General features: G+C 64.4%; 49 protein-coding genes and 1 pseudogene (2 of these 50 cut by a window edge). 36 read left to right on the top strand and 14 right to left on the bottom strand.

All coding sequences use genetic code 11. The features are described from left to right. From GGD65_RS32745 to GGD65_RS32780, 8 genes are all read left to right on the top strand, one after another. A protein-coding gene (locus GGD65_RS32745; protein ID WP_018322790.1) for an MFS transporter crosses the window boundary here: on the top strand, positions 1–26 show its 3' end. 1,354 nt of this gene lie to the left of the window's left edge; only the last 26 of its 1,380 coding nucleotides appear in the window; its start codon lies off the left edge, out of view; its stop codon occupies positions 24–26. Between the two features lie 119 nt (positions 27–145). Then, positions 146–574 carry a globin family protein gene (locus GGD65_RS32750; RefSeq protein ID WP_183237935.1) on the top strand — a complete coding sequence of 143 codons (429 nt, stop codon included), beginning with the start codon at positions 146–148 and terminating at the stop codon, positions 572–574. A gap of 10 nt (positions 575–584) precedes the next feature. Beyond that, entirely contained in the window at positions 585–1,802 is a 1,218-nt protein-coding gene (locus GGD65_RS32755) for an NAD(P)/FAD-dependent oxidoreductase (RefSeq protein WP_179739532.1), read from the top strand. A 28-nt stretch (positions 1,803–1,830) separates the two neighbouring features. Then, a complete protein-coding gene (locus GGD65_RS32760) occupies positions 1,831–4,527 on the top strand; it encodes a nitrate reductase (RefSeq protein ID WP_183237994.1) in 2,697 nt (898 codons plus the stop codon). A gap of 205 nt (positions 4,528–4,732) precedes the next feature. Continuing rightward, a complete protein-coding gene (locus tag GGD65_RS32765) occupies positions 4,733–5,635 on the top strand; it encodes an SMP-30/gluconolactonase/LRE family protein (protein ID WP_183237995.1) in 903 nt (300 codons plus the stop codon). A 46-nt stretch (positions 5,636–5,681) separates the two neighbouring features. Further along, complete coding sequence (locus GGD65_RS32770) at positions 5,682–6,521, top strand: aldo/keto reductase (protein WP_183237936.1); 840 nt, start codon at positions 5,682–5,684, stop codon at positions 6,519–6,521. Positions 6,522–6,708: 187 nt separating this feature from the next. Beyond that, positions 6,709–7,650, top strand: coding sequence for a DMT family transporter (locus GGD65_RS32775; RefSeq protein WP_183231925.1), 942 nt, complete (start codon positions 6,709–6,711; stop codon positions 7,648–7,650). Positions 7,651–7,710: 60 nt separating this feature from the next. Then, positions 7,711–8,790 (top strand): zinc-binding dehydrogenase, encoded by a 1,080-nt coding sequence (locus tag GGD65_RS32780; protein ID WP_183237937.1) that lies wholly within the window; start codon positions 7,711–7,713, stop codon positions 8,788–8,790. Between the two features lie 141 nt (positions 8,791–8,931). Here the strand turns inward: GGD65_RS32780 and ppk2 are convergent, their stop codons facing one another. Together ppk2 and GGD65_RS32790 are read right to left on the bottom strand one after the other, a co-directional pair. Then, a complete protein-coding gene (ppk2, locus tag GGD65_RS32785) occupies positions 8,932–9,852 on the bottom strand; it encodes a polyphosphate kinase 2 (protein ID WP_092259662.1) in 921 nt (306 codons plus the stop codon). A gap of 96 nt (positions 9,853–9,948) precedes the next feature. Further along, a complete protein-coding gene (locus GGD65_RS32790; RefSeq protein WP_028144303.1) occupies positions 9,949–10,410 on the bottom strand; it encodes an Lrp/AsnC family transcriptional regulator in 462 nt (153 codons plus the stop codon). Positions 10,411–10,543: 133 nt separating this feature from the next. Here GGD65_RS32790 and GGD65_RS32795 point away from each other — a divergent pair, with 133 nt between their 5' ends. Next, positions 10,544–12,907 (top strand): transketolase, encoded by a 2,364-nt coding sequence (locus GGD65_RS32795; RefSeq protein WP_183237938.1) that lies wholly within the window; start codon positions 10,544–10,546, stop codon positions 12,905–12,907. A gap of 322 nt (positions 12,908–13,229) precedes the next feature. After that, on the top strand, positions 13,230–14,660 hold the full coding sequence (locus tag GGD65_RS32800; protein WP_026202817.1) for an aldehyde dehydrogenase family protein: 1,431 nt from the start codon (positions 13,230–13,232) through the stop codon (positions 14,658–14,660). 197 nt (positions 14,661–14,857) lie between these two features. On the opposite strand, the gene GGD65_RS32805 is transcribed toward GGD65_RS32800, so the two are convergent. After that, positions 14,858–15,835 (bottom strand): SMP-30/gluconolactonase/LRE family protein, encoded by a 978-nt coding sequence (locus GGD65_RS32805; RefSeq protein WP_183237939.1) that lies wholly within the window; start codon positions 15,833–15,835, stop codon positions 14,858–14,860. 89 nt (positions 15,836–15,924) lie between these two features. Here GGD65_RS32805 and GGD65_RS32810 point away from each other — a divergent pair, with 89 nt between their 5' ends. Further along, positions 15,925–16,749, top strand: a complete 825-nt coding sequence (locus GGD65_RS32810; protein WP_183237940.1) for an NAD(P)-dependent oxidoreductase — start codon at positions 15,925–15,927, stop codon at positions 16,747–16,749. 127 nt (positions 16,750–16,876) lie between these two features. Further along, entirely contained in the window at positions 16,877–17,290 is a 414-nt protein-coding gene (locus GGD65_RS32815) for a hypothetical protein (RefSeq protein ID WP_183237941.1), read from the top strand. Between the two features lie 46 nt (positions 17,291–17,336). Here GGD65_RS32815 and GGD65_RS32820 read toward each other — a convergent pair whose 3' ends face one another. Beyond that, positions 17,337–18,011, bottom strand: a complete 675-nt coding sequence (locus GGD65_RS32820; protein ID WP_183237942.1) for a GntR family transcriptional regulator — start codon at positions 18,009–18,011, stop codon at positions 17,337–17,339. A 175-nt stretch (positions 18,012–18,186) separates the two neighbouring features. On the opposite strand from GGD65_RS32820, the gene GGD65_RS32825 reads away from it, so the two are divergent. The 4 genes and pseudogenes from GGD65_RS32825 to GGD65_RS32840 all read left to right on the top strand — a co-directional run bounded on the left by GGD65_RS32825 (position 18,187) and on the right by GGD65_RS32840 (position 23,066). Continuing rightward, positions 18,187–19,902, top strand: coding sequence for an IlvD/Edd family dehydratase (locus GGD65_RS32825; protein WP_183237996.1), 1,716 nt, complete (start codon positions 18,187–18,189; stop codon positions 19,900–19,902). A gap of 55 nt (positions 19,903–19,957) precedes the next feature. Next, positions 19,958–20,964, top strand: a pseudogene (locus tag GGD65_RS32830) (TRAP transporter substrate-binding protein). Between the two features lie 186 nt (positions 20,965–21,150). Next, positions 21,151–21,729, top strand: coding sequence for a TRAP transporter small permease (locus GGD65_RS32835; protein ID WP_018322810.1), 579 nt, complete (start codon positions 21,151–21,153; stop codon positions 21,727–21,729). Next, positions 21,726–23,066, top strand: coding sequence for a TRAP transporter large permease (locus GGD65_RS32840; RefSeq protein WP_092259633.1), 1,341 nt, complete (start codon positions 21,726–21,728; stop codon positions 23,064–23,066). The genes GGD65_RS32835 and GGD65_RS32840 overlap by 4 nt, the downstream gene beginning before the upstream one ends. Here the strand turns inward: GGD65_RS32840 and GGD65_RS32845 are convergent. Both GGD65_RS32845 and GGD65_RS32850 read right to left on the bottom strand, forming a co-directional pair. Further along, a complete protein-coding gene (locus tag GGD65_RS32845; protein ID WP_183237943.1) occupies positions 23,026–23,634 on the bottom strand; it encodes a histidine phosphatase family protein in 609 nt (202 codons plus the stop codon). The genes GGD65_RS32840 and GGD65_RS32845 overlap by 41 nt on opposite strands. Further along, entirely contained in the window at positions 23,631–24,425 is a 795-nt protein-coding gene (locus tag GGD65_RS32850) for an enoyl-CoA hydratase/isomerase family protein (protein WP_183237944.1), read from the bottom strand. The genes GGD65_RS32845 and GGD65_RS32850 overlap by 4 nt, the downstream gene beginning before the upstream one ends. A gap of 228 nt (positions 24,426–24,653) precedes the next feature. Here GGD65_RS32850 and GGD65_RS32855 point away from each other — a divergent pair, with 228 nt between their 5' ends. Further along, on the top strand, positions 24,654–25,874 hold the full coding sequence (locus GGD65_RS32855; protein WP_183237945.1) for an NAD(P)/FAD-dependent oxidoreductase: 1,221 nt from the start codon (positions 24,654–24,656) through the stop codon (positions 25,872–25,874). Here GGD65_RS32855 and rbsK read toward each other — a convergent pair whose 3' ends face one another. Both rbsK and GGD65_RS32865 read right to left on the bottom strand, forming a co-directional pair. Then, entirely contained in the window at positions 25,875–26,789 is a 915-nt protein-coding gene (gene rbsK, locus GGD65_RS32860) for a ribokinase (protein ID WP_183237946.1), read from the bottom strand. 6 nt (positions 26,790–26,795) lie between these two features. Further along, entirely contained in the window at positions 26,796–27,689 is an 894-nt protein-coding gene (locus GGD65_RS32865; protein WP_183237947.1) for a sugar kinase, read from the bottom strand. Positions 27,690–27,913: 224 nt separating this feature from the next. Here GGD65_RS32865 and GGD65_RS32870 point away from each other — a divergent pair, with 224 nt between their 5' ends. The 10 genes from GGD65_RS32870 (at position 27,914) to GGD65_RS32915 (ending at position 38,579) form a co-directional block, all read left to right on the top strand. Continuing rightward, complete coding sequence (locus tag GGD65_RS32870; RefSeq protein ID WP_018322817.1) at positions 27,914–28,762, top strand: VOC family protein; 849 nt, start codon at positions 27,914–27,916, stop codon at positions 28,760–28,762. 211 nt (positions 28,763–28,973) lie between these two features. After that, complete coding sequence (locus tag GGD65_RS32875; RefSeq protein WP_183237948.1) at positions 28,974–29,681, top strand: TetR/AcrR family transcriptional regulator; 708 nt, start codon at positions 28,974–28,976, stop codon at positions 29,679–29,681. A gap of 313 nt (positions 29,682–29,994) precedes the next feature. Next, positions 29,995–30,804, top strand: coding sequence for an ABC transporter permease (locus GGD65_RS32880; protein WP_018322819.1), 810 nt, complete (start codon positions 29,995–29,997; stop codon positions 30,802–30,804). 55 nt (positions 30,805–30,859) lie between these two features. Next, positions 30,860–31,852, top strand: a complete 993-nt coding sequence (locus tag GGD65_RS32885) for an ABC transporter substrate-binding protein (RefSeq protein WP_177237254.1) — start codon at positions 30,860–30,862, stop codon at positions 31,850–31,852. A gap of 151 nt (positions 31,853–32,003) precedes the next feature. Then, positions 32,004–32,849: an ABC transporter ATP-binding protein gene (locus tag GGD65_RS32890; RefSeq protein WP_183237949.1), complete on the top strand. Its 846-nt coding sequence runs from the start codon at positions 32,004–32,006 to the stop codon at positions 32,847–32,849. 203 nt (positions 32,850–33,052) lie between these two features. Further along, a complete protein-coding gene (locus GGD65_RS32895) occupies positions 33,053–34,450 on the top strand; it encodes a hypothetical protein (protein WP_183237950.1) in 1,398 nt (465 codons plus the stop codon). Further along, entirely contained in the window at positions 34,447–35,598 is a 1,152-nt protein-coding gene (locus GGD65_RS32900; protein ID WP_092259617.1) for a Gfo/Idh/MocA family protein, read from the top strand. Before GGD65_RS32895 ends, GGD65_RS32900 begins: the two co-directional genes overlap by 4 nt. 132 nt (positions 35,599–35,730) lie before the next feature. Then, positions 35,731–36,921 (top strand): dihydrodipicolinate synthase family protein, encoded by a 1,191-nt coding sequence (locus tag GGD65_RS32905; RefSeq protein WP_183237951.1) that lies wholly within the window; start codon positions 35,731–35,733, stop codon positions 36,919–36,921. Further along, complete coding sequence (locus GGD65_RS32910; RefSeq protein WP_183237952.1) at positions 36,921–37,784, top strand: sugar phosphate isomerase/epimerase; 864 nt, start codon at positions 36,921–36,923, stop codon at positions 37,782–37,784. The genes GGD65_RS32905 and GGD65_RS32910 overlap by 1 nt, the downstream gene beginning before the upstream one ends. Positions 37,785–38,387: 603 nt before the next feature. Next, positions 38,388–38,579 (top strand): hypothetical protein, encoded by a 192-nt coding sequence (locus GGD65_RS32915; RefSeq protein WP_246783493.1) that lies wholly within the window; start codon positions 38,388–38,390, stop codon positions 38,577–38,579. Positions 38,580–38,743: 164 nt separating this feature from the next. Here the strand turns inward: GGD65_RS32915 and GGD65_RS32920 are convergent, their stop codons facing one another. The 3 genes from GGD65_RS32920 to GGD65_RS32930 all read right to left on the bottom strand — a co-directional run bounded on the left by GGD65_RS32920 (position 38,744) and on the right by GGD65_RS32930 (position 43,364). Beyond that, on the bottom strand, positions 38,744–40,117 hold the full coding sequence (locus GGD65_RS32920) for a Spy/CpxP family protein refolding chaperone (protein ID WP_246783490.1): 1,374 nt from the start codon (positions 40,115–40,117) through the stop codon (positions 38,744–38,746). 616 nt (positions 40,118–40,733) lie between these two features. Further along, on the bottom strand, positions 40,734–41,948 hold the full coding sequence (gene rocD / locus GGD65_RS32925) for an ornithine--oxo-acid transaminase (RefSeq protein WP_183237955.1): 1,215 nt from the start codon (positions 41,946–41,948) through the stop codon (positions 40,734–40,736). 195 nt (positions 41,949–42,143) lie between these two features. Continuing rightward, on the bottom strand, positions 42,144–43,364 hold the full coding sequence (locus GGD65_RS32930; RefSeq protein WP_183237956.1) for a cytochrome P450: 1,221 nt from the start codon (positions 43,362–43,364) through the stop codon (positions 42,144–42,146). 105 nt (positions 43,365–43,469) lie between these two features. On the opposite strand from GGD65_RS32930, the gene GGD65_RS32935 reads away from it, so the two are divergent. The 9 genes from GGD65_RS32935 (at position 43,470) to GGD65_RS32975 (ending at position 54,935) form a co-directional block, all read left to right on the top strand. After that, positions 43,470–44,012 carry a phosphonopyruvate decarboxylase gene (locus tag GGD65_RS32935; RefSeq protein ID WP_026201519.1) on the top strand — a complete coding sequence of 181 codons (543 nt, stop codon included), beginning with the start codon at positions 43,470–43,472 and terminating at the stop codon, positions 44,010–44,012. After that, positions 44,009–44,599 (top strand): thiamine pyrophosphate-dependent enzyme, encoded by a 591-nt coding sequence (locus GGD65_RS32940; protein WP_183237957.1) that lies wholly within the window; start codon positions 44,009–44,011, stop codon positions 44,597–44,599. The genes GGD65_RS32935 and GGD65_RS32940 overlap by 4 nt, the downstream gene beginning before the upstream one ends. A gap of 161 nt (positions 44,600–44,760) precedes the next feature. Beyond that, positions 44,761–45,447, top strand: a complete 687-nt coding sequence (locus GGD65_RS32945) for a TetR/AcrR family transcriptional regulator (protein WP_183237958.1) — start codon at positions 44,761–44,763, stop codon at positions 45,445–45,447. Position 45,448: 1 nt separating this feature from the next. After that, positions 45,449–46,642 carry an efflux RND transporter periplasmic adaptor subunit gene (locus GGD65_RS32950; RefSeq protein ID WP_018315555.1) on the top strand — a complete coding sequence of 398 codons (1,194 nt, stop codon included), beginning with the start codon at positions 45,449–45,451 and terminating at the stop codon, positions 46,640–46,642. A gap of 70 nt (positions 46,643–46,712) precedes the next feature. After that, on the top strand, positions 46,713–49,808 hold the full coding sequence (locus GGD65_RS32955; RefSeq protein ID WP_038972774.1) for a MexW/MexI family multidrug efflux RND transporter permease subunit: 3,096 nt from the start codon (positions 46,713–46,715) through the stop codon (positions 49,806–49,808). 146 nt (positions 49,809–49,954) lie between these two features. Further along, positions 49,955–52,546, top strand: coding sequence for an ATP-binding protein (locus tag GGD65_RS32960; RefSeq protein ID WP_183237959.1), 2,592 nt, complete (start codon positions 49,955–49,957; stop codon positions 52,544–52,546). Further along, positions 52,543–52,932 carry a response regulator gene (locus GGD65_RS32965; RefSeq protein WP_018315558.1) on the top strand — a complete coding sequence of 130 codons (390 nt, stop codon included), beginning with the start codon at positions 52,543–52,545 and terminating at the stop codon, positions 52,930–52,932. The genes GGD65_RS32960 and GGD65_RS32965 overlap by 4 nt, the downstream gene beginning before the upstream one ends. Beyond that, complete coding sequence (locus GGD65_RS32970; protein WP_179739457.1) at positions 52,929–54,179, top strand: adenylate/guanylate cyclase domain-containing protein; 1,251 nt, start codon at positions 52,929–52,931, stop codon at positions 54,177–54,179. The genes GGD65_RS32965 and GGD65_RS32970 overlap by 4 nt, the downstream gene beginning before the upstream one ends. A gap of 9 nt (positions 54,180–54,188) precedes the next feature. Next, a complete protein-coding gene (locus GGD65_RS32975; RefSeq protein ID WP_018315560.1) occupies positions 54,189–54,935 on the top strand; it encodes a hypothetical protein in 747 nt (248 codons plus the stop codon). Between the two features lie 116 nt (positions 54,936–55,051). On the opposite strand, the gene GGD65_RS32980 is transcribed toward GGD65_RS32975, so the two are convergent. The 3 genes in view from GGD65_RS32980 to GGD65_RS32990 are tightly spaced (at most 10 nt apart) and all read right to left on the bottom strand, a layout consistent with a single transcriptional unit that may run on beyond the window. Next, the gene (locus tag GGD65_RS32980) at positions 55,052–55,936 is read right to left on the bottom strand and encodes an ABC transporter permease (protein ID WP_179739452.1); all 885 of its coding nucleotides are present in this window, start codon (positions 55,934–55,936) and stop codon (positions 55,052–55,054) included. Between the two features lie 3 nt (positions 55,937–55,939). After that, the gene (locus GGD65_RS32985; RefSeq protein WP_183237960.1) at positions 55,940–56,881 is read right to left on the bottom strand and encodes an ABC transporter permease; all 942 of its coding nucleotides are present in this window, start codon (positions 56,879–56,881) and stop codon (positions 55,940–55,942) included. Positions 56,882–56,891: 10 nt separating this feature from the next. Continuing rightward, on the bottom strand, positions 56,892–57,671 hold the 3' portion of the coding sequence (locus GGD65_RS32990; RefSeq protein ID WP_183237961.1) for an ABC transporter substrate-binding protein. It continues 729 nt past the right edge of the window; the window shows 780 of its 1,509 coding nt (coding positions 730–1,509); the start codon falls outside the window, past its right edge; its stop codon occupies positions 56,892–56,894.

Here is a 57,671-nt window from a genome sequence, read left to right on the forward strand (position 1 = left end):
CAAGCCTCGCGGAGGCGCGAGTCTGACACTTGGTACGAATCTCGCTTCTCCCCGTACGCGGGGAGAAGCATTGCCCGACAGTTTGACCATGAACCTGGTTCGCAATGGCGCGCACCAAGGCAAACCCAACAGGCAGGAGAACATCATGACGCCAGAACAGATCACCCTCATCCAGCAGAGCTTCGCCAAGGTTGCGCCGATTTCGCAAGCTGCCTCCGTGTTGTTCTACGATCGTCTGTTCGAAGTGGCGCCGTCCGTGCGTGCGATGTTCCCTGAAGACATGACCGAGCAGCGCAAGAAGCTGATGGGCATGCTCGCCGCCGTCGTCAGCGGCCTGTCGAACCTGGAGACGATTCTTCCCGTGGCCTCCGCGCTCGCCAAGCGCCACGTCGCCTACGGCGCCACCGCCGAGCACTACCCCGTGGTCGGCGCGACCCTGCTGTGGACCCTTGAGAAGGGTCTTGGCGACGCCTGGACGCCGGAATTGGCAAACGCCTGGACCGACGCTTACGGCGTGCTGTCCGGCTACATGATGTCCGAGGCCTATGGCGCGCAAGCGCAGGCCGCTGAATAGGAGATGCCTCGTGAGTGAACCGCTGGTCATCGTCGGTAACGGTATGGCAGCCGCGCGTCTGGTCGACGAGCTCGCCAAGTCCGCACTCGGCCGCTACGCGGTCGCCGTGATCGGCGAAGAGCCGCGGCTCGCTTACAATCGCGTGCTGCTTTCATCCGTGCTGGCCGGCGAGACCGGCTCGCACGAGATCGAGCTCCGGCCGGCGGACTGGTGGCGCCATCGCGGCGTCACGGTGCGCTACGGCTATCGCGTCACCGAGATCGACACCGGTCGCCGCGAGCTCAAGATCGAAGGCGAGGAGAGCATGGAATATTCCAAGCTCGTGCTCGCCACCGGATCGACGCCGCTGCGGCTGAATTTGCCGGGTGCCGATCTCGCCGGTGTGCACACGTTTCGCGATACGCGCGACGTCGACCTTTTGCTGACGCTGGCCGCTGCGAAGAAGCGCGTCGTCGTGGTCGGCGGCGGCCTGCTCGGGCTCGAGGCAGCCTACGGCCTTGCCAAGGCCGGTGCGCCGGTGACGCTGCTGCATTTGATGGACCGGCTGATGGAGCGTCAGCTCGATGGGCCGGCCGCCGACCTGCTCAAGACGCTGGTCGAGCGCAAGGGCATCCGCATCCTGCTCAATGCCTCGACCGCCCGCATCCATGGCGATGGTCATGTCGAGGCCGTCGAGCTTGCCGATGGCAGCCGCATCGAGGCCGATGCAGTGATCTTCGCCGCCGGGATCAAGCCGAACGTGGCGCTTGCCAAGGACGCCGGCATCGCGGTCAACCGCGGCATCGTCGTCAACGATGTGATGCAGACGGCATCGCCCGACATCTTCGCGCTCGGCGAATGCGCCGAGCATCGCGGCACCTGCTATGGCCTGGTCGAGCCCGCCTATGAGCAGGCGCGGGTGCTGGCACGGCATCTGGCCGGCCGGCCCGCCGCCTATCAGGGCAGCGTGGTCTCGACCAATTTGAAGGTCTCTGGCGTCAGCGTGTTCTCCGCCGGCGACTTCATGGGCGGGGAGGGCAGCGAGAGCCTGGTGCTGACCGACCGCAGGCGCGGCACCTACAAGAAGCTCGTGATCGCCGACGGCCGGCTCACTGGCGCGGTGCTGATCGGCGATACCGTCGATGCGCTCTGGTATCTCGAACTGATCCGCAATCGCGACAAGGTTGCGGCGATCCGCACCGACATGATGTTCGGCCGCGCGCTTGCGCGTTCTTCCGAGGCGGCTTGATAGAGCCGGCGTGACAAGGCAGCTTGATATGACGGCGATCGATCCCGCGCTTCGCACCACCAAGACGACCTGTCCCTATTGCGGCGTCGGTTGCGGCGTGCTGGCGACGCCGGACGGCAAGGGCGGTGCGGCGATCGCGGGCGACCCCGACCATCCCGCCAATTTCGGCCGGCTGTGCTCGAAAGGCTCAGCGCTCGGCGAGACCGTCGGGCTGGAAAGCCGCTTGCTCTATCCGATGATCCGCTGCAAGGGCGTGCTCGAACGCGTCGCCTGGAGCGATGCGCTCGATCATATCGCCCATCGCATGCAGCACATCGTGGCGCGCGACGGCGCCGACGCGGTCGCGTTCTATCTCTCCGGTCAGCTCCTCACCGAGGATTACTACGTCGCCAACAAGCTGATGAAGGGCTTTGTCGGCACGGCGAATGTCGACACCAATTCACGGCTCTGCATGTCGTCCTCGGTCGCCGGCCATCGCCGCGCTTTTGGCGCCGACACAGTCCCCGGCTGCTACGAGGATCTCGACCAGGCCGATCTGCTGGTCTTCGTCGGCTCGAACGCGGCCTGGTGCCATCCGGTGCTGTTCCAGCGCATGCTGAAGAACCGTGGGGAGCGCGGTGCGCGCATGATCGTGATCGACCCGCGCCGCACCGACACTGCCAGCGATGTCGATCTGTTCCTCGGCCTCAAGCCCGGCACCGATACCGCGCTGTTCTCCGGCCTGTTCGTCCATCTCGCTGACAATGGCGCGCTGGACCAGGATTACATCGCGCAGAACACGAGCGGTTTCGACGATGCGCTGGCGCGTGCGCGCAGCATCGCCGGCAGCGTCACTGCGACGGCGCTCGCGACGGGCCTCTCCGAGCAGGACGTCGCCACCTTCTTCAAGATGTTCCGCGACACGGACCGCGTCGTCACGCTGTATTCGCAGGGCGTCAACCAGTCGGCTCAGGGCACCGACAAGGTCAACGCGATCCTGAACTGTCACCTCGCGACGGGACGCATCGGCAAGCCCGGCGCCTCGCCGTTCTCGCTCACCGGCCAGCCCAACGCGATGGGCGGCCGCGAGGTCGGCGGTCTCGCCAATATGCTCGCCGCGCATATGGGCTTCACGCCGCCCGACATCGATCGTGTCAGGCGGTTCTGGAAGGCGCCGCGCATCGCCACCCATGAGGGCTTGAAGGCGGTGCAGCTGTTCGAGGCGATCCATCGCGGCGAGGTCAAGGCGCTCTGGGTGATGGGCACCAATCCCGCGGTGTCGCTGCCCGATGCGGACTTCGTGCGCGAGGCGTTGAATAAGCTCGAGCTGTTCGTGGTCTCCGAGAACGTGCTCTCCAACGACACGGTTGATGCCGGTCCGCATGTGCTGCTGCCGGCGCTCGCCTGGGGCGAGAAGTCGGGTACCGTGACCAATTCCGAGCGCCGCATCTCGCGCCAGCGCTCATTCCTGCCGGCTCCGGGAGAGGCGCGGCCGGACTGGTGGATCCTGAGCGAGACGGCAAAGCGTCTCGGCTTCGGCGACAGCTTCAACTACAAATCGGCGGCCGAGATTTTCCGCGAGCACGCCGCGCTCTCGGCGTTCGAGAACGACGGTAGCCGCGATTTCGACATCGGCGCGCTGACCTCGCTTTCGGACGAAGGCTTCGATGCCCTAAAGCCGGTACAGTGGCCGGTGCGTGAAGGCGGAGTGCCGAGCGATCGCTTCTTCGCGAGCGGCGGTTTCTTCACCAATGACGGCAAGGGCCGCTTCATTGCGCCGGAGGTGCCGTCGCTGCGCGGCGAGACCGGCGCCTCGCGCCCGCTCAGGCTCAATACCGGACGCATCCGCGACCAGTGGCACACCATGACGCGCACGGGTCTCAGCCAGCGGCTGGGCGCGCATCTGCCGGAACCCTTCGTCGAGATCCATCCTGATGATGCCGGCAAATACGGCATCGTTCACGACGGCTATGCCCGCGTTATCACCGATTACGGTCAGTGCATCCTGAAGGTCGTCGTTAGTGACAGCACTCAGCGTGGCACGTTGTTCGCGCCGATCCATTGGAGCGCGATGAATGCCTCGCATGGCCGCGTCGGAGCACTGGTTCAGTCCTTCACCGATCCGTTCTCGGGGCAGCCGGAATCCAAGGCGACGCCGGCCGCGATCGCGCCTTACGAATTCGTCTTCCGCGGCTTTGCGCTGGCGCGGAAGCAGCTCGATCTGCCGCCGAACCTGTTGTGGACCCGCGTCACGGTCACCGGCGGTTTCGGCTATCTCTTCGCCGACAACGCCGACCTTTCGCGCTGGCCGGCCTGGGTCGAGAGCATCGCCGGCGAGGACGTCGCCGACTATCGCGATTTCGGCGGCGGGGTCTATCGTGCGGCCTCGTTCGCGGGTGATCAAATCGAAACTTGCTTGTTCGTCGGTCCCGCGCATGACGCCGGCGATTGGGAGGTGGTGAAGAGCCTGTTCGTGGCCGACCACGTCAGCGACGAGCAGCGCCGCATGTTGCTGTCAGGCAAGTCCGGCGAGGGCGCCGCCTCGACCGGGCCGATCGTCTGCGCCTGCTTCGGTGTCGGCCGCGGCACCATCTGCGAGACCATCGCGGCCGGCGCGCGCTCGGCTGCCGAGATCGGCGCCAAGCTCAAGGCCGGCACCAATTGCGGCTCCTGCATTCCGGAGCTGAAACGCCTGATTGCAACGACGGACGTGGCACCGGTGAAGCACGCGAAGGTCGTCGCATAAGCTCGGCTGTCATCGCCCGGCTTGACCGGGCGATCCAGTACGCCGAGACATCTGTGATGAAGCGGTGAGGCCGCGGCGTACTGGATTCCCCGCTTTCGCGGGGAATGACAGTGAGAGCGAGGCGCCATGCCTCCGCCTCAATCGACGCGCCGTCGATTGTGCCCTATGCTGCGCGCTCCCCCTCAACACGTCCAAAACAACAATGATGTACCTGGAAACGCCGCCGCGCCTGATCGAGACGAAAATCTTCTCCACCATGCCCGAAAAGTTCCGCCGCAAGGGCGTGCGGACCGATTGGGCCGATGCCAACCGGCCGAATGTGCCGACCGACAGCTTCATCGAGGGGCCTTCCTTCGACAGGGACGGCAATCTCTACATCGTCGACATTCCCTTCGGCCGCATCTTTCGCATCGCGCCTGACGGTGAGTGGTCGCAGGTCGTCGAATATGAGGGCTGGCCGAACGGACTGAAGATCGCCGCGGACGGGCGCATCCTGGTGGCCGACTACAGGCACGGCATCATGGAGCTCGACGCCAAGGCTGGCCGCATCAAGCCCATCCTGACCGCGCGCAATTCGGAATCGTTTCGCGGCTGCAACGATCTGCATCTTGCTTCCAACGGCGACATCTATTTCACCGATCAGGGCCAGACCGGCCTGCACGACCCCAGCGGTCGCGTCTATCGTCTCGCATCGAATGGCCGGCTCGATTGCCTGGTCGACACCGGTATCAGCCCGAATGGCCTGGTGCTCGATCCCCCCGAAACCGTGCTGTTCGTCGCGATGACGCGCGACAACGCGGTGTGGCGGTTGCCGTTCATGAAGGACGGCAGTGTGTCCAAGGTCGGCCGCTTCTGCTCGCTGTTCGGCACCAGCGGTCCCGATGGCTTGACCATGGACGCCAGGGGCCGCCTGTTCGTCGGCCATGCCTCGCTCGGCCACGTCTTCGTGTTCGCGCCGAACGGCGAATTGCTCGCGCGGATCAAGTCGTGCGCGGGGCCGAATTGCACGAATGTGGCGATCGGTGGCGCCAACAAGGATCGTCTCTATATCACGGAGTCGTCGACCGGCAGCGTGCTGGTGGCTGATATCGGCGGATTGAACTCCTGAGCCTTGTGGCGGTTGCCTGAGCGGAAGAGCGACAGCGGAGACGAGCATGAACACAAACCCTTTCGGCAAGACCGGTGCCAACGTCTCCGTCATCGGGCAGGGCACCTGGTATCTCGACCATGGCGATCGCAAGCGCGCGATCGCGGCGCTCCAGCGCGGGCTCGATCTCGGCATGACGCACATCGACACCGCCGAAATGTATGGTGATGCGGAGCTCGTCATTGCGGATGCGATCGCGGGTCGCCGTGATGAAGTGTTCCTCGTCTCCAAGGTCTTGCCGAACAACGCGTCGCGCGGCGGAACCATCACCGCCTGCGAGCGTTCGCTGAAGCGGCTGAAGACCGACCGTCTCGATTGCTATCTCCTGCACTGGCGCGGTTCCTATCCGCTCGAAGACACCGTGGCCGCGTTCGAGGAGCTGGTGAAATCAGGCAAGATCAAATCCTGGGGCGTTTCCAATTTCGACGCCGACGATCTCGACGAGATTCTCGATGTCGCCGGCGAGGATCGTATCGCCTGCAATCAGGTGCTCTATCATCTGAAGGAACGCGCGATCGAGCACGCGGTGATTCCGTGGTGCGAGCGGCATGGTGTTTCCGTGGTCGCCTATTCCCCGTTCGGTCATGACGATTTCCCTGATGCACGCAGCAAGGGCGGTGCCGTGCTGGCGCGCATCGCAGAGGCTCGTCGCGTGACGCCGCGTCAGGTCGCGCTCAGCTTCCTTACCCGTGCGACTACGGTGTTCGCGATTCCGAAGGCCTCGTCTGCCGAACATGCCGGCGAGAATGCGGCGGCCGGTGATCTCGTGCTGACGAAAGACGAGATTTCGGCGTTAGATGCGGCGTTTCCGCGCGGGGCGAAGCCGCGCAGCCTGCCCATGCTGTAACGCACAAACGGCCATTATTAACGGAGCATTGACGCGCGCGGCGGCTCGCGCATATCGGCATCCTGTTTTCGGAAGTTGTGAACGCGCCGCATTTGTCGTTTTTTACAACCGTTCTCGATTCGCATTTTCCCGGGTTCCAGCCGTGACACCGCCGCCCGCCGCAGCCGCAAGGCTCGACAGTATTCCCATGCCCGTGCCGGAGAAGAAGCAGACGGCTCGCCGTGCGCCTGCGCGCGTCGACCATCCCTTCAAGGGCATTGCGCTGGTGCTGCTGTCGACGATCTTCCTCGGCTGCTCCGACACCACCGCGAAATATCTCTCGACCAGCCTGCCGTCGATCGAGATCACCTGGATCCGCTTCGTCACGTTCGCGCTGATGTTCACGCCGGTGATGCTGCCGGGCTCGCCGCTGCATGCGATGCGCACCGAGCGGCTCGGCCTGCAGCTGATGCGCGGCGCCGCGCTGCTCGGCTCCTCGCTGTTCTTCATCACCGGCCTGAGTTTCCTGCCCATCGCGGAAGCTTCCGCCACCGGCTTCGTTTCGCCGCTGTTCGTCACTGCGCTGTCGATCGTCTTCCTGAGCGAGAAAGTGGGCCTGCGACGCTGGATCGCGACCGGGATCGGCCTGACGGGCGTGCTGATCATCCTGCGGCCGGGCACCAGCGCGTTCCACGCCGCCGCGTTCTTCCCGATCATCTCGGCGTTCTGCTGGGCGGCGGCGCTGATCTTGACGCGCATGATGAGCGGACGTGAAGCCGTGCTCACCACGATGGCGTATTCCGCGCTCACGGGCGTTGCGATCCTTTCCGTGATGGTGCCGTTCGTCTGGGTCACGCCGACGTGGACCGCGATTGGCCTCGGCATCGTGATCGGCGTCGCCTCGACCGTCGGCCAGTGGATCATCGTGCTGGCCTATCGCTATGGCGATGCCTCGGTGCTGGCGCCGTTTTCCTACACCCAGTTGCTGTGGGTCAGCATTCTCGGCTTCTTCATCTTCGGCGAGGTCCCCGACCTCTGGACGGTCGTCGGTGCCGCCTTCATTGTCGCAAGCGGTCTCTACATCGCCCATCGCGAGCGTATCCGCCGCGCCCAGCTGCTGGTGCTGGAAGAGCGTTCCCCGAACCCCTGACGCAAGTTCGCGCGCCCCGTTACGTGCTATCAACGGCTCCAACAATACGGGAGGAGCCGGATGCGCGCTGCGATTTTCAGGAACGGTGAGATTGTCGTCGACAGGATGGCCGAGCCGAAGCCGGGCCCCGGCCATGTGCTGGTCAAGACGCTCGCCTGCGGCATCTGCGGCTCCGACCTGCATGCGCGCCAGCATGCGTCGCGGATGGTGGAGATGGCCAGGAAGACCGGTCGCACGCCGATGGATCTGTCGCGTGACGTCGTGTTCGGTCACGAATTCTGCTGCGAGATCGTCGATTACGGCCCCGGCGCGGAACGCAAGTTCAAACCGGGGACGCATGTCTGCTCGCTGCCCGCGCTGGTGACGCCGGATGGCATCAAGGGAATCGGCTACTCCAACGACTTCGTCGGCGGCTATGCGGAGCAGATGATTTTGAGCGAGCCGCTCCTGCTCGAAGTGCCCAACGGTCTTGCGCCGGAACATGCGGCGTTGACCGAGCCGCTCGCGGTCGGCATTCACGCCGTGGCAAAGGCCAATATCCGGGGCGGCGAAGTGCCGCTCGTCATCGGTTGCGGCCCTGTCGGGCTCGCGGTGATCGCGGCGCTGAAGATCAAGGGGCTGCACCCGATCGTCGCCGCCGACTATTCACCGGCGCGGCGCACGCTCGCGGCAAAGCTCGGCGCCGACGTCGTCGTCGATCCCAGGGTGTCGCAGCCCTATGCGACCTGGGCCGAGCACGCGCAGATGTCGGACGCCGAGAAGGCGGCGAGGCCGCCGTTCCAGGCCATGCTGCCGGCGCTGAAGCCCGCGATCATCTTCGAATGCGTCGGTGTGCCCGGCCTGTTGCAGCAGGTGTTCGAAGGTGCACCGCGTGACGCGCGCATCGTGGTGGTCGGTGTCTGCATGGAGACCGACAAGAGCGAACCCATGCTCGGCATCATGAAGGAGCTGAACGTCCAATACGTGCTCGGCTACACGCCGGACGAATTCGCAGGCTCACTGCGCCTGATCGCGGAAGGGCAGGTGGATGCGGCGGCGATGGTCACGGCCGAGGTCGGCATCGACGGCGTCGCCAAGGCGTTCGCCGATCTCGCCAATCCTGAAGCCCACACCAAGATCATCGTACAGCCGTGGCGGTGACGGTCTCGTAGGGTGGGCAAAGGCGCAAAGCGCCGTGCCCACCATCTTTCCCGATTCAAACGCAGATGGTGGGCACGCTTCGCTTTGCCCACCCTACGAGACCTGAGTCCATACCCATGCGGCCGAATTCGTTCGCCCCCGTCAATATTTCGCCGGCACGTACATCTCCGGCGGAACCGGGCCGCGCTGATAGTCGGGGTGGCGGACGCGCGGCGGCAGCATCACCGGCGCGCGAGCGACCTCCTGATACGGGATCTGGCTGAGGAGATGCGCGATGCAGTTAAGCCGCGCGCGCTTCTTGTCGACGGCATCGACGATCCACCACGGTGAGTCCGGCAGGTGCGTGTGCTCGAGCATCGTCTCCTTAGCCTTGGTGTATGCCTCCCAGCGGCTGCGCGCCTCGACGTCCATCGGGCTCAGCTTCCACTGCTTGAGCGGATCCTTGATGCGCATGGTGAAGCGGAACTGCTGCTCGTCGTCGGTGATCGAGAACCAGTATTTGACCAGGATGATACCGGAGCGGATCAGCATGCGCTCGAACTCGGGCACCGTCTTGAAGAATTCCTGGTACTCCTCCTCCGAGCAGAAGCCCATCACGCGCTCGACGCCGGCGCGGTTGTACCAGCTGCGGTCGAACAGCACGATCTCGCCGCCGGCCGGCAGGTGCGACACGTAGCGCTGGAAGTACCATTGCGTGCGCTCGCGCTCGCTCGGGGCGGGAAGCGCCGCGACGCGGCAGATGCGCGGATTGAGACGCTGGGTAATACGCTTGATGACGCCGCCCTTGCCGGCGGAGTCGCGGCCCTCGAACAGCACGACAACCTTCTTGCGCTCGCTTTGCACCCAGTCCTGCAGCTTGACCAGCTCGCCCTGGAGCCGCAGCAGCTCCCGGAAATAGAGCTTGCGATCGACCGTCGGACCCGGTGTGTCGGTTTCGTCCAGGAGCTCGTCGAGCCTCGTGTCATCGAGCTCCATCTCCAGCTCCTCGTCGAGGTCGTCGGCCATCTCCTGAATGATGCGCTCGCGCTTGGCGGTTTGGAAGGTGCGGTCGGATGCGGTCATGGGCTTCTTCTCTCGGCTAGGGTGCCAGTGTTACCAACGACCATCGGCGGGGTTTGTTGCGTCCATGTGACAGCCGCTCTGTCCTGCGGAGGCAGGTCACACCGGCAGCGCGATCGAATATTTCACCTGGCTCAGCGCAAAGCTGGACTCGATCGAGGCGATGCCGTCGAGCCGGGTCAGCTTGGTCTTCAGGAAGGTCTCGTAGGAGGCGAGGTCGGCCGCAACGACGCGGAGCAGATAGTCGCGGTTGCCGGTCATCAGATAGCATTCCAGCACCTCGTCCCATTTCGAGATCGCGCGCGCGAAGCGGTTGAGATCCTCCTCCTTCTGCCGCGCCAGCTTGATCGAGATGAAGACGCTGACATGCAGGCCGAGCGCCTTCTGATCCACGGTCGCAACATAGCGGCTGATGACGCCGCGCTCCTCCAGCAGCTTGACCCGGCGATGGCAGGGCGAGACCGAGAGCCCGACCTTGTCGGCGAGTTCCTGCATGGTCAGCCGGCTGTCGGCCTGAAGCAACGCGAGGATTTTGCGGTCGATGGCGTCGAGCTCTGGCATTGGGATAGGCCTTCAAATTTCCGGCGATTATTAGTATAGTATCCCAATATTGACGGGTATTGCGCGAAGAATTGAGAAGTTTGGCGCCTCCCACGGGCGTATCATCGCGCCACCTGTTCCCGGGAGCCTTGCCATGCCCGTCGATACCGCCCGCCTCGACACCTTGACCGCGCTGAGCCGCAAGGCGCTGTGGCTGTCGTCCTGGACCATCCACCACGCCAACCACATCCGCCTCAATGCCGACGGCTTGAAGGTCGGGGGACATCAGGCCTCGTCCGCCTCGCTCGCCACCATCATGTCGGCGCTGTATTTCCATGTGCTGCGCCCTGAGGATCGCGTCGCGGTGAAGCCGCATGCGAGCCCGGTGTTCCACGCCATCCAGTATCTGTTCGGCCGGCAGAGCCGCGAGAAGCTGGAGAACTTTCGCGGCTTCAAGGGCGCGCAGTCCTATCCCTCGCGGACCAAGGACGTCGACGACGTCGATTTCTCCACTGGTTCGGTCGGCCTCGGCGTCGCGCAGACGCTGTTCGCCTCGGTGGTGCAGGACTACGTCAAGGCGCATGGCTGGATGAAGGATCGCCGCGAAGGGCGGATGATTGCGCTCGTCGGCGATGCCGAGATGGACGAGGGCAACATTTTCGAGGCGCTCGCCGAGGGCTGGAAGCACGGCCTGCGCAACACCTGGTGGGTGGTCGACTATAACCGCCAGTCGCTCGATGCCGTCGTGCGCGAAGGGCTCTGGGAAAAGTTCGAGACCATGTTCCGCAATTTCGGCTGGGACGTCGTCATCGTGAAATACGGCCGCCTGATGCGCGAGGCCTTCGCCGAGCCCGGCGGCGAGGCGCTTAAAGCTTGGATCGACAATTGCCCGAATGCGCTCTACGCCGCGCTCTGCTTCCAGGGCGGCGCCGCGTTCCGCAAGCATCTGCATGACGAGATCGGCGACCAGGGCCCGATCACCAGGTTGATCGACAAGCGCAGCGACGACGAATTGCTGGCGCTGATGTCGAATCTCGGCGGCCACGACATGGCGAGCATGCTGGAGGCGTTCGAGTCCATCGATCACGACCGTCCGGTCTGCTTCATCGCCTACACCATCAAGGGCATCGGCCTGCCGTTCCAGGGTCACAAGGACAATCACGCCGGCCTGATGACGGTCGCGCAGATGGAGAAATATCGCGACAGCCAGAACATCCGGCCCGGTCACGAATGGGAGAAGTACGAAGGGCTCGCGCAATCCGCCGCCGAACTCGACGCGTTCCTCGCGCGCGTGCCGTTCAACCAGGACGGCCGCCGGCTGACCGCGCCCGTCGTCGAGGTGCCCCAGCAGCTCGCGTTCAAGCCGTCACCGCAGATGTCGACCCAGCAGGGCTTTGGCCTCGTGTTGAACGAGATCGCGCGCAGCGACGGTGAGTTGGCAAGGCGCATCGTCACGACCTCGCCCGACGTCACGGTGTCGACCAATCTCGGTCCGTGGGTCAACCGGCGCGGCCTGTTCGCGCGCGCCGAGAAGGCGGACTTATTCCGCAGCGAGAAAATTCCCTCCACGTTCAACTGGGACTTTTCGCCCAAGGGCCAGCATCTCGAGCTTGGAATTGCCGAGATGAACCTGTTCATCATGCTCTCGGCGCTTGGGCTGTCGCACCAGATCAACGGCGAGCGGCTGCTGCCGGTCGGCACGCTCTATGATCCCTTCATCGAGCGCGGGCTCGATGCGCTGAACTACGCCTGCTACCAGGACGCGCGCTTCATGGTGGCGGCGACGCCATCAGGCATCACGCTCGCGCCCGAGGGCGGCGCGCACCAGTCGATCGCGACGCCCCTGATCGGCATGGCACAGGACGGGCTCGCCTCGTTCGAGCCGGCCTTCGTCGACGAGCTCGCCGTGATCATGGCTTTCGGGTTTGAGCACATGCAGCGCGAAGCGGGCGAGGGCGGCTCGGTGTACCTGCGGCTGTCGACGCGCAGCATCGAGCAGGCGCAGCGGATCATGACGCCGGAGCTGCAGCAGGGCATCACCGACGGCGCTTATTGGCTGCGCAAGCCGGGCCCGAATGCCGAAGTCGTGATCGCCTATACCGGCGCGGTGGCACCTGAGGCGATCGAGGCGACCGGCTTCATCGGCGAGAGCCGGCGCGACATCGGCCTGCTCGCGATCACCTCGGCGGACCGCCTCCATGCGGGCTGGACCGCCGCGCGGAAATTGCGGCGGGATCGCCGCGGCGTGCAGCATCTCAGCCACATCGAAAAGCTGCTGGCGCCGCTGCCGCGCGACTGCGGCATCGTGACCGTGATCGACGGCCATCCGTCAGCACTCGGCTGGCTCGGCAGTGTCCGCGGCCACCGCGTCGAGGCGCTCGGCGTCGAGCAGTTCGGCCAGACCGGCACGATCGCGGACCTTTATCGGCACTACGGCATCGACGCGAACGCCATCATCGATGCGGCCGAAAGCCTCACTACCGGCGCGCCGGTGCTGCACCGGAAGATGGCGGTGTAGTCGAGGTAACCGGTCGCATGGGCCCCGGCTCTGCAGCGCACCGCTGCTCCGGACGATGCTTCGCATCGCCAGGATAGCGCTGCGCTGCGTCCGGGGCAGGAGCCTGGTTGGACTCGCTCCAATCTCGTGTCCCGGACAAGGCGCGACATGAAATGTCGCGGCGCAGAGCCGGGACCCAGGCCGCTTGCCCCGCTCCGTCTCTCCGCCCATATTCCGCGCGTCCGCCGCAACGCTGGCCCCGCATATGGCGGGTTCAATTGCCGGCGCTTTCGTGCAAGGATGCCTGCCGAAACGCCCCCACGCCCCCAAGAAGAGGTTAACGATGGTCAATCGCATGCAATTCTACATCGACGGCGCCTGGGTCGATCCCGCCGTCAAGAAGTCCACCGCCGTGGTCAATCCCGCGACGGAAGAGGCGATGTACGAGGTTGCGCTGGGCTCCAAGGCCGACGTGGACAAGGCGGTTGCCGCCGCCAAGCGCGCCTTCGCAACCTTCTCCCAGACCAGCCGCGAGGAGCGCGTCGCGCTGCTCACCAAGGTCATCGAGGTCTACAAGGGCCGCCTCAAGGAGATCGGCGCGGCCGTCTCCGACGAGATGGGCGCACCACTGCCGATGGCGGAGAAGCTCCAGGCCGGCGCCGGCCTCGGCCATCTCATGACCACGCTCGACGTGCTCAAGAACTACCATTTCGAAGAGCCGGTCGGCACCGCCATGGTGCTGCGCGAGCCGATCGGTGTGGTCGGCATGATCACGCCCTGGAACTGGCCGCTCAACCAGATCGCCTGCAAGGTCGCGCCCGCGCTCGCCGCCGGCTGCACCATGATCCTGAAGCCGTCGGAGTTCACGCCGACCTCGGCGCTGATCTTCGCGGAAATCCTCCATGAAGCTGGCGTGCCCAAGGGCGTGTTCAACCTCGTCAACGGCCTCGGCCCCGAGGTCGGCGCCGCCATGAGCGAGCACCCCGATATCGACATGATCTCCTTCACCGGTTCGACCCGCGCCGGCATCGACGTGGCCAAGCGCGCCGCGCCGACCGTGAAGCGCGTCAGCCAGGAGCTCGGCGGCAAGTCGCCGAACGTCATCCTCGAAGGCGCCGACCTCACGAAGGCGGTGACCGGCGGCGTGATGCACATGTTCAACAACTCCGGCCAGTCCTGCAACGCGCCCTCGCGCATGATCGTGCCGCTGTCCAAGATGAAGGACGTCGCCGCGATCGCGAAGGCCGTCGCCGACAAGACCAAGGCCGGTGATCCCCGCGCCGAAGGCACCACCATCGGTCCCGTCGTCAACCGCGGCCAGTGGGACAAGATCCAGGGCCTGATCAAGAAGGGCATCGACGAGGGCGCAACGCTCGTCGCCGGCGGCCCGGGCCTACCCGAAGGCGTCAACAAGGGCTTCTATGTCCGCCCGACCATCTTCGCCGACGTCACCCCCGACATGACGATCGCGCGCGAAGAAATCTTCGGACCGGTGCTGACCATCATCGGCGCCAAGGACGAAGCCGAAGCCGTGCAGATCGCCAACGACACGCCGTATGGCCTTGCCGGCTACGTCACGGGTGCCTCGGTCGAAGACGCCAAGCGCGTCGGCCGCCAGATCCGCGCCGGCAACGTCAACCTCCAGGGCGTGCCGAACGACCGCACCGCGCCGTTCGGCGGCTACAAGCAGTCGGGCAACGGACGCGAGTGGGGCAAGTACGGCCTCGAGGACTTCCTCGAAGTGAAGGCCGTCGCCGGTTTCAACGCGGCGTAAGTTTTAGCGCGTGAACGAATGACGCCGGAGCGGGCAACCGCTCCGGCGTTTTTGTTTTGGGCGGCGTGTCGCGACAAGGCGAGGTGCCGTAGGGTGGGCAAAGGAGCGAAGCGACGTGCCCACCATCACGCCACAAGCGAGCAGTGGTGGGCACGCTTCGCTTTGCCCACCCTACGAGACCGTCATTTGTGGAGCGCCTATCCCCCCACCGCACCCTGCGTGTTCACATACAGCGCGTAGATCGACTGGCTCGCCGCCATGAACAGGCGGTTGCGCTTGACGCCGCCGAAGCAGAGATTGGCGCAGCGTTCGGGCAGGGCAATGCGGCCGATCATGACGCCGTCGGGCGCGAACACCACCACGCCGTCGAGCTCAGGATCTCCCATGCCCCAGCCGCACCAGAGATTGCCGTCGATGTCGCAACGCATGCCGTCCGGCGTGCCCGGACCTGCATCGATGTGGACGCGCTTGTTGGAAATCTCGGTGCCGTCAGCCGAGACGTCATAGGCGAGGATTTTTCGGTTTGGCACGCCGCGGGATTCCACGACATAGAGGATCTTCTCATCCGGCGAGAAGCACAGCCCGTTCGGCCCGAGCACCCCCTCGGCGACAATGGCCGCCTTGCGCGTCTCGGGATCGAGCCGGTAGACATTCGGCTCGATCTCGGGCTCGGCCTTGTAGCCCTCGTAATTGCCGAGCAGGCCGAAGGTCGGATCGGTGAACCAGATCGAGCCGTCCGATTTAACAACGACATCGTTCGGCGAGTTCAACCGCTTGCCGTTGAATTGATCCATCAGCACGGTGACGCTGCCGTCATACTCAGTGCGGGTCACGCGGCGCCCGCCATGCTCGCAGGTGACGAGCCGGCCCTGCCGGTCGCGCGTGTTGCCGTTGGCGAAGTTCGAAGGCTTGCGGAACACGGAGACCGCGCCGGTCTCCTCCTCCCATTTGACGATGCGCTGGTTCGGGATGTCGCTGCACAAGAGATAGCGCCCGTCGCCGAACCACACGGGACCCTCGGCCCAGCGCAGGCCGGTCGCCAGCCGCTCCACCGCGGACAGCTTCAGCCAGTATTTTTCGAAGCGGGGATCGAGTGCACGAATGGTCGGGTCGGGGTAATACGTCGCCGGCCGCCAGCCTGGCCGCTCCTGGGTGTGGGACGATGCCTCATTCATGTCGGTTCTCTCGTTTCGTTCCCTCTGGACAATGCTGCTATCATTAGAGACACGTGACCGCAAATCGGTCACCAACGGCGAGGGAAGACATGCCGCGTATTTTGATGACGGGAGCTTCGGGCGGAATCGGCACGAGCCTGCGAAGACTGCTGCCGCCGATCTATTCGGATCTCCTGCTGTCCGACATCAAGCCGCCGGCCGATCTCGGCGCGAACGAGAAGTTCAAGGCAGCGGACCTCGCCGATCTCGCGCAGTGCGAGGCGATCTGCGAGGGCGTCGACGGCATCATTCATTTCGGCGGCTATTCGGTCGAAGGCAACTGGGACCAGATCCTCCAGGCCAACATCATCGGCGGCTATAATCTGTTCGAGGCGGCCTACCGCAAGGGCGTCAAGCGCGTGGTGTTCGCCTCGTCGAACCACGCCGTCGGCTTCTATCCGCGCCACCACAAGATCGGCACCGACGTGACCCCGCGTCCCGATGGCCGCTATGGCGTCAGCAAGGTGTTCGGCGAGGCCGTTGGCGCGCTCTACGCCGACAAGCACGGGATGAAGGTGACGTGCCTGCGCATCGGCAATTTCGGCGACATGCCGCTCGACCAGCGCCGGCTCTCGATCTGGCTCAAGCCCGACGACCTCGTGCAGCTCTGCCGCATCGGGCTCGAGCATCCCGACATCCATTTCGAAATCTTCTACGGCGCCTCCCTCAACGAGCGCGCCTGGTGGGACAACAGCCGCGCCTACGAATTCGGCTACCGCCCCACGGGGCGCGCCGAGGATTTCCGCGAGCACGCGATGGCCGAGCAGGCCAAGCTGAAGCCGGATCCGGTCGGCGATTATTTCCAGGGCGGCACGTTCTGCAGCATGGAGTTCGATGCGGATCCGGACCGGATTATCGATTGGAATAAGCGGTAGCGCCTGTCGTCATGCTCGGGACAAACCCGGGCATGACGGTCCGTTGATCTAGATCAACCTTCCTCTCGTCGTCTGGCTCTCGATCTGTGCGATCGTAGTTCGACCGCCGGCAGCGAGAGCCACGACAATGAGAGTCAAATTGTCAGTCGTCGCGATGCTCGCGGCGATCTTGCCAGGGCCAACGCGAGCCGCGGCGCTCAGCGACGCCGAAGCGACGTTCCTCGACCAGATGGTCACGGCATCGGTGGTGCTCGAACAGCGATGCGACGGTTACGAGGTCGATGGCAGCGGCAGCGTCCAGCTCGGCGCCCGACTCCTTGGCAGTCCCGATGCGGCAATGGCGATGATCGACGCCTATGCCGCTGCCATCAAGGCCCGCGACGGCGTGAGCTACGATCCCGGCAAATTCCGTCCCGAGGTGTCGGATGCGGCCAGCAAGACATTCAGGCGTGTCCGGACGGACTTGATCAGGAACCCGAAAAGGGCCTGCGCCGATTATGGCGAGGCGAGCGTGGATCGCGGACTGTTGAGGCGGTATTGAACGGGTCTTCAGCATCGTTCCAACGGCAGCTCGATCGGTCTACGCGCTAGCCATCACCAATCCTCGCCAGATAATCCCTCTTGCTGAACTGCATATGATCGACACACAGCTGCGCCAGCGCCCAGCTGTCGCGTCCCCTGAGTAGCTCGATCATCATCTCGTGCTGGCGCCGCGATTGCGTGAGGCCTTCGTGGTCGGCGAGGTTCTTGGCGCGCATCGGCAGGGTCAGGTTCATGTAGTCCTGGAGCGAGCCCACCAGGTAGGGATTGCCGCAGGCCGAGAACAGCGCGAGGTGGAAGGCGTCATTGGCTTCGTGGATGCCGCGCAGATCCTGCGCATCGGCTCTCGCGCAATATTGCCGTTGCAGCGCGGAGAGCTCGTCGATCAGCGATCGCGGCGCGGGCAGCGGGATCATCAGCGCGGCCTGCCGCGTCAGCATCTCCCGGACCTCGTAGATCTGCCGGACTTCCTCGGCCGAGTAGAACCGCACGGTGGCGCCGACGTTCTTCTCGCGGCGGACGATGCCGCGGCGCTCGGCATCCACCAAGGCTTGGCGCACGAAGTGGCGCGAGGTGCCGTAGCGCGACATCAGCGCGTCCTCGGTGAGGCGCGCGCCGGGCGCGAGGCGGCCGAAGATGATGTCCTCCTCCAGCCGCGCGACGACGTCGTCCGGATCGTCGTGCCGGACCGGCATGCTGTCTGCGGTGCGAATGTCGGACATGCCCTCGGCCTCCCGGCGTCTGGCCGGCTCGCCCTGTGGAGCAGGGAAGGGACGGATTGTCAATAATTCGCGCCGGAGAGAGCGCCTTTTAGCGGAAAATGCGACAATATGGATCAAGCTTATTGACAATCGAGGGTCAGGCTGTACCACAATGGCAACTGAAGGGAGTGGCATGATGACGAGTGGTTTGCGCAAGGGTCTGACGAGCTATGGCGATGCCGGCTTCTCGCTGTTCCTGCGCAAGGCATTCATCAAGGCCATGGGCTATTCCGACGACGCGCTGGAGCGTCCGATCGTCGGCATCACCAATACCTATAGCGACTACAATCCCTGCCACGGCAACGTCCCGCAGATCATCGAAGCCGCCAAGCGCGGCGTGATGCTGTCGGGGGCGATGCCGTTCGTGTTTCCGACCATCTCGATCGCGGAGAGCTTTGCCCATCCGACCTCGATGTATCTGCGCAACCTGATGGCGATGGATACCGAGGAGATGATCCGGGCCCAGCCGATGGATTCGGTGATCGTGATCGGCGGCTGCGACAAGACCCTTCCGGCGCAGGTGATGGCGGCGATCAGCGCCGATTTGCCGACCGTGGTCATTCCGGTCGGTCCCATGGTGGTCGGCCATCACAAGGGCGAGGTGCTGGGCGCCTGCACCGATTGCCGCCGTCTATGGGGCAAGTATCGCGCCGGCGAAATCGACGATGTCGAAATCGAAGCAGTGAACGGCCGTCTCGCGCCGTCGGTCGGCACCTGCATGGTGATGGGCACGGCCTCCACCATGGCCTGCATGATCGAAGCCATGGGCCTGTCGCTGCCGATGAGTGCGACGATCCCGGCGCCGCATGCCGAGCGCTTTCGTCTGGCCGAGGCGAGCGGCAAGGTCGCCGCCGAGATGGCCAAGACCAAGGGGCCGAAGCCGAGCGAGCTTTTGACACCCGCATCTTTCAAGAACGCGCAGGTCGTGCTCCAGGCGATCGGTGGCTCCACCAACGGCCTGATCCATCTCACCGCGATGGCGCATCGCTCGCCGCACCGGCTCGATCTCGAGGTGTTCGACCAGATCGGCCGCGAGGTGCCGGTGCTGGTCGACCTCAAGCCGTCGGGCGAGCACTATATGGAGCATTTCCATCACGCCGGCGGCGTGCCGAAGCTGCTCGCGCAACTCGGCGACCTCGTCGATCTCGACGCCAAGACCATCTCGGGCCAGACGCTGCGCGATGTCGTCGCCAATGCCGAGGACGTGCCCGGTCAGGACGCCATTCGCTCGCGTGACAATCCGATTAAGAAAGAGGGCGGCCTTGCCGTGTTGCACGGCAACCTCGCGCCGCGCGGCGCGGTCATCAAGCAATCCGCGGCAAGTCCGAAGCTGTTGAAGCACACTGGGCGCGCGGTGGTGTTCGAATCCGTCGAGGACATGACCTTGCGGGTCGATGATCCCAATCTCGATGTCAGCGCCGACGACGTGCTGGTGCTGCGCAATGCCGGCCCCAAGGGCGCGCCGGGCATGCCGGAGGCCGGCTATCTGCCGATCCCGAAGAAGCTCGCGCGCGGCGGCACCAAGGACATGGTGCGCATTTCGGATGCGCGCATGAGCGGCACCGCGTTCGGCACCATCGTTCTGCACATCACTCCGGAATCCGCCGTTGGCGGGCCGCTGGCGCTGGTGAAGAACGGCGACAAGATCAGCCTGGATGTAGCCAAGCGCAGCATCGAGCTCTTGGTCGATGCGGCCGAGCTGGAGCGCCGGCGCGCTGCCTTGAAGCCGGCGGCTGCGCCCGATGAGGCGCGGCGCGGCTATGCCTGGCTGTTCAACGAAACCATCATGCAGGCCGACGAGGGCTGCGACTTCGACTTCATGCAAAGGACTGGGAAGACCGAGACAAGCTGACGAACGACGAGCGCTCAGACCGCACAAGCGGCGGGCGATAACATAGGGGGAAACGATGATTGCACGATCCATGCCAGGATTCTTACATGGGTTGGCGGCTGCGGCCGCCGTGCTGTTCGTGACCGGGGCGGGGGCGCAGGAGGTGAAGCATTATCGCTTCGCCTATGACCAGCCGCGCAACACCGGCTATTCCATCGCGGGCGACATCTTTGCCGAAAAGCTCAAGGAGTTGAGCAAAGGCACCATGATCATCGACCAGTATCCGGGCGCGCAGCTCGGGCAGGAGCCGCAGGTGCTCCAGCTCGTGAAAGCCGGAGACGTCGAATTCTCGATCATCTCCTCCGCCAACACCGCGACGATCTCGCCGCAGGCCGGCGTGATGTCGCTGCACTATTTGTTCCGTGACGAGAAGCACGTGGTCAAGGGGCTGGCCGATCCCCGCGTGTTTGAAGCGCTCAAGACGATGATCGACGAGACCACGCAGGGGCTGCACGTGATCGCGACCGGATCGCAGGGCGTGCGCCACATGTACGCCAGGAAGGAGATCCACAACGTCGGCGACATCAAGGGCGCAAAGGTCCGCGTGCAGGCGACCGCGACCGAGGACACCATGTTCCCGGCCTACGGTGCCCAGACCGTGCACATGCCGTTCGGCAGCGTTTACACCAGCTTGCAGACCGGGGTCGTCGACGTCGCCGAGAACAGCATCAACGTCTACCTCGTCAACAAGCATTACGAGGTGGCGCCGGTCCTCAACATCACCGAGCACGAGGCCAACAACGCGCTGGTGTTCATCTCCGACAAGCTCTGGCAGAGCCTGTCGGCCGAGCAGAAGGGCTGGGTACAGACGGCGGCCAACGAGATCAGCACCAAGGAGCCGGCGAAGGCGTTCGAGCTGGAGCGCACCGCCGCCGAAAAGCTGAAGAAGATGGGCGTGAAGGTCGTCGATAACGTCGACAAGAAGAGCTTTGTTGCGGTCGCCGACCCTATCTCGACAAGCTCGCCAAGGAGCTCGGGCCGCACGCCGAGAAGATCAAGGACTTGATCCGGTCAATCAATTAGGTCGCTTGCGGCCATCCTTCGAGACGCCCGCCTTGCGGCGGGCCCTCAGGATGAGGTCTCGTTTCGCGGCGAGATTTTAGACCCTCATGGTGAGGAGCCCGTGAAGCGGGCGTCTCGAACCATGCTGGCCGAGCGTGATCGGCAGCTTCCCAGCTGTCACATCCGATAGCTTTGGAACGGGGACTAATGGCCATCGCCGATAAACTGCTTGTGCATCGCCAACGCCACCTGAAATGGCGCTGGCTCGACTGGCTTGAGCTGGCGCTGATGATCCTCTGCGGCGTGCTCTGCTTCGGCTTCTCGCTGTCGGTCACCGCGGACATCGTCACCCGGACCATCGGTCATCCCTGGCTGTGGCTGCAGGAGGTCACCTCGACGCTGTTCATCTACGCGATCTTCATCGGCACGGCCGCTGCGACGCGCCGCAACGACCACCTCTATCTCACCGCGATCTCCGAGGCCTTGCACGGCACCTCGCGGCTGATCGTCGAGCTGATCATCCGCCTCGTCGTGCTCGGTGTCGCCTTCTGCCTGATCTGGTACGGCTATCAGAATTATCTGCGCGGCTTCGGCAGCTTTCGCCTGCCGTCAGGTACGCCGATCGCCTCGCTCTATGCGATCATCCCGCTGTCGGGCGTGCTGATCGGCCTGTTCACCATCGAGCAGCTGGTCAACGGGCTGCGCAACGGCTTCGATCATCCCGAGCCGCCAGAGGAGGATGGAACGCCCATCGTCACCGACGCGCAGGCGAGGGCGCAGCTATGAGCGCACCTGTTGTTCTGGCGTTGATGACGATCTGCTTCCTGTCGTTCGGCTATCTCGGCGTGCCCGTGCCGTTCTCGCTGATGGCCGGCGTTTTCATCGGCGCGATCCTGTCCGACGTTTCGCTCGCGGCCATCATCCAGAAGATCTTTGACGGCGTGGATTCCGAGGCGCTGCTGGCGATCCCGTTCTTCCTGCTGGTCGGCGAGCTCATGAGCTCGGCGAATGTGGTGGTGCGGATCGCGAACCTCTCGGTGTCGCTGGTCGGACATATCAGGGGCGGGCTGTCGCAGGTCGTCGTCGTCTTCAGCATGTTCTTCTCGGAGATGTCGGGCTCGACCACCGCCGACGTCGCCGTGATGAGCCGCGCGCTTGGCGGGCCGATGAAGCGAGAGGGTTACGAGCCGGCCTTCATCGCCGCCATCATTGCCTCCGCCTCGACCATTGCTGCGCTGGTGCCGCCGAGCATCACCGCCGTGGTCTATGGCGCGGTCGGCAACGTCTCGATCGCGGGCCTGTTCATGGCGGGCGTGGTGCCCGGCCTGATGATCGGCTTCGGTCTGATGCTTTATTGCTACTTCTTCGGCCCCTCCGGCCTGCGCAAGCCGCGCGCGCCGCTTCGGCAGGTGGTGTTCGCCGCCGGCGATGCGGCGCTGCCGCTGATGATCCCGGTGATCCTGCTCGGCGGCATCCTGACCGGCTGGTTCACGCCGACGGAAGCCGGCGTGGTCGCCGTGGTCTGGATCGTGCTGGTCGTGATCCCCGCGCTCAATCGCGGGCACATCAAGAGTATCCCTTACGATTTTTGCATTGCCGGACTGATCTTCTCGCTGCCGCTGGTCACCATCGGCGCGGCCAATGCCTTCGGCTGGATGCTCGCTTATCTGCGTGGGGCGAGCTACATCGCCGAAATCATCACCTCGATGGCAGGTAACGATCCGCATCTGATCATGCTGCTGATGGTGCTGCTCTTCACCGTGGTCGGCGATTTCATCGAACCGGTGCCGACCATCATCATCTTCATGCCGCTGGTCAACACACTGACGGAGGCGGGTGACATCAATAGCGTCCATATGGGCGTGGTGCTGATCGCCACGCTGGCCTTCGGCCTGATCACGCCGCCTTACGGGCTGGTGCTGCTGATGGCCTCGAAATTCGTCGGCATAAGTTTCGCGAAAGCGCTACGCGCTGCGTTGCCGATCTATCTGGTGTTCCTGGGGACGATCGCATTCGCGATCTACTTCCCGAGCGTGGTGCTGTGGCTGCCGCAGAAAGTGCTGCCGGAATCGGTCGGCTGCTTCAAGTCGCCGGCGGGGACGGGCTATATCTGTCCGAAGTAACGACTTGCTCGACGCGCCATTGCGCCTGCTCGCGCAGGTAACGGAACGGCGTGCCATGGCTATTCTTGAAGTAGCTGCCGCACAGCGCGTTGGCCATCCCCTGCATCACCGCGTCATGGCAGACGAACAGGAGATCGTCGCCGCGATGACGGTCGAGCCACGCCGAGACGCAAGCCAGCGACCGTTTCGTCATGGCGTCCCAGCTCTCGCCGTCGGCCGGCAGGATCGAGACGAGGCCCGTCGCCGACTTGACCCCGTGCTTGATCATGAGGTCGCGAACTGGCAGGCCTTCAAAGCTCCCGAAGTCGAACTCGATGATGCCGTCGTCAATCGCCAGCGGCACCGAGATCGCGGCCGCGATGATCTCGGCCGTTCGCGCCGCGCGGGCCAAGGGACTTGCGACGATGCGGCTGATGCCTGCGCCGCGCAGCATGTCCACCGCCTCGTGCGCCTGCCTGAGGCCGTCCTCGTTCAGCGGATTGTCGGTCCGCCCCTGGAATCGTCCCTCGCGATTCCAGTCGGTCGCGCCGTGGCGAAGGCCGTAGAACGTACGCGCTGGTGTCGTCACTTCGACTTGCTCGTGAATTTCTTCACGGCGCTGCGAAATTCCTCCGTGTTCATCGCCATGATAATCTTGTGCTCCTCGGCATCGAGCTGCTGCTTCACCGGCGTGGTGGCGGCCTGATAGACCAGCGATTTGGTGCCTGATATCGCCGCCGGCGGGTTCTGCGCCAGACGCTCCGCGAGTTTTCGTGTGGCCGCTTTCAGTTCGGCGGCCGGAACCGTCTTGGCGACGAGGCCCCATTCATAGGCCTGCTGCGCGGTAAAATTGTCCTCGGCGAGAAAGATCTGCAGCGCCCGGCGGGAGCCGACCGTGCCGACGATGCCGACCGTCGAGCCGCCGTCCGGCGACACCCCGATCTTGGCATAAGCCGGCGTGAATTTGGCGTCGTCCGCGGCGATGCAGAGATCGGTGACGAAGGCGAGGCCCATGCCGGCACCGGCGGCCGAGCCGTGAACGCTGGACAACGAGATTTTCGGCATGCGCCGGATGATTTCGATGAAGGCGTGATAGTGCTTCAGGAGCTCGCCGACAACAGGCGTCACCGTGCCCGCTTCGGCGGCGGCACCAATCGTCTGCAGATCGCCGCCCGCCGAGAACGCACGGCCTTCGCCTTCGAGCACGACGACCTTGATGTCGTCAGCGCCTTCGAGATAGGCCGCAAGCTGCTCTAGCTTCTGCGCGATGGCGAGATTGATGGAGTTGAACGCGGCGGGACGGTTAAGCGTGATGGTCGCGATCGGGCCGTCGATCCGCAGCAGGGCGGGATCATCGGGCTGGGAGATGGGAGCTGGCATCTGAGAGAGTCTCCGGCAGGAGGTGGTTGCTGCAACTAAATCGCAGAAGGGCAGGGGTGACAATCCCCGACCGCCGCCCTTGCGCGGGACGAAACGATAGGCTCAAATGGGGCTGCCTTTGCCAAGGGACGGACACGAGCGCCGGCTCCTCGTAAGGCCAGCAACCAAAATCAGCGAGAGAGGAGACGGCATGGGTCACGCTCGTGTCTTCCGGAAATGGGCTGTCCAATGAGCGACGGTCCGGTGATCATCGTCGGTGCCGGCCATGGCGGCTATCAGGTCGCGGCATCGCTGCGCCAGGCGGGCTTTTCGCAGCGCATTTGCCTGATCAATGACGAGGCGCATCTGCCCTATCAGCGGCCGCCTTTGTCCAAGGCCTATATCAAGGGCTCGGCCGGGCCGGAGAGCCTGATGTTCCGGCCGGAGAAATTTTATCAGGACCAGAAGATCGAGCTGATCGCGGGCCGTGCAGTGTCGATCGACCGCGCCGGCCACAAGGTGCTGCTCGCCTCGGGCGAGACGCTGGCCTACGGTCATCTCGTGCTGGCGACGGGCGCGCGCAACCGGCTGCTTGATCTGCCGAATGCGAATCTGCCCGACGTGAAGTATTTGCGCATCCTCGACGAGAGCGAGGCGCTGCGTGCGATCATGCCCTCGAAGTCACGGGTCGTGGTGATCGGCGCCGGCTTCATCGGCCTGGAATTCGCCGCCACCGCGCGGATCAAGGACCTCGAGGTCGACGTGCTCGAGCTCGCCCCGCGCGTGATGGCGCGGGCGGTGACGGCGGAGGTGTCGGAGTATTTTCAGGAACGCCATCGCGAGGCCGGTATCCGCGTCCATCTCGGCGTGCAGGCGACCTCGATCGAGGCAGAAGGCGGCAAGGTCACCGGGGTCTCCCTGAGCGACGGTCGGCATCTGCCCGCCGACCTCGTCGTGGTCGGCGTCGGTGTGCTGCCCAACATCGAGCTTGCCGCGGAAGCCGGGCTGCCGGTCGCCGCCGGGATCATTGTCGACGAATATCTTTCGACGGCTGACCCTGACATCTCCGCGATCGGCGATTGCGCACTGTTCGCAAGCCCGCGCTTCGGCGGATCGCTGCGGCTGGAATCGGTGCAGAACGCCACCGACCACGCCCGCTGCCTCGCCGCGCGACTGACCGGCGACCGCAAACCTTACGACAGCCATCCCTGGTTCTGGAGCGACCAGGGCGACGATAAGCTCCAGATCTCCGGCCTCACCACCGGCTACGACCGCGTCGTGCTGCGTGGCAGCGCCGCGAACAAGGCGTTTTCCGCGTTCTGCTACAAGGGTGAGACGCTGCTCGGCATCGAATCGATCAACCGCGCCGGCGATCACATGTTCGGCCGACGGTTGCAGGGCATGAATCGTTCGATCACGCCGGCGCAGGCCGCGGATGAAAGCTTCGATCTGAAGAGCGCGCTGGCGTGATCAGCCAGCGCGGAGCACAGCCGCCACTTCCGCAGCCGTCGGCATCGACGGCCCCGCGCCCATGCGCTGCACGCTGATCGAAGCGGCGGCGTTGGCGAAGGCGAGGGCGGCGCGCAAGGGCACACCGTCAGCCAGTTGCGCGGCGAGCGCGCCGACAAAACAATCACCGGCACCGGTGGTATCGATCGCCTTCACGGCACGCCCGGGCACGGCGGCCTCTTCGCGCCCCGCAAGCGCAAGCACGCCGCGCTTGCCGAGCGTGATGCAGATGGTCTGGTCCGCGCGCGCCTGAAGTATTCGCGCAACATCGAAGATCTTCGCGGCCTCGTCGCCGTCGGACAATTCCTCACCGGCGAGGAAGCCGAGCTCGGTCTCGTTCAGCACGAGGATGTCGACGAGCGCGAGCAGTTCACCGGACATCTTTTGCGCTGGCGCCGGGTTCAGCAAGGTCACGGCCCCGGCCTCGCGTGCGCGCCCAAAGAACGCGGCAATCGTCGGCAGCGGGATCTCGAACTGGCTGACCGCGACGTCACCCTTCGCCAGCGGCACGTCCGCGACGTCGTCCGCGCCGACCTGCGCATTGCTGCCGGGGATGACGACGATCGTATTGTCGGAGGCGGCGACGGTGATGATCGCAGTGCCAGTGTGGGTGTCGGCGTCGCGGACGGAGCCGAGATCAATGCCCTGATCGCCAAGAAACGTCCGCAACTCGGCCCCGAACGAATCCTTCCCCAATCGCCCGATCAACGTGGTCTTCGCGCCGAGCCGTGACGCCGCCACGGCCTGGTTCGCACCCTTGCCGCCTGGAAAATACAGCACCTCGCGGCCGGCGACGGTCTCGCCGATGCGCGGGTGGCGATCGGCGGTCGCCACCACATCCATGTTGATGCTGCCGGCGACGAAAACGCGCCCCATCTGGATCTAGACCCTGACCTCGAACTCGTGCCTGACCTTGGCGATGTCGACGAGCGTCGGCAAGCCGGCCTCGTTGCCGAGGCGCTGGATCTTGAAGGTCGAAGCGGCCCTGGCAAAATCAAAGTGCTCGCGCCAGCTTTTGCCGGGATGGGCGAGGTAGGAATAGACATAGGCGCCATGGAAGACGTCGCCGGCGCCGTTGGTATCGATCACGCGCTCGCGCGGAATCGGCATCGCCGGCATCACCTGCACCGCCCCTGTTTCGTCGTACCAGAGCAGGCCCTTCTCGCCCATGGTGATGCCGCCGATCTTGCAGCCGCGGCTCTTGAGATAGTCGAGCATCTTCTCCGGCGTCAGGTCCATCTGCTCGCACAGGCGCTCGGCCACGATGGCGACGTCGATATATTCCAGCAGCTCATGGGTGTTGGTGCGTAGGCCGCCGCCGTCGAGCGAGGTCAGGATGCCGGCCTCGCGGCAGACCTTGGCGTAGTGGATCGCGGCATCGGGCTGATGACCATCCACGTGCAGCGCGCGGCAGCCGCCGAGATTGAGCATCGGAAAGGGGTGGATGTGCTCGTCGTCGCGGCAGCGGACGATGGCGCGTTTGCCGTCCTTGGGCATGATGAAGGAGAGCGAGGACTGGTTGACCTTCCGCCCGTGCAGCGAGATCGCGTATTTCGCGCACATGTCCTGGAACATGCGCCCCAGCCAGTCATTGGCCGCGGTGGCGATCAGGTCAGGCACGATGCCGAGCTTGGCGCAGCAGAACGCCGCCGTCACCGCGTTGCCGCCGAAGGAGACCGCGTAGTCCGAGGCCACGTGCTTCTCGTCCCCGGTCGGCATGTGGTCCGTGATGAAGACGACGTCGATATAGGTCTGTCCGATGAAGAGAGCCTGCATTGCTTGTCCGTCATGCGCTTTGTGGTCCAGGCCGGCGCGCTTACTGTAGCACCGGTTCCGCTCAGGGATCGCTGAAATTATTCGCAAATCTGCCGCCCCAAGCGCTTGAGGTCAGCATGAGGCCGGAATACGACCATCACCGGGCAATGCCAAGCCCGGACAAGCGCCGTGTTTTCTGCGCATTGGTTCCAGGTCAATAAAAGGGTCGATCAAAAGGGGGACATATGATCACCGGCCTCGATCACGTCGTCGCTCTGGTCAGGGATATCGGTGCAGCCAAGGCGGCCTACCAGACGCTGCTCGCCCGTGCGCCGGCCTGGCAGAATTCCGGCGAGGGCGCCGACCGCGTGCTGTTCACCCTCGAGAACATGACGATCGAATTGATGGCGCCGAGCGGTTTCAGCGTGACGGCCGATCGGATGCGTGCGCTGCTCGACGACCAGGAGGGCGTGCTCGCCAGCCTGTGCTTTCGTGTCGCAGACATGAGCAGGATGCACCGGCGGCTGCAGCGGGTGGCCTTGAGCCCGGATCCGGTTGCCGAGGTCGAAAGCAGCGACGACGAGTCGGGCGCCGTCCTGCACTGGAAGCGCACGCGCGCCGCCACGGAACTCACGCGCGGCGTGCGCATGTTCTTCCTCGAGCTGGCCGACGAGCGTCCGCTCTCCCCGGCGACCGACGTCGCGCCGATCGACGCACTCGACCATGTCGTCGTCACCACCGAGGATTCCGAACGCGCCGCCGCGCTCTACGGCGCACGGCTCGGGCTCGATTTGGCGCTCGACCGCTCGCACCAGGACTGGGGCCAGCTGATGTTCTTCCGCTGCGGCGATCTGATCGTCGAGGTGGTCCGCCGGCCGGTCGCCGGCGGTGACCACGCGCGTGACCGGCTCTGGGGCCTGAGCTGGCGGGTCGCCGACATTGACGCCACGCGCGCCCGTCTGATCGCCGCCGGCCTCGACGTCACCGAGGTCCGCAACGGCCGCAAGCCCGGCACGCGAATCATGACGGTGCGGAACGGGACGTGCGGCATTCAGACCGTTCTGCTGGAGCGCTCGCCCAAGCCGGTGGGGTGAAAGCGGTCTTTCCACTCGAAGACTCTCGTAGGGTGGGCAAAGCGAAGCGTGCCCACGTCTTGGCTGCTCGATGAGAAGACGTGGGCACGGCGCAAGAGTGCCTTTGCCCCCCCTACGAAACCGGGTTGCTTGGCTTTCACTGTCGCGAAACTATGCGGCGGGCTGCCCGCGTGTTACACGCGTACCGACAGCACCCCAGCGAGCACTCCACTTGGCGAAGGCAAAGCGAACTCTGAAATGGCAGCGCGATCCCGAGGGGATGCGGCTGCGCATTCTCGAAGCCGCCAAGCAGGAGTTTTCCGCCCACGGGCTCGCCGGCGCGCGCGTCGACCGTATTGCGGCGAAGGCCGGCGCCAACAAGCGCATGCTCTACTACCACGTGGGCAACAAGGACGAGCTTTACCTCGCGGTGCTCGAAGGCGCCTATGACAAGATCCGCAGCGAGGAGCGCGGGCTCGATCTCGAGCATCTTGATCCGCCCGAGGCCATCAGGCGGCTGATCGAGTTCACCTGGAACTACTTCCTGCGAAATCCCGAATTCCTGTCGCTGCTGCAGACCGAGAACCTCGCGCGCGCAAAGCACCTGAAGAAATCGACCAAGGTCAAGTCGATGCATTCGCCCTTCGTCGAGATGATCCGCACCGTGGTGCGACGCGGCGTCGACAGCGGCGACTTCCAGGTCGCGGTCGATCCGGTGCAGCTCTACATCTCGATCGCAGGCCTCTGCTTCTTCTACCTCTCGAACTCGGCGACGCTCAGCGTGATCTTCGGCCGCGATCTCCTGGACAAAAAGGCCAAGGACGAGCGGTTGGCCCACATGGTCGGCCTGGTGCTGGCGGCGCTGACGGGGCAGTCCGTGGCCTTGTTCGAGATCGCGGAAGCGCCGAAGTCGCGCAGCGTGGTAGCGCAGACTGTGTAGTGCTCGCGCGTCGCTGGTCGACGATCGGCTGCTGATGCCAAGTTCTTCGCTGTCATCGCCCGACTTGATCGGGCGATCCAGTATTCCAGAGACAGCGAAGGGATGCGGAGAGGGCGCGGCGTACTGGATTCCCCACTTTCGCGGAGAATGACACCGAGAGTGGGGCGGTCTCATACCCCGGACGCAGCGCAGCACGTCCCATTTCCAATGCACCGCGGAACCCGCCGCAAAACGTCACAGGGAAAGGTCTGGACAGTATTTATCCAACGGGTTAATTTCTCCCCGCAACGAAGAAGACTGCCGGGAGTGAAAATTGGCCGAGCTGAAGCCGCAAAATGCGATCTCCAAGCTGCTGAATGCGGCCTGGGTTCGGCCGTTCTTGTTCCTCGTCTTCATCGTCGTCGCCTGGGATCTCGCCATCCGGCTGTTCAGGATCCCCGCCTACCAGATCCCGTCGCCGCTCGATGTCGTTGCCGTATTGCGTACCGACTGGCCGGAATTGCTGCGCCAGTCCTGGCCGACGACCTATGCGACGGTCTGCGGTTTCGCGCTGTCCGCTCTGTTCGGCATTCCCGTCGCGATGCTGATTGCGGGCTCGAAGACGGTGGAGAGCTACATCTATCCGCTGCTGGTGTTCTCGCAATCCGTGCCCAAGATCGCGATCGCGCCGCTGTTCGTGGTTTGGTTCGGCTTCGGCATCATTCCAAAGGTGATCTCGGCGTTCCTGCTCGGCTTCTTTCCGGTGGTGGTCTCGGCCGTGCAGGGCTTCAAATCGGTCGATCCTGACATGGTCGATCTCGCCCGCGCCATGCAGGGCAGCCGCTTCCAGGTGTTTTGTGCGGTGAATCTGCCGCACGCGTTGCCTGCGATCTTCTCGGGTCTCAAAGTATCGGTGACGCTCGCCGTGGTCGGCGCCGTCGTCGGCGAGTTCGTGGGGTCCAATTCCGGCATCGGCTACGTGATGCAGCGCTCGATCGGCACTTTCGACCTCCCGACGATGTTCGCAGCCCTGGTGATCCTCGCGCTGCTCGGCGTGATCCTGTTTTGGATCGTCGACCGGATCGAGAAGCTGGTCATTCCCTGGCATGTCAGCCAGCGCGAGGACGTGATTTTCGCTTCTTAACTAGAACACAAACGGCCACCAACGGCCGAAACAACAACGGCAAGGGAGAGTGACGATGAAGCGGTTGATTGGGGCTGTCTCAGCGGTGCTGATGGTGTTTGCGGCCATGCCGGCGCAGGCGGCCGACAAGGTCGTGCTGATGCTGAACTGGTACGTCTATGGCGAGCACGCGCCGTTCTATTATGGCAAGGCCAAGGGCATCTACGCCGCCGAAGGCATCGAGCTCGAAATCCAGGAAGGCCGCGGCTCGGCTGCGACCACGCAGGCCGTCGCTGCCAAGACCGCCGATTTCGGCTATGTCGACGTTCCCACCATGATGCGCGCCGCGATCAAGGGCGCGCCCGTGGTTGCGACCGGTGTGCTGCTGCAGACCTCACCTATGTCCGCCATGGGTTTTGCTGACAAGAACATCAGAAAGCCCGAAGACATCAAGGGCAAGACCGTGGCGATCACGCCGGCCGATTCCATGACCCAGATCTGGCCGCTGTTCCTGAAGAAGACGGGTCTGAAGGAAAGCGACTTCCAGACCGTTGCCGGCGACGGCCAGACCAAGCTCAACGCGGTCATCAACGGCCAGGCTGATCTGCTGCTCGGCTATGTCATGGACCAGTCGATGAAGATCAAGGACGCCACCGGCAAGGACGTCTACCCGATCAAGTTTGCCGACTACGGCATCAACATGGTCTCCTCCGGCATCATCGCCAATGCTGACTATGTGAAGGCCAATGCCGATCTCGTCCGCCGCTTCATGTCGGCGACGACCAAGGCGGTGGAAGCCGCCGAGAAGGAGCCGAAGGCCGCCGCGCAGTCGATCCTCGATGCCAACCCCAAGGGCGGCAAGATCGACACGCTGACGCAGGGTTTTGAGCTGACCATTCCGCTGTACCGGACCGCGGAGACCAAGAGCAAGCGGCCGTTCCAGGTCACGGACCAGAACATGACGGACTCCGTCAACCTGATGGTCGAATATGGCGGACTGGATGCCAAGGCCAAGGACAACCCGAAAGCCTTCTACACCAACGACTATCTGCCGAAGAGTGGCTCGTGAGCGATCAATATCCGCCGTCGTCCCTGCGAACGCAGGGACCCATAACCACCGGCCTTGATTGTTGCGGAAGGTCTTTCCCCGCGTGCCTGAACGTACCGGCACGGCGTATGGGTCCCTGCGTTCGCAGGGACGACGGGGGGAGAGCGCTGCGATGAACCCTGCGAGCAAGCCAATCGATGTCCAGCCGGCCGCCCATCTGAGACTGGTGAGCGACCGGGCCGCCGGCGATGCCTCGGGCATCAAACTGTCCGGCGTGTCGAAGACCTACCGGACGCGCGACGGCGATGTGCCGTCGCTGCGTCCGCTCGACTTCCACATCAACGACGGCGAGTTCTTCGTCGTGGTCGGGCCATCCGGCTGCGGCAAGTCCACGCTGCTCAAGCTGATCTCCGGCTTGCTGCCGCCGACATCAGGCGAGATCCTGGTCGAGGGCGAGAAGGTGACGACGCCGCACGGCAATGTCGGCATCGTCTTCCAGAACGCGTTGCTGCTGCCCTGGCGCAACATCCTGTCCAACGTCATGCTGCCGATCGACATGAAGCGGCTGCCCCGGGACAAATATCTTCCCCGCGCCAAGGCGCTGCTGAAGCTGGTCGGCCTCGAAGGCTTCGAGAAGAAGCTGCCGTGGCAGCTCTCCGGTGGCATGCAGCAGCGCGCCTCGATCTGTCGCGCACTGGTGCACGATCCAAAAATCATGCTGATGGACGAGCCGTTTGGCGCGCTCGATGCGCTGACGCGGGAGCGCATGAATGTCGAGCTGATGCGGATCCAGCGCGAGACCAGGAAGACGGTGCTGCTGATCACGCATTCGATTCCGGAGGCCGTGTTCCTGGCCGACCGCGTGCTGGTCATGACCGAGCGCCCCGGCGCAATCGCCGCGATCTACGACGTACCGCTACCGCGCCCGCGCTCGCTCGACGTCATGGCCGACCCGGTTTTCACCGAGCTTGTGCAGCGCATCCGCAAGCATTTCTTCTCGCAAGGTGCATTGGACTGAGGCAATGCGACTGATCTCGGCTGCAACCACGACGACGATGCGCTCCCTCTCCCGCTTGCGGGGGAGGGTTGAGGAGGGGGTGTCTCCGCTCGCGAGGACCCCTAAGAGGAGAAAACCCTCACCCGGCGCGTTGCGCCGACCTCTCCCGCAAGCGGGAGAGGTGCACCGCCGCCGTGGCGAAATCGTCGGGACCAACTAGCACCATGTCACCCCGCCTGAAGCTGCGAGACATCGCCTTCTTCGAACGTCCCGTGCAGTTCGCGCGGCCGTTCCGCTTCGGTGCGATCACGATCAACGCGACGCCGCAATTGTTCGTGCGAGTCGAGATCGAGGTGGAGGGCAGGGGCGTTGCCGTCGGCGCCAGTGCCGAGCTGCTCGTGCCAAAATGGTTCGACAAGCGGCCGGAGCTGTCCCCGGCGCAGACGGTGGATGGCTTGCGACGGTCGCTCGAGATTGCGCGCGGGCTTTATCTTGCGGAGACCGGGTTTCGTCCAGCGTTTGGATTGCATGCGTCGTGTATTGCCGCCCAAGTCAAGGCGTGTGCGGAAGAGGATATTCCGCCGCTTGCAGCGGGCTATGGTCCGGCGGAAATCGACAAGGCGATCCTCGACGCGCTCCTGCGCGCGGTCGGTGCGAGCTTTTTCGAGGGAATGGCTGACAACATCGCGGGGATCGACGGGCGGATGTCACTCGATCTGACCGGCGCCGAGATCGCAGGGTTTCTGAAGGGCCGAACGCCTCTGCCGCGGGTTGCTATACGGCACACGGTTGGCCTCGATGACAAGATCGAGGGCGAGGGTGGGGTAGCGGACGTACGCGAAAACGCTGGCGCTCGCTATTTCAAGCTCAAATTGTCGGGCGATCCGGAAGCAGATGTGGCACGGCTGGCGCGCATCGGCAAAGAACTCGGAAACCTGGATCGTGGCTACAAGGTCTCCCTCGACGCCAACGAACAATACGCCGACCTTGCTGCATTGCGTGCATTGATCGATCGCCTTGATGGCGACGCAGCCCTGCACGGAATCTCGACCCGGCTTCTTTACATCGAGCAGCCAATGCCGCGCGATATTACATTCCAGACTGCTCTCGGGTCGCTCGCCACGCGTGACTTCATCATCGACGAAGCCGATGATTCCTACGGAACGTTTCTGGCGATGAGGCCGCTCGGCTATCGCGGCATCTCCTCGAAATCCTGCAAGGGTCTCTACAAATCGATCCTTAACGCGGTCCGCGCCGCGCAATGGACTACCGGCGCTGAAACGTTTTTCATCACAGGCGAGGATCTGACCTGCCAGGCCGGCCTCGCCGTGCAGCAGGACCTCGCGCTCGGCGCCTTCATCGGCGTCACCCATGCCGAACGCAACGGCCATCATTATGTCGACGGCTTTGGCGACACGCCTCTCGCCGAAGCGCGGGCGTTCGCCGCCGCGCATCCCGATCTCTATGCCGATACCGGGCAGGGCATTCGCCTCTCCATTCACAACGGCGATCTCCGGACGGGATCGCTCCACGCAACGGGCTTTGCGACGTCGGTTCATCCGGACTGGTCGGCGCTCCGCCCGCTCGAACAGCCGAGATCACTTCAGGAGCATTTGACATGACCACCCAACGCCTCGGCCTCATCATGAACGGCGTCACCGGCCGCATGGGGCTCAACCAGCATCTGATCCGCTCGATCGTCGCGATCCGGGAGCAGGGCGGTGTACGGCTGAAGAACGGCGACCGCGTGATGCCGGATCCGATCCTGGTCGGCCGCAGCGCCGAGAAGGTCGAGGCGCTCGCCAAGCGCTACAATATCACACGCTGGACCACCGATCTCGATGCGGCGCTCGCCGACAAGAACGACACCATGTTCTTCGATGCCGCGACGACGCAGGCCCGGCCGGGTTTGCTGACCCAGGCGATCAATGCCGGCAAGCACGTCTATTGCGAGAAGCCGATCGCGACGAATTTTGAGGAGGCGCTCGAAGTCGTCAAGCTCGCCAATGCCAAGGGCGTCAAGCACGGCACGGTGCAGGACAAGCTGTTCCTGCCCGGCCTGAAGAAGATCGCCTTCTTGCGCGATAGCGGCTTCTTCGGCCGCATCCTCTCGGTGCGCGGCGAGTTCGGCTATTGGGTGTTTGAAGGTGGTTGGCAGGAAGCGCAGCGGCCGTCCTGGAACTATCGCGACGAAGACGGCGGCGGCATCATTCTGGACATGGTTTGCCACTGGCGCTACGTACTCGACAACCTCTTCGGCAATGTCCAGAGCGTGAGCTGCATCGGCAACACCGACATCCCCGAGCGTTTCGATGAGCAGGGCAAGAAGTACAAGGCGACCGCGGATGATTCCGCCTATGCGACGTTCCAGCTCGAAGGCGGCGTCATCGCCCACATCAACATGTCCTGGGTGACGCGCGTCTATCGCGACGACCTCGTCACCTTCCAGGTCGACGGCACCCATGGCTCGGCGGTCGCGGGGCTCAGCGACTGCATGATCCAGGCGCGGCAGGCCACCCCGAGGCCGGTGTGGAATCCCGACGAGAAGCGGCTGCACGATTTCTACGGCGACTGGCAGAAGCTGCCTGACAACGTCAGCTACGACAACGGCTTCAAGGAGCAGTGGGAGATGTTCATCCGTCACGTCTACGAGGATGCGCCCTACAAGTTCACGCTGCTCGAAGGCGTCAAGGGCGTGCAGCTCGCCGAATGCGCGCTGAAGAGCTGGAAGGAGCGGCGCTGGATCGACGTCGCGCCGATCAAGGCGTGAGATCGATTGGATAGCGTCCCGATATCTACCAAGCCGTCATTGCGAGCGGAGCGAAGCAATCCAGAGTCTTTCTGCAGAGGCAGTCTGGATTGTCGCTTCGCTCCTCGCAATGACGTGGAGAGGTTCGAAATCATGAACAAGCCCGTCCAACCCATGTCGTCATTGTCGCTGAAATTGCCGAAGGCCGATCGCTCGATCGAGACCTACCGCCTCGCGGCCTCGCGCACGTTCCCCGCAAAGCTCGAAGGCCCCTTGAACCGCATCGCCTTCTCGGCCGTGCACACGGTGGCCGATCCCTTCGCCGACAACGATCCCTGGCTCTCGGTCGCGGTCGACTGGGACAAGACCATCGCCTTCCGCGAGCACGTCTGGGACCTCGGTCTTGGCGTTGCCGAAGCCATGGACACCGCTCAGCGCGGCATGGGGCTGGACTGGCCGACCTCGCTGGAGCTGATCACGCGCTCGGTCGCCGCCGCCAAGCGCCGCAATGCGCTGGTGTTCTCGGGCGCCGGCACGGACCATCTCGCGGTCGAGGATGCCAGGAGCCTCGACGACGTGATCCGCGCCTATGAGGAGCAGATCTCAGCGGTGGAGAAGGTCGGTGGCCGCATCATCCTGATGGCATCGCGCGCGCTGGCGAAACTCGGCCGCAACGCCGATGACTACGCCAAGGTTTATGATCGCGTGCTGTCGCAGGTCCGTGAGCCCGTGATCATTCACTGGCTCGGCGACATGTTCGATCCGGCGCTGGCGGGCTATTGGGGCACCGGGGATCTCGACAAGGCGATGGACACGGCCGTGGCCATCATCAACGGCAACGCCGCCAAGGTCGATGGCGTAAAAGTCTCGCTGCTCGACAAGCAGCGCGAGATCGACATGCGCCGGCGCCTCGACAAGCGCATCAAGATGTACACCGGCGATGACTTCAATTACGCGGAGCTGATCGCCGGCGACGAGCAGGGCTTTTCGCATGCGCTGCTTGGTATTTTTGACGCCATTGCGCCGGCGGCATCCTACGCACTGTCGCGGCTGGCGGCCGGCGACGAAGCCGGATTCCACGACGTGCTGGGGCCGACGGTGCCGCTGTCGCGTCACATCTTCAAGGCGCCGACGCGGTTCTACAAGACCGGCGTGGTGTTCATGGCGTATCTCAACGGCCACCAGGACCATTTCACCATGGTCGGGGGACAGGAGAGCACGCGCTCCACGTTGCATCTGGCCGAGCTGTTCCGTCTGGCCGACAAGGCCGGCCTGCTCGCCAACCCTGAACTCGCGACGCAGCGGATGAAGACCGTGCTCGCCACCCACGGTATCGAATCCTGATGCGCGATTTTTCGTCCGACCATCGCTGGCTGTCGCTGAACACGGCGACCGTCCGCAATCAGGGTGACCTGGTCGAGATCATCAATGCCTGTGCAAAGCAAGGCATCCGCGCCATCGATCCCTGGCGCGACCAGGTGGCATCCGTCGGCCTCGACCGCGCCGGGCGCGCAGTGCGCGATGCCGGCCTCGAGCTCTCAGGCTATTGCCGCGGCGGCATGTTTACCTCGGACGCATCGCGCCGGAGTGAAGTGCGCGACGACAACAGGCGCTGCGTCGACGAAGCCAAGGCGCTGGGCGCGCCCTGCATCGTCCTGGTCGTCGGCGGCCTGCCGCAATATTCGCGGCCGGGCAGCGAGGCCTCGAAGGACATCGTGACGGCACGCGGGCAGGTCGAGGAGGCTCTCGCCGACATGCTCGACTACGCGAGGCAGGCCAAGCTGCCGCTGGCGATCGAGCCCCTGCATCCGGCTTACGCGGCCGACCGCGCCTGCGTGAACACGACGAAGCAGGCGCTCGACATCTGCGACCGGCTCGATCCTGCTCGCAGCGGCATGCTCGGCGTCGCGCTCGACGTCTATCACATCTGGTGGGATCCGGAGCTGATGAGCCAGATCGCGCGCGCCGGCAAGGATCGCCTGCTCGCGTTCCATGTCTGCGACTGGCTGGTGCCGACAAAGGACATCCTCAACGACCGCGGCATGATGGGCGACGGCGTCATCGACATCAAATCCGTGCGGGCGGCGGTCGAAGCGGAGGGCTTTGAAGGCTATTCCGAGATCGAGATCTTCTCCCACGATTGGTGGGGCAAGCCGATGGAGGAGGTGCTGCGGACCTGCATCGCGCGGCATAAGGCGGCGGTGTAAAGTTACCACGAGTGCGGCCCCTACGGGCTGGCGAGCTGTTGCAGCGTGTTGAAGCGGACGTTCTGCCCGCTGTTCGGCGTCGATAGAACTGGTCCAGCGCAAGTTCGCCCCGCTGGCGAGGCGGCGAGCTGGTCGGAGTACCACCAAAGATGTGGTGGACTGCCATCAGCTTTCAGGCAGAATGTCATCATGCCGATGCCGCAGCCTCGCCACAGTCTGTGCCAGATCGGATGCGGTAATCAGTGGCATCAACGATCAGCAGGGACGGCGGATGTACCCATGCCTGTTGACCTTGAATGGCCCCGACGTGCAACCGTCGGGGCCATTGCCGTGTCCGGCGTGACATGGCTGGCGAGCTTTGCCGAAGGCACTGGCGTGCTTTGGCGCGGCGAAGGACCGCCAAGGACGATCTGCAATTCAATGCGCCGTGCCAAACTGGTTTTGCGATCGAATTTGTCGGCCACGGCCGTTCGCCGAAAAGTCGGACGATTGCGCTATCATTGATTCACCGTCAAACACCGGACTATCACCTGTCAATTCGATCTGCGAAGCTGTGACAACAGAATGCGCTTGCAAACAAGCAAGCGTGAAGAGAGGTTCGCAGTGGATAAGGTGCAGCGTTTGCGTGCGATGAGCTCACTATGCCGCCAACAGGCCGCGTACAACAGCATGAACAAATGGAAGCTGCTCGCAGAAGCGGAGTACTGGGATCATCTGGCTAATCTCGAGTTGTCTTCTCACTTCCAGCAATGCAACGCGATCACGAACACGAACGAGGCTGGGCGGTCCTCGTGAGGTCGGAAACGAGGCTGTCGCTTGCGTTACGTGCCGCCGCACCCTCACAGAGAGTGCGCGGCAGCGACATACATGGTCTCGTCGAGCTTTGAAGCAGGACGATTACGTGACCCCGCTTCGTTCGACCGCGACGCAAATTGCAACGAGAGAACGCGATGCCGTCCTCACGGCCCCGCGACCTGTTGCAGCGTGTTGAAGCGCGCCTTCTGCTCGCTGCTCAGCGTGGCATAGAACTCGTCCAGCGCAGGCTCTACCAGCTTGGCGGCCGTCAGCATCGCCTCGAGCCGGTGCTGCATCGCCTCCAGACGTCCGACCGGCGTCAGCGGCACATCGTTCGGGCAAGCCGCTTGCAGGCCTTCAACGCCTTTGGCTGTCGCTTCACTGAGGCGGTCGAGCGCCTCCTTCTGCTTGCCGGCTGGGTGGAGCACAGCCTCGATTCTTTGGATCGGCAGCTGGGTCAGGCTGGATTTCGGATCGCCGCAGCCCTCGACGTTGGCTTGTTGCTGCGGCGAGCGCTCGCCGACATTCGGGCCGAGCGCATTGAAGCTGGCCTTCTGCTCGTCACTGAGCGAGTTGTAGAAATTCTCCAGGGCCGGTCGAACGATCTTGACGGCTTCCAGCGTCGCGCTGATGCGGTTCATCATCGCGCGCAGGCGGCCGGGGGGAGTCAGTGCATAGGTCTCCGCGCAGGAGTCCTTGAACACGCCGGCAGCGTTGGCCGCCGCGGTCTTCAATTCATCGAGCAGCGCGCGTTGCTCCGGCGTCGGCCGCACCGCTTTCGCGATATCGGCAAGCGGCCAGGCGGTGACGCCCTTGTCCGGTGTGCCGCACAATTGCTGTAGCGTTTGCGGGCTCACGCTCGCGCGCGGACGGGCGCGACTGCTGCCGACGGCTTGCGGATAATCATACGGGTTGGTGCTGGCATAGGCGGAATAGGGGCCGTCACCACCCCAGAACACGGTGTCGACGAAGTCGTCATAGGCATATGCCCAATAACCGGGCTCGTAGCCATAGGACCAGAACGTGTAGTTGAAAATGTCGGAATAAGCGTAAGGCCAGAACACCGGCCCAAGCCACGCCACGAACACCGCGGGATGGCGGTGTCGCCAGGCCTGCCGGGGAGCCCAGCCGCTCTGGCGGGTGGTGAGCGCCGCCTGGGCTTGCGCAGGGGCCTGCTCGCGGAAGCGTTCGGCAAATCGCCCGCGCTCGGCCGCCTGCACGGCGGCGACGGCAGTGGCGGCTCGCTCGACTGTGGCGGGCTCGGGGCCCAACCGCTGCAGGCGCGCCTGATCGCGCTGCTGCATGCTCTGTTCGCGCTGGAGCAGGCGGTTCTGCGTCTGCAGCGTCCGCTCCTGTGCACGTTGCGCCCGCAGGCCTTCCGGCTTCTGCGACTGCAATTGCTGCACGCGCTGTTGCATCCGATCGATGCGGCTCTGCCGTTCCGAGCTCTGACGCGTGAGCATCTCGCGCTGCCGCTGCTGCACGATTTGCTGTCGCTGCTGGATCTGCTGCTGATGCTGCTGCGCGCGCTGCTCCATCCCCTCCTGTCGCGGCGGCCGCGCGGTCACAGCCGATGGCCCGCTTGGACGCGAGGGGGCGGCGATATGCGGCGTCGGCCGCGGGGCCATGGCCGGACGTTGTGGTGCTGCCGGCGCCCGGTGGAATTCAGGTCGCGGCGCTGCCACGTGCGGGGCGGCTCGCGGCGGTGGTGCTGCAAAACGGGGGCCCGGACGCGGCGGCGGTGCGGCGATGTGGGGCGCCGGGCGCGGCGCCATGGCCGGTCGCTGCGGCATGGCCGGTGGATGGAACGCCGGTGCGGCGGGACGTGCCATGGCTGGCGGCGCCGCCGGACGTGCCATGGCCGGTGGCGCTGCCGGACGTGCCATGGCCGGCGGTGCTGCTGGCCGTGCTGCCGGCGCTGCGGCCGGACCGGCAGGTCCGCCCCTTCCATGTCCCTGGCCGGGTCCTTGGGCGAGCGCGCCGACGCTCGTCGCCAGCATCGAGACACCAATGAAAGCAGCCGTAAGGCAAGCGCCATGCGGAAGCATGATTGTCGCTCCCAGCTCGTAATCGCCCACGACGTTCAACGCACAGCTGGCGGAATCGTTCGTTGCCGGCCGCGGCCGGCATTGCGATCTTCCGACGCAGGCCGCCTCAAGAGAAATCCTGCGTCAGGGTGGTGGCGAGCCGCTCTAACGCCCAGTCGACCTGGTCGCTTGTGATCACCAGCGGCGGAGCGATGCGGATCGTCTGCTCGTGGGTATCCTTGGCCAAGATGCCCTTGCTCTGAAGCGCCTCGCAGTAGCGGCGGGCGCGGCCGGCCTCGGGATGCAGCTCAACCGCCAGCATCAAGCCGCGTCCGCGCACCTCGCGGATCGTGTTGGCACGAATGTCTTTCAAGCCTTCCAGAAAGCGCGCGCCCTGCCTGGCCGCGTTCTCGATCATGCCTTCCTCGGTCAGCACGCGCAGCGCCGCGCGCGCCACCGCGCAGGCAAGCGGATTGCCGCCAAACGTCGAACCGTGCTGGCCGGGCCTCAATGTCCCGAGCACATCGTTGTTCGAGAGCACGGCCGATACCGGATAGAAGCCGCCGGACAAGGCCTTGCCGAGCAGCGTCACGTCCGCCTCGATTTCCTCGTGCTGTTCGGCGAGAAGCTTGCCGGTGCGGCCGAGCCCGGTCTGGATCTCGTCGAGCACCAGCATCACGTTGTTGGTGGTGCAGAGCTCCCGCACCTCAGCGAAATAACCGGCTGGAGGAAGGATGACACCGGCTTCGCCCTGGATCGGCTCGACCAGAAAGGCGACCGTGTTTGGTGTGATTGCCTCCGCCAGCGCCGTGGCGTCGCCGAACGGGATGATCCTGAAGCCCGGCGCGAACGGGCCGAAATGTGTGCGAGTGTCGGGGTCGGTTGAAAAGCCGACGATGCCCAGCGTGCGTCCGTGGAAATTATTGGCGCAGACGATGATCTCGGCCTGGCCGTCCGGCACGCCCTTCACCTCATAGCCCCATTTGCGCACCGACTTGATCGCGCTTTCGACCGCCTCGGCGCCGCTGTTCATCGGCAGCACCTTGTGGGAGCCGGTCAGTGCCGCGATCTCTTCGTAGAAGGGGGCGAGCTGGTCGTTGTGGAAGGCGCGCGAAGTGAGCGTCAGCCTGTGCGCCTGTTCCACCATCGCCGCCAGGATCTTGGGGTGGCAGTGGCCCTGGCTGACCGCCGAATAGGCCGAGAGGCAATCGAGATAGCGGTTGCCCTCGGTATCCCAGACCCAGACACCTTCGCCGCGGGACAAGACGACCCCGATCGGCTCGTAATTATGGGCCCCAAAGCGTGCTTCCGTTGCGACGAAATCAATGACCGACGCGCTCATCTGTCGTCACTCCATGGCTGCGCGCGGCGGTGCCAACCGACTGCACCGCCGGCCATCAGCTTGATCTGGGTATCAACTTGCCGCCTTGGAAGTCTTCATCCCTTCCGGTGGCGTAGCCCGATCTGATTTGCCAAAAGTATCAGAGGGTTCTCTACTGTGCATGGGGTTGTTTTCGCAGTTTTTGGTGTCGAGCCCTCAGCCGATCGTACAGGGCACGCTCAAAAAGCCGCGAAACCGCACCCGTCCGCCCCGCACCGGCTGGCCGCTGACGGCATAGTTCGGGAAGCGCGCCAGGAAGCGCGAGATCGCAATCGCGCCCTCCAGCCGCGCCAGCGCCATGCCGGCGCATTGATGCGCGCCGGTGGCGAAGGCGAGATGCCGGTTCGGCGTGCGCGCGATGTCGAAGCTCTCGGGGTCCGGAAACTGTGCGGGATCGCGGTTGGCGGCGCCAATACACAGCGTCACCGACGTGCCGGCATCGAGCATGACGCCGCCGAGTTCGATCTTTTCCGTGGTCATGCGGTTGCCGAGCTGGTTCGAGCTCTCATAGCGCAGCATCTCCTCGACGGCGGTCTTGATCATGTCGGGATTGCCGATCAGCCGCTGCTTCTGGTCGCGATTGCGATCCAGCGCGACGAGGCCGTTGCCGATCAAATTGGTGGTGGTCTCGTGCCCGGCATTGAGCAGGAAGATGCAATTGTGCAGCAGCTCCTTCTCGGTCAGCCGCTCGCCATTCTCCTCACCCTGGATCAGGCGCGTCAGCACATCGCGCTCGGGATTGCCCGGCTTGTCGCGCCGGCGTGCCACCAGCGTCTGGAGATAGCTGAGAAAATCCGTCACCGCCTTGTTGCCGCGCGCGGCGACCTCGGGCGACACCACGGGTTCGAGCGCACCAAGGATCGCCAGCGACCAGTCGCGCAGTGGCCCGCGTTCCTCGTGAGGCACGTCGAGCAGATTGCCAATCACCTCGATCGGGATGGACGCGGCGAAATCCTCGATCAGCTCGCAAGCCCCTTTGGCCGCGATGGCATCGAGCAGACCGTCCACCAGCTTGACGATGTCAGGCTCCATGCCGGCGATCGCCCGCGGCGACAACGCGCCCATGATCAGGCGACGCACGCGGGTATGCGCGGGCGGATCGTTGAAGACGAGGCTGGTGGTGTGATGCTCGTAGAGCGGGGTGTCGCCGTATTTCGGCGCGAACTCGCGCTTCTTGTCCGAGCTGAACGACTTGGTGTTCTTGTAGGTGGTGACGAGATCGTCATAGCGGGTCAGGAACACGGTGCCGCTGCGCAGGCGCTTGACCGGCTCGTTCTCCCGCAGTGCACGATAGGTCGGGTAGGGGTCGTCGTAGAATTCCGGCGTCAGCTTCTCGAGGTCGAAGCTTGCCGCCAGCGCCTTCGCATCTGCGTTCATCCCGTTATACTCGCCGGTTAAAGCCGTTATGCCGTTTTTGTTGTTCTGGTCGGCGCACGCATGCGTCTACAGTCTGCCCACCTTGCTAGCCGACCGGACAGGAAAATGCACGCACGCGCTGACGCTGCCGACACGGCGCCGAATTGGCCCGACGATATTTTCGCGACCTTGCAACGCTTCGATGTCAGGCAGGTACCTTACGTGCCGGATGCCGGCCATTCCAAGTTGATCCAGCGCGTGCTGGCATCGTCCACGATGCGCGGCATTCCGCTCACGACGGAAGAGGAGGGCGTGGCGCTTCTTGCCGGCGCCTGGGCCGGCGGACAGCGCGGCGTCCTGCTGATGCAGTCGAGCGGCGTCGGCAATTGCATCAACATGCTGTCGCTGATCCCGATCCTGCGCTTCCCGTTCCTCACGCTGGTGACCATGCGCGGCGAGTGGGGCGAGTTCAATCCGTGGCAGGTGCCGATGGGCTCGACCACGCAGGGTGTGTTCGAGCTGTCGGGTGTCCAGGTGCTGCGGGCCTCCAGCGCGGCCGAGGTGCCGGCCGTGCTCGAAGCCGCTGCGTCGCAAGCCTACAACGCGCTCACCCCCACCGCTGTCCTTCTGTCGCAGCGCCTGATCGGCGCCAAGGTTTTCACCAAATGAGCAAGGCCAATCTCCTCGATCGCCGCCAGGTGGTGTCCACGCTGCTCGCGAACCGCAAGGACGTCGTCGCGATCGGCGGCCTCGGAGCCTCCACCAACGACATGTGCGCGGCCGGCGACCACGCCCGCAATTTCTACCTCTGGGGCGGCATGGGCGGCGCCGCGATGATCGGGCTGGGGCTCGCCCTGGCGCAGCCAAAACTGCCGGTATTGGTCATCACCGGCGACGGCGAGATGCTGATGGGCATGGGCAGCCTGGCCACCATCGGGCTGCAGAAGCCGTCCAACCTCTCGATCGCAGTGCTCGACAACGAGGCCTATGGCGAAACGGGCGGCCAGACCAGCCACACCTCCGCTGCCGCCGATCTCGTTGGCGTCGCCAAGGCCTGCGGCATCGGGGATAGCCGGGCCGTCACGACCATGGCCGAGGTCGAGGCCTTTGCCAAAGCCGTCCACGACGTCTCTGCGGGGCCGCGCTTTGCCAATATGAAGATCGACAGCGCCAGCCTGGAGCGGATTTTGCCAAGCCGGGACGGGACTTACATCCTCAACCGGATCCGCGGCGACCTCGGCTTCCAGCCAATCTAGGGCGGGCCTGTCCATTCCCACCGGCGCCCAGGTCCTGCACGGAAGCCGTGCAGGCAGGGCCAATTTCCACTGAATTAACGACTTACTCAGGTTGCGATGCAACATAGTGCTTGACTTTTTGCGTGGGTGAGTGCTTACTCACTAGCATGAGCTCATTGCGTATGACGAGCGACCTGAGGCGTCAATTGATCCTCGGAGCCGCGAAACGCTGCTTTGCCCGACATGGCTATACCGGCACCACGACCAAGAGCGTGGCGGCCGCCGCTGCCATTTCCGAGGCGTTGCTGTTCAAGCATTTCCCGTCCAAGGCGGCGCTCTACGCCGAAATCCTCAGCGACGAATGCGAGGCCGACCCGGCGCTCACCGAGCTTCTCGAGCGGGAGCCTTCGACCGCCACGCTGGTCGAAGTGATCCGCGGCATGGTCGAGCATTTCCTGCACATCGCTGATGGTCCCGATCAGGAAGAGGCTCAGCGCCTGCGACTGATGGCCACGAGCCATTTGGATGATGGCGAATTCGCCCGTTTGCTGTATGCCAAGATCGAGACGCTGATCGGGGCGATCTTCGTCTCCTCGCTCGAACGTGCCGTTGCCGCCGGGGACGCGCGGCTATGCAGCGGCAATCCACTCAACCTGTTCTGGTTTGCGCATCACTCGGTGATGACTGCGGCGCTGACCAGGCTGCCGGCCACGCCTTGCCTCGCTTACGGCAAGGCTGAAGACCTCGAGCGGCAGCTGTGTGAGTTTCTCCTGAGGGGTATCGGACTTAACGACGCCGCAATTGCTTCGCATCTGGGCCACAATCAGGCCGCGGGTGCCGGCAAGGCGGCGATTGCAGAGAGTGCATGACATGAACATCGTAACCGAACACAAGATTTCGGGCGAACCGATCGACAACAAGGCTCCCAAGCGTCCGGTCCGGCCGGTGCTCTGGTTCATCATCGTCGGCACGCTCCTGGCGGTGCTGGTCGGCGGCCTCGTCTGGTTCAATTATTTCCGCGGCCAGATGATCAAGCAGTTCTTCGCCAACAACAAGCCGCCGCCGACCGCTGTCAGCGCGGCGGAGGCCAAGTCCGAGGTGGTGCCGAACCTGCTCACCGCGGTCGGCGGCCTCGTCGCCGTGCACCAGGTCGACGTCAGTGCCGACGTCAACGGCCGCGTCACCGAGATCAAGTTCGCGCCGGGCACGCGCGTCGAAGCCGGCACGCCGCTGGTCCAGCTGTTCGACGCGCCGGAGCAGGGCGACCTTGCCAATTACAAGGCCCAGGCGACCGTCGCGCAGCTGTCGCTTGATCGTGCCAAGCAGCTGGCCGCGCGCCAGTTCGGTCCGCAGGCGACCGTCGATACCGCGCAGGCCGCCTACGACCAGGCGCAGGCCGGCATCGCCAAGACCGAGGCGCTGATCTCGCAGAAGCTGGTGCGCGCACCGTTCTCCGGCGATCTCGGCGTCCGCAAGGTCGAGGTCGGTCAGTATCTGACGGCGGGTACGGCGATCGTGTCGTTGACCGATCTGTCGGAGCTGTGGGCCAACTTCACCGTGACGGAAAAGGATTCCGGCAGCCTCAAGGTCGGCCAGACTGTCAAGTTGAAGGTCGATGCCTATCCGGGCCGTATCTTCGAAGGCAAGATCACCACGATCGAACCGCAAATCTCGACCGACACCCGCAACATCCGCGTGCAGGCGACGATCGCCAATCCGGAGAAGATCCTGAAGCCCGGCATGTTCGTGACCACCACGGTGGTGCTGCCGGACAAGCCGGCCGTGATCACCGTTCCGGAGACGGCGGTCGACTACACGCTGTACGGCGACTCGGTGTTCGTGATCACCGAGAAGAAGGAAGAAGACGGCAAGACCAGCCTGTCCGCGGTGCGCACCTTTGTGCAGACCGGCAACCGGGTCGAAGGTCGCGTCGAAATCATCAAGGGCGTGAAGGCGGGCGACAAGGTCGTTGCCGTCGGCCAGCTCAAGCTGCAATCGGGCGCGGCGGTGTCGATTTCGACCGACCCGGCTCCGCAGATCCCGGCGCAGCCGCCGCGCTACTGACCCTCTGCATTCAAGTGATCCGGCTCGGCCGGATCACTTTTCTTGAGACATATAAATCGAGATCGCCGCGATGCGCTTTACCGATATTTTCATCAAACGCCCGGTTCTGTCGGTCGTCGTCAGTCTGCTGATCCTGCTGATCGGCCTGCGCGCGGCGATGGTGCTGCCGATCCGGCAATATCCCAAGCTGTCGAACACGGTCATCAACATCACGACCGTCTATCCGGGCGCGTCCGCGGATCTGATCCAGGGTTTCATCACCACGCCGATCGAGCAGGCGGTCGCGTCCGCCGAGGGCGTCGACTACATCACCTCGTCCTCGGTGCTCGGCACCTCGACGATCCAGGTCTACATCAAGCTGAACTTCGATCCGAACCAGGCTCTCACCGAGGTGCTGGCGAAGACGAATTCGGTCAAATACCTGATCCCGAAGGAATCCAACGACCCGATCGTCACCAAGACCACGGGCCAGACTACGGCCGTGATGTATCTCGGCTTCTCGTCCGAGGAGCTCTCGGGCTCGGCGATCTCGGATTATCTGACGCGCGTGGTGCAGCCCGTGCTGTCGACCGTCGACGGCGTGGCTTCCGCCGACATTCTCGGCGGCCAGACCTTCGCGATGCGGCTGTGGCTCGATCCCGAGAAGATGGCCGGCCGCAACGTGTCGCCGGCTGACGTCGCTGCGGCGATCACCGCCAACAACTTTCAGTCCGCGGCGGGCCAGACCAAGGGCTATCTCATCGTCTCGAACGTCTCGACGAACACAGGCCTGACCGACGTCAACCAGTTCAAGAAGATGATCGTCAAGGCCAAGGACGGCGGCTTCGTGCGGATGGAGGACATCGGCACCGTCGAGCTTGCCGCCCAAAGCACGGATGCGAGCGTCGCCTTCAACGGCGAGCACGCGATCTTCATCGGTGTGCAGGCAACCCCGCAGGGCAACCCGCTGACGCTGGTCAAGGGCGTGCGCGCGCTGTTCCCCGAACTCGAGCGCAATCTGCCGCCGTCGATGAAGATGAAGGTCGCCTACGACTCGACCAAGTTCATCCAGTCCTCGATCGACGAGGTGGAGAAGACGCTCGGCGAAGCCGTGATCATCGTGATCGTGGTCATCTTCCTGTTCCTGGCGTCGCTGCGGTCGGTCATCATTCCCGTCGTCACGATTCCCTTGTCGATGATCGGCGTCTGCACCCTGATGCTGGCGCTGGGATTCAGCTTCAACCTTCTGACGCTGCTCGCGATGGTGCTGGCGATCGGCCTTGTGGTCGACGACGCTATCGTCGTGGTGGAGAACATCCATCGCCATCTGGAGGAGGGCAAGACGCCGGTCCAGGCGTCGCTGCAAGGCGCGCGTGAAATCGTCGGCCCGGTCATCTCGATGACCATCACGCTCGCCGCGGTGTACGCGCCGATCGGCTTCCTTGGCGGCCTCACCGGATCGCTGTTCCGCGAATTCGCCTTCACGCTGGCGGGCTCGGTGATCGTGTCGGGCGTGATCGCGCTGACATTGTCGCCGATGATGTGCTCGGTGCTGCTCAAGAACACCGAAGAGGGCCGCTTCGCCAAGGCCGTCAACAAGGTGTTCGGTGCGCTGACGCGCTGGTACGGCCGCAGGCTCGACCGCTCGCTCGACTACAAGGCGATCACGGGCCTGTTCGCGGTGACGATCCTCGGACTCGTCGGCTTCCTCTACATGCACACGTCGAAGGAGCTGGCGCCTGAGGAAGACCAGGGCATCGTGTTCGCGGTGACCAAAGCGCCGAAATACGCCAACATCGACTATGTCGATTTCTACGGCGACAAGCTCGACCATGAGTTTTCGAAATTCCCCGAAACCGATCTGCGTTTCGTGCTGAACGGCATCAACGGCCCGCAGGGCGGCATCGCCGGCATGCTGCTCAAGCCCTGGGAGGAGCGCAAGCGCTCGTCGATCCAGTTGAAGCCGCTGGTGCAGGCCGAGCTCTCCAAGATCGAGGGCGTGCAGGCCTTCGCATTCAACCTGCCGCCGCTGCCGGGCGGGCCGGGCGGTCTTCCGGTGCAGATGGTGATCAATTCCACCGCCGGGTTCCAGACGGTCTATGAGCAGATGGAGAAGCTGAAGGACGCTGCGCGCAAGAGCGGCATGTTCATCGTCTCCGACAGCGATCTTGCCTACAACCAGCCGAACGTGAAGGTCACGATCGACCGCACCAAGGCGCAGGATCTCGGCGTCAATATGCAGAACCTCGGCGCCACGCTCGCGGTCCTGCTGGGTGGCAACTACGTCAATCGCTTCAATCTGGAGGGCCGGTCCTACCAGGTGATCCCGCAGGTTCCGCGCGCCAAGCGGCTGTCGCCGGAATCGCTCGGTGGCTTCTATGTGACGACCAACACCGGCCAGCAGCTTCCGCTGTCGACGGTGGTGTCGATCGAGACCAAGACCGATCCGAACTCGCTGACGCACTACAATCAGCTCAATTCGGCGACGTTCTCGGCCGTGCCGATGCCCGGCGTGACCGTCGGTGCGGCGGTCGACTTCCTCGAAAGCGAGGCCAAGAAGCTGCCGCAAGGCTTCAGCCACGACTATCTCGCCGACTCCAGGCAGTACGTGCAGGAAGGCAATCAGCTTGCGATCACCTTCGGCTTCGCGCTCATCATCATCTTCCTGGTGCTGGCCGCGCAGTTCGAGAGCTTGCGTGACCCGTTGGTGATCATGATCTCGGTGCCGATGGCGATCGTCGGTGCGCTGATCCCGCTATTCTTCGGCGTGGCGACCATGAACATCTACACCCAGGTCGGTCTGCTCACCCTGGTCGGCCTGATCACCAAGCACGGCATCCTGATGGTGGAGTTCGCCAACGAGCTCCAGGTCAACGAGCGGCTCGACCGCCGCTCGGCCATCGAAATGTCGGCCCGCATCCGCCTGCGGCCGATCCTGATGACGACGGCCGCGATGGTGACCGGACTGATCCCGCTCCTGACTGCGACCGGCGCGGGCGCGGCCAGCCGCTTCTCGATCGGCCTGGTCGTCGTGGCCGGCATGTCGATCGGCACGCTGTTCACGCTGTTCGTGCTGCCCGCGGTCTATGTGGTGCTGGCAACCGACCATCGCGCGGCCGCCGATTCCGAGCGGAACAAGCAGGTCAATGAGCTCGACCTTGGCTCCAAGGCCCTGCGGCCGACCTGACGCCGCAAGCTAGCAAGCGAACGAGGGCGGCAGCGGCGGGTCCGCTGTCGCCCTTTTTGTTGCGTCCGGGCGCCGGGCTCACTGGATGGGGCCTTATCCCGCGCTTGCGAAAGACAAGGTCCCGTCTTCTTGCTAGGTTCCGGGTGATGAGCCTTTCTCTCCATCCCGACACCCCGCAAGCCAGGACGCTGCCGAGCGCGGCCTCGGATGCTGCCGGCGCGGGTGCGGGGCGGGGGATCAGGACTCGGCTGTTCACCAAATATGTCGCGCTGTTCGTGGCTGTCGTCGCCATCGCGCTGCTGGCCAACGGCCTGTTCGAGGTCTTCTTCTATTATCGCGAGCACAAGGCTTCGCTGATCCGGGTCCAGCATGAGCAGGCCGAGGCGGCCGCAGCTAAGATCGGCCAATTCGTCAAGGAAATCGAGAACCAGCTCGGATGGACGACGCAACTGCCGTGGTCGGCGGGCTCGACCGAGCAGCGCCGGTTCGACGCGCTGCGGCTGCTGCGCCAGGTGCCCGGGATCACCGAGCTTGCCCAGGTGGATTCGACCGGCAAGGAACGGTTGCGGGTCTCGCGGCTGGCGATGGACGCGATCGAGAGCGGGATCGACCTGTCCAATGATCCGAAGTTCACCGAGGCGGTCGCGCACAAGGTCTATTACGGCCCGGTCTATTTCCGCCGGGAGTCCGAGCCCTACATGACGCTGGCGCTGGCCGGCGCGCGCAGGGATGCCGGTGTCAGCATCGCCGAGGTCAATCTCAAGCTGATCTGGGACGTGGTCTCGCAGATCAAGGTCGGCCAGCACGGGCATGCCTATGTGGTCGGCCCGGAAGGGCGCCTGATCGCGCATCCCGATATCAGTCTCGTGCTGCGCAACACCGACATGTCCGGCCTCGCACAGGTGCGCGCCGCGCAGGCGGCCGGCGGCACCATGCCGGACGCGCTCGAGGAAGCGCGCAACATCCAGGGCCAGAAGGTCCTGACCGCATCGGCGCCAATCGAGCCGTTGCACTGGACCATGTTCGTCGAGCTGCCGGTCGAGGAGGCCTATGCGTCGCTCTACGCCTCGCTGCAGCGGCTTGCGATCGTGCTGCTCGGGGCGTCGATCTTCGCGGTGCTTGCGGGGGTATTCCTTGCGCGCCGCATGGTCGGGCCGATCCAGGCCCTGCGCAGCGGTGCGGAACGGATCGGCGGTGGCGACTTCTCCCAGCGCATCTCGATCCGGACGGGCGACGAGCTCGAAGAGCTCGCCGACCAGTTCAACGACATGGGCGCCCGCTTGCAGGAATCCTATGCCGACCTCGAAAACAAGGTCGAGCAGCGCACTGCGGAACTGCGGGAATCGCTGGAACAGCAGACCGCAACGTCCGAAGTGTTGGAAGTGATCAGCTCCTCGCCGGGCGAGCTGGAGCCGGTGTTTCGCAAAATGCTGGAGAATGCCACGCGCGTGTGCGGCGCATCCTTTGGAACGATGAATTTTTGGGACGGCGAAGAGTTCAATCTGGCTGCGGACTACAACCTTCCATCCGAGTTCTCTGATTTCAGGCGACGCACACCGATGCGTCCTTATCCCGGCACCACGCTTGAAACTGTCGTCAAGACACGCAAGTCTTCGCAGGTTCCCGATCTTAGGGAGAGCCCGGCTTACCTGGCTCGCGTTCCCAATGTCATTCCGATGGTGGAGGTTGCCGGAGCCCGCACGCTCATGGTCGTCCCCATGCTTAAGGAAGATCAATTGATCGGCGCGATTACGATCTTTCGAAAGGAGGTACGGCTCTTCACGGACAAGCAGATCGCGCTGGTCGAAAACTTCACCAGGCAAGCGGTCATCGCCATCGAGAACACGCGGCTGCTTCGAGAGTTGCGTGAGCGCACCGAGGCACTGTCCCAATCCCTGAGCGAGCTGCGCGCCGCCCAGGATCGCCTGGTCCAGACCGAGAAGCTTGCCTCGCTCGGCCAGCTCACCGCCGGCATCGCCCACGAGATCAAGAACCCGCTCAACTTCGTCAACAATTTCTCCGCTCTCTCGACGGAGCTGATCGATGAGCTCAACGAGGCGCTGCAATCGGCTGCGCTCGACGGCAAGACCAGGGAGGAGGTCGACGAGCTGACCCGCATGCTCAGGAGCAATCTCGAGAAGGTGGTGCAGCACGGCAAGCGCGCCGATTCCATCGTCAGGAACATGCTGCTGCATTCGCGCGAGGGTTCCGGCGAGCATCGGGCCGTCGACATCAATGCGATCGTCGAGGAGAGCCTCAATCTCGCCTATCATGGCGCGCGCGCCGAACGGCCGTCCTTCAACGTTACGCTCCAGCGCACGTTCGATCCCGCTGCCGGTATGGTCGACATCTATCCGCAGGAGATCACGCGCGTCTTGCTCAACCTGATCTCGAACGGCTTCTATGCCACGGCCAAGCGCAAGGAGAGCGCGGGTGAGACCTTCGAGCCGAGTTTGAGCGCAGCAACAAAGGACCTTGGTGGCAGGGTCGAGATCCGGATTCGTGACAATGGCACGGGAATTCCGCCCGAGGTGAAGGAGAAGATGTTCAATCCCTTCTTCACCACCAAGCCGGCCGGCGAGGGCACTGGGCTCGGCCTCTCCATGAGCCATGACATCGTCGTGAAGCAGCACGGTGGCACCATCGACGTGAACACCACACAAGGTGTATTCACCGAGTTCATCATCACCCTGCCGCGCACGATGGCGGCGGACGGCACTTCCGGAGGCAAGTCGTGAACGTTTACATCCTGGTCGTCGACGACGAGCCCGACGTCGAGGCGCTGTTCCGGCAGCAATTCCGGCGCGAGCTGCGCGCCGGCCGCTTCCAGATGGAGTTCGCCTCCTCGGCGCCCGATGCGCTCAAGCGGGCCGCCGAGGTTCGCGATCCCTCGCTGATCCTGATCCTGTCCGACATCAACATGCCCGGCATGAGCGGGCTCGACATGCTGCCGAAGGTGCGTGCCGCGCATCCGGACGTCCCCGTCATCATGATCACGGCCTATGGCGACGCCGAGACGCGGCGAAAGGCGATCGAGCGCGGCGCCGTCGGGCTTCTCACCAAGCCGATCGACTTTGCCTTGCTGCGACAGGAGATCGACACGAGGCTCGAGCAAGCCGCATGAGCGCGACCATCCTCTTCGTCGACGACGAGCCGGATCTCGAAGCGCTGGTCCTGCAAAAGTTTCGCAGGCAGATCCGCGACGGACAGGTCGCCATCATATTCGCCCGCGACGGTATCGAGGCGCTGGCCTCGCTCGAGCAGAACCCGCAGGTCGACATGGTGGTCTCCGATATCAACATGCCCAGGATGGATGGCCTCTCGCTGCTCGCGAAACTCCAGGAGGCCGAGGACAAGAAGTCGACCATCATTGTCTCGGCCTATGGCGACATGAGCAATATCCGCACCGCAATGAACCGCGGCGCGTTCGACTTCCTGACCAAGCCGATCGACTTCGCCGATCTGGAAGCCACCATCGAGAAGACCATCCGCCATATCGAGATGCTGCGCGAGGTGCGGCGGCGCCAGATGGAAGCCGAGCGCGCCCATGCCGCGCTATCGCGTCATTTCTCGCCCGAGCTTGCCAAGCGTCTGGCCGCCAGCGGCGACGGCGAGGGCATCGAAGTGCAGTGGCGCGATGTCGCCACCATCTTCACCGATATTACCGGCTTCACCTCATTGGTCGAGAGCGCACCGCCCGAGACGTTGGGCAAGTTGCTTAACGAGTATGTCGGCGGCATGACCGAAATCGTCTTCGCCCATGAGGGCACGGTCGCAAAGATCATCGGCGATGCGATCCAGGTACTCTTCAACGCGCCCGGCGATCAGCCGGATTATGCCACGCGTGCGGTCGCCTGCGCCCATGAGCTCGATGCCTGGGCGCAGGACTTTCGCGCGCGCCAGAGCGCCATGGGCGTGACCTTCGGTGCCACCCGCATCGGCATTCACGCCGGTCCCGCGCTGGTCGGCAATTTCGGCGGCAACCGCTTCTTCGATTACACCGCGTATGGGGACTCCATCAACATCGCGGCGCGGCTGGAGGCCGCCAACAAGCATCTGGGCACCCGCATTTGCGTCAGCGCCAGCGTCGCCGAGGCGGCTGAGAATTTTCAAGGCCGCCCCGTGGGGGAGCTGATGCTGCGCGGACGCAGCGAGCCGTTGCGCGCGTTCGAGCCGCTCCCACCGGGCAAGTTCGAAGCGCCGGAAACGGCGCTGTATTCGGAGGCTTTCGCCAAGATGGAGGCCGGTGATGCCGCGGCCATGCCGGCCTTTGCCGCGCTGGTCGGCATGCACGCCGACGATTCCCTGGCCGGCTTTCACCTGAAGCGCCTACTCAACGGCGCCAAGGGCATTCGCATGCAACTGGAATAGGAGTTCGCCATGGTTCGTGAGTTCGCTGCCGGCAATTACCGCTTCATTCCGTCCGTGTTCCAGTATTCGGCCGGCGCGGCCGCGGACGACGGCTACGAGATCGAGCGTGTCCGCTTCGATCGTCTGGTGCCGCTCGCGGAAGGGTTTGCACTGGCGGCAAGATTCATTCAGGAGGCAGGACGGCCGCTGACGGCATTCTGCGCCTGCGAGCTGCGTTCACCGGCAGCCTTCAGCGAAGAGGGCTTTCGCGCGTTCAACCTGCACTATGTGAAGACGCTGTCCGAATGGAGCATCTTCGACGGCACCACCAATCCGGTGGCGCGCAGCAATGTCTGTCCCGAGATCGATCCGCCGTCAGAGCCGTCGTTCTACGCGTTCTCGTTCACGCGTCCGACCCGCTCGAAAGCGCCGTCCTTCGTGATATCGGGCGGTGCCGAGGCGCGCGAGGGCGGCGGCACCTATGTCGAGCGCACCGTGCGCTATCGCGACCTCAGTCCGGAGGGGCTGCGGGAGAAGGTGCGCTTCACGACGACGTCGCAGATGGAAAACCGCATGGCGGCCTTCGGCTTCGGCTGGAGCGACACCACCGCGGTGCAGGCCTACTCCGTGCACGACTTCCACCACGCACTCGCCGACGAACTGGTCCGCCGCGGCGCGCTGCGCTCCGGCCTGACCTGGCATTTCGCCCGCCCTCCGGTAGTCGATCTCGAATACGAGATGGATTGCCGCCGCGTGTTGCGGGAAGTGGTGATTTGAGGTCCTCATCCTGAGGAGCGGCCGTCAGGCCGCGTCTCGAAGGATGGCCACGAGTTGCAGCGGGGCCTTCATGGTTCGAGACGCGCGAAGGGCGCGCTCCTCACCATGAGGAATAGCTAGCGCTGCCGCGGATCGAGCGCGTCGCGCAGGCCGTCGCCGAGCAGGTTCAGCGACAGCACTACGAGGAAGATCGCAAGCCCCGGCCAGATCGCCATCCACGGCGCCTGCGTCAGGAAGCGTTGCGCGGCGTTGAGCATGCTGCCCCAGGACGGCGCCGGCGGCTGCTGGCCGAGGCCGAGGAACGACAGCGCGGCTTCGGCGATGATGGCGGCGGCGATCGAGAGCGTCGCCTGCACCAGCAGCGCGGGCAGGATGTTCGGCAGGATATGCGACAGCGCGATCCGCCACGGCGGGTTGCCGAGCGCGCGCGCGGCCTCGACATAGTCCTCGGCCTTGACGACGAGCACCTGGCCGCGGGTCAGGCGGATGAAGATCGGCGTTGCGGAGATGCCGATTGCGATCATGGCATTGCCGAGGCTCGGCCCGAGGAACGCCGCCAGCGCGATCGCCAAGATCAGGAACGGGCAGGCCAGCATCGCATCCGTGATCCGGCTGATCAGCGCATCGACGAAGCCGCCGCGATAGCCGGCGAGCAGGCCGAGCGGCACGCCGATGCCGAGCGCGATCGCGACCGAGATGAGGCCCGCAAGCAGCGAGGCTCGCGCGCCGTAGACGATCCGGCTGAAGATGTCGCGGCCGAGCTCGTCGGTGCCGAACCAATGCGCCGCGGTGGGCGGCTTGCGCACCAGGCTCCAGCTCGTCGCGATGGGATCATAGGGCACGATGAGCGGGGCCAGCACGGCGAGCACGATGAACATCGTGAGCACGACGAGCCCGAACACCGCCGCCTTGCGCTTGAACAGCCGCCGACGCGCGCGGCGGGCCGGGCTATCCAGCTCGTCGGCTTGCGTGAGAGGGCCCGGCAGCGCGGCGTCGGTCATGCTCTAGCCCCGCAGCCGCGGATTGACGAGGATATAGGCGATGTCGGCAACGAGGTTCAGCGTGATGTAGATCGTGGCCGTCACCAGCACGACGCCCTGCACCACGGCGTAGTCGCGGTTGAAGACGGCATCCACGATCAGCTTGCCGAAGCCGGGAATGGAGAAGATCTGCTCGGTCAGGACGGCGCCTGATAACAGCGTGCCGAGCTCAAGCGCGCCGAGCGTGATGACGGGCGTCAGCGCATTGCGCATCGCGTGCTTCAGGATCACCGAGCGCTCCAACAGTCCCTTGGCGCGGGCGGTGCGGACGTAGTCGCTTTCCAGCACCTGCAGCATGGCGCTGCGGGTATGCCGCATCAGGACCGCGGCAATCGCGTTGCCGAGCACGAAAGCCGGCATGATGGTGACCGCCAGGCTCGCGCGCCAGTTCTCGGTGAGCGGCACGTAGCCGGAAGCCGGCAGCCAGCCAAGCTCGATCGAGAACAGGAAGATCAGCATGATCCCGAGCCAGAAGTTCGGCGTCGAGATGCCCCATAGCGCAAACAGGTTCGCGCCGTAATCCCAGGCCGAGCCTTTCTTCACGGCTGCGACGATGCCGGCGGGGATGCCGATCAGGAACGCGATCACGATCGCCATCGCGCCGAGCTGCAGCGTCACCGGCAGCTTCTGAGCGATCAGCTCGCGCACCGGCATCTTGTTGCGCAGCGACTCGCCGAAATCGCCTGAGAGTACGCCCTTGATCCAGTAGGCGTACTGCACCGGGACCGGCTGATCGAGCCGGTACTGGCGGCGGATCTGTTCGATCACGGCCGGATCGCGCTCTTCGCCCGCCATCACCAGCGCGGGATCGCCCGGCAGCAATTGCTGCAGCGAGAAGATCAGTACCGAGACGAAGAACAGCGTCGGCACGATCTGCGCGAGGCGGCGGGCGAGGAAGTTCAGCATTCTGGCGGCGTCACTTCAGCTTGAGCCCGATCACGCGCACGAGGCCGTCGGGCATCTGCTTGTAGCCTTCGAGCTTGGTCGTGTGCGCGATGATGATGCGGCGGTGGTAGAGGTACAGCAGCGGCTCCTCGTCCTGGACCAGCTTGGCCAGGGCCTCATAGCTGGCCTTGCGCTTGGTGGGATCGGTGACCGATCGCGCGTCCTCCAGCGCCTTGTCGGCCTGCGGGTTGTTCCACGCGCCGTAATTCTGCGGCGCACCGCTGTGCAGAAATACAAAGGTGTTGCCGTCGGGATCGACGCGCCCGCTCCACGCCAGCATATAGGCCTGGTAATCGCCGGACTCCGCCTGCTTCAGCCCGGTCGCGAATTCGGTGAGGCGGATCTTCATGTCGAACCCGGCCTCGGCCGCCATCGACTGGATGACCTGCGCCGGCGTCTCGGTCTCCGCGCCCTTCGGCACCAGGAAATCGACGCTGACCGGCGGTGTCACGCCGGCCTCCTTCAGCAATGCCTTGGCCTTCTCGACGTTGCGGGGACGGACCGGAAGGGATTTCTGATAGTAGGGATGATCAGGATTGACCCATTGATTGCCGACCTGAAACTCGCCGTTGAACACGACCTGATTAATCGCCTCGCGGTCGATCGCGAGGTCGAGCGCCTGCCGCACCTTGGCGGACTGGCTGAGCGGCCCCTTGGCCTTGTCCTTGCCGATGTTGAGCGTGACGCCCTGATAGCCAAGCTCGATCGCGGTCGCGACCTTCAGCCGTGAATCCGCGCGGACTTCCTTCAG

The organism is Bradyrhizobium sp. CIR18 (genome assembly GCF_014198295.1).
Taxonomy (GTDB): Bacteria; Pseudomonadota; Alphaproteobacteria; order Rhizobiales; family Xanthobacteraceae; genus Bradyrhizobium.

Excerpts from the sequence above, each read along its gene's own strand:
- GGD65_RS32960 (WP_183237959.1), top strand. The coding sequence starts at position 49,955 with ATGAGCCTTTCTCTCCATCCCGACACCCCGCAAGCCAGGACGCTGCCG.
- GGD65_RS32900 (WP_092259617.1), top strand. The coding sequence starts at position 34,447 with ATGACCACCCAACGCCTCGGCCTCATCATGAACGGCGTCACCGGCCGC.
- GGD65_RS32980 (WP_179739452.1), bottom strand. The coding sequence starts at position 55,936 with ATGACCGACGCCGCGCTGCCGGGCCCTCTCACGCAAGCCGACGAGCTG.
- GGD65_RS32795 (WP_183237938.1), top strand. The coding sequence starts at position 10,544 with ATGCCCGTCGATACCGCCCGCCTCGACACCTTGACCGCGCTGAGCCGC.
- GGD65_RS32945 (WP_183237958.1), top strand. The coding sequence starts at position 44,761 with ATGACGAGCGACCTGAGGCGTCAATTGATCCTCGGAGCCGCGAAACGC.
- GGD65_RS32850 (WP_183237944.1), bottom strand. The coding sequence starts at position 24,425 with ATGCCAGCTCCCATCTCCCAGCCCGATGATCCCGCCCTGCTGCGGATC.
- GGD65_RS32930 (WP_183237956.1), bottom strand. The coding sequence starts at position 43,364 with ATGAACGCAGATGCGAAGGCGCTGGCGGCAAGCTTCGACCTCGAGAAG.
- GGD65_RS32765 (WP_183237995.1), top strand. The coding sequence starts at position 4,733 with ATGTACCTGGAAACGCCGCCGCGCCTGATCGAGACGAAAATCTTCTCC.
- GGD65_RS32855 (WP_183237945.1), top strand. The coding sequence starts at position 24,654 with ATGAGCGACGGTCCGGTGATCATCGTCGGTGCCGGCCATGGCGGCTAT.
- GGD65_RS32910 (WP_183237952.1), top strand. The coding sequence starts at position 36,921 with ATGCGCGATTTTTCGTCCGACCATCGCTGGCTGTCGCTGAACACGGCG.
- GGD65_RS32975 (WP_018315560.1), top strand. The coding sequence starts at position 54,189 with ATGGTTCGTGAGTTCGCTGCCGGCAATTACCGCTTCATTCCGTCCGTG.
- GGD65_RS32820 (WP_183237942.1), bottom strand. The coding sequence starts at position 18,011 with ATGTCCGACATTCGCACCGCAGACAGCATGCCGGTCCGGCACGACGAT.
- GGD65_RS32825 (WP_183237996.1), top strand. The coding sequence starts at position 18,187 with ATGACGAGTGGTTTGCGCAAGGGTCTGACGAGCTATGGCGATGCCGGC.
- GGD65_RS32760 (WP_183237994.1), top strand. The coding sequence starts at position 1,831 with ATGACGGCGATCGATCCCGCGCTTCGCACCACCAAGACGACCTGTCCC.
- GGD65_RS32895 (WP_183237950.1), top strand. The coding sequence starts at position 33,053 with ATGTCACCCCGCCTGAAGCTGCGAGACATCGCCTTCTTCGAACGTCCC.
- GGD65_RS32805 (WP_183237939.1), bottom strand. The coding sequence starts at position 15,835 with ATGAATGAGGCATCGTCCCACACCCAGGAGCGGCCAGGCTGGCGGCCG.
- GGD65_RS32890 (WP_183237949.1), top strand. The coding sequence starts at position 32,004 with ATGAACCCTGCGAGCAAGCCAATCGATGTCCAGCCGGCCGCCCATCTG.
- GGD65_RS32885 (WP_177237254.1), top strand. The coding sequence starts at position 30,860 with ATGAAGCGGTTGATTGGGGCTGTCTCAGCGGTGCTGATGGTGTTTGCG.
- GGD65_RS32780 (WP_183237937.1), top strand. The coding sequence starts at position 7,711 with ATGCGCGCTGCGATTTTCAGGAACGGTGAGATTGTCGTCGACAGGATG.
- GGD65_RS32940 (WP_183237957.1), top strand. The coding sequence starts at position 44,009 with ATGAGCAAGGCCAATCTCCTCGATCGCCGCCAGGTGGTGTCCACGCTG.
- GGD65_RS32770 (WP_183237936.1), top strand. The coding sequence starts at position 5,682 with ATGAACACAAACCCTTTCGGCAAGACCGGTGCCAACGTCTCCGTCATC.
- GGD65_RS32750 (WP_183237935.1), top strand. The coding sequence starts at position 146 with ATGACGCCAGAACAGATCACCCTCATCCAGCAGAGCTTCGCCAAGGTT.
- rbsK (WP_183237946.1), bottom strand. The coding sequence starts at position 26,789 with ATGGGGCGCGTTTTCGTCGCCGGCAGCATCAACATGGATGTGGTGGCG.
- GGD65_RS32870 (WP_018322817.1), top strand. The coding sequence starts at position 27,914 with ATGATCACCGGCCTCGATCACGTCGTCGCTCTGGTCAGGGATATCGGT.
- GGD65_RS32800 (WP_026202817.1), top strand. The coding sequence starts at position 13,230 with ATGGTCAATCGCATGCAATTCTACATCGACGGCGCCTGGGTCGATCCC.
- GGD65_RS32835 (WP_018322810.1), top strand. The coding sequence starts at position 21,151 with ATGGCCATCGCCGATAAACTGCTTGTGCATCGCCAACGCCACCTGAAA.
- GGD65_RS32840 (WP_092259633.1), top strand. The coding sequence starts at position 21,726 with ATGAGCGCACCTGTTGTTCTGGCGTTGATGACGATCTGCTTCCTGTCG.
- GGD65_RS32790 (WP_028144303.1), bottom strand. The coding sequence starts at position 10,410 with ATGCCAGAGCTCGACGCCATCGACCGCAAAATCCTCGCGTTGCTTCAG.
- GGD65_RS32775 (WP_183231925.1), top strand. The coding sequence starts at position 6,709 with ATGCCCGTGCCGGAGAAGAAGCAGACGGCTCGCCGTGCGCCTGCGCGC.
- GGD65_RS32970 (WP_179739457.1), top strand. The coding sequence starts at position 52,929 with ATGAGCGCGACCATCCTCTTCGTCGACGACGAGCCGGATCTCGAAGCG.
- GGD65_RS32985 (WP_183237960.1), bottom strand. The coding sequence starts at position 56,881 with ATGCTGAACTTCCTCGCCCGCCGCCTCGCGCAGATCGTGCCGACGCTG.
- GGD65_RS32810 (WP_183237940.1), top strand. The coding sequence starts at position 15,925 with ATGCCGCGTATTTTGATGACGGGAGCTTCGGGCGGAATCGGCACGAGC.
- GGD65_RS32950 (WP_018315555.1), top strand. The coding sequence starts at position 45,449 with ATGAACATCGTAACCGAACACAAGATTTCGGGCGAACCGATCGACAAC.
- GGD65_RS32920 (WP_246783490.1), bottom strand. The coding sequence starts at position 40,117 with ATGGAGCAGCGCGCGCAGCAGCATCAGCAGCAGATCCAGCAGCGACAG.
- GGD65_RS32865 (WP_183237947.1), bottom strand. The coding sequence starts at position 27,689 with ATGCAGGCTCTCTTCATCGGACAGACCTATATCGACGTCGTCTTCATC.
- ppk2 (WP_092259662.1), bottom strand. The coding sequence starts at position 9,852 with ATGACCGCATCCGACCGCACCTTCCAAACCGCCAAGCGCGAGCGCATC.
- GGD65_RS32955 (WP_038972774.1), top strand. The coding sequence starts at position 46,713 with ATGCGCTTTACCGATATTTTCATCAAACGCCCGGTTCTGTCGGTCGTC.
- rocD (WP_183237955.1), bottom strand. The coding sequence starts at position 41,948 with ATGAGCGCGTCGGTCATTGATTTCGTCGCAACGGAAGCACGCTTTGGG.
- GGD65_RS32935 (WP_026201519.1), top strand. The coding sequence starts at position 43,470 with ATGCACGCACGCGCTGACGCTGCCGACACGGCGCCGAATTGGCCCGAC.
- GGD65_RS32815 (WP_183237941.1), top strand. The coding sequence starts at position 16,877 with ATGAGAGTCAAATTGTCAGTCGTCGCGATGCTCGCGGCGATCTTGCCA.
- GGD65_RS32905 (WP_183237951.1), top strand. The coding sequence starts at position 35,731 with ATGAACAAGCCCGTCCAACCCATGTCGTCATTGTCGCTGAAATTGCCG.